Source organism: Microcoleus sp. PH2017_05_CCC_O_A, from assembly GCF_020738785.1.
Taxonomy (GTDB): Bacteria; Cyanobacteriota; Cyanobacteriia; order Cyanobacteriales; family Microcoleaceae; genus Microcoleus.
In genome coordinates, this window is record NZ_JAEQCB010000014.1 from 1 (window position 1) to 47188 (window position 47188).

The following is a 47188-nucleotide window of genomic DNA, read 5'->3' on the forward strand; positions in this document are numbered from 1 at the left end:
AAATCAGACTATTCATTACTCCAATCCTCGGACTTAAGGGTAGAGGTCACTCTCAAACTGTCAACTGTCAACTGTCAACTGTCAACTGTCAACTGTTAAAGCGTCTTTGGGGTTTGTTACGAAAAATAAATGTTCCAATCATTGACAACTGCTATCTCTATAGATACGATTCACTTAGCGATCGCTAAAATTTCAGATTTCAAAAAATGCTGTTTAACTCCACATTATTTTTGGTCTTTTTGGTGGTGGTGGTGTATGTCTATTACTTGCTGACACCGCAATACCGACGTTGGTTTTTGTTATTCGCTAGCTACTGCTTTTATTGGGTGTGGAGCGTACCGTACTCGCTCCTAATGGTTTTATATACCCTGCTAGCTTATACAACAGCTCGCATTATAGAGTCATCAACTAAAAACAGAGATAAAACTACTGCCTTAATTGGTTTTTTGGTTGTAGTTATAAGCACTCTATGCGTTTTCAAATACGCAAACTTCTTCTCGGCTTCGGCACACTCCCTGTTTGGATTTTATCCTTGGCCTAAACTAAATCTACTATTACCTCTGGGTATTTCTTTTTACACATTCCAGACGATCAGTTACATAGTCGATGTCTACAAGGGCGTTACACCTGCCCAAAAGTCATTTCTCGACCTAGCACTGTACGTCATTTTCTTCCCTAATCTGGTTGCTGGCCCGATCGTCCGCGCCAAGACTCTCATGCCCCAGTTGACGTGCGAGTCACCGGTAGACTGGCTTGGGATCCGCAGTGGCATTGCCCAAATCATCTGGGGGATGCTGAAAAAAGTTTATATAGCTGACCCGATGGCATCAATTACCAGTGAGGCGTTTAGTGGGCCCCAGAGCGTTTCCGGGTTGGGGTTGTTACTAGCTACGTTCGCCTTTACAGTTCAAGTCTACTGCGACTTTTCTGGTTATTCAGATATGGCGATCGGTTCTGCCCGTCTATTCGGAATAGAACTGCCGAAAAATTTTGACAAGCCTTATATGGCCTACAGCATTACTGATTTCTGGCGCCGCTGGCACATTTCACTGTCAAATTGGCTGCGCGACTATCTTTACATTCCCCTGGGTGGCAACCGGCAGGGCCAACTCCGTACCTATGGAAACTTAATGATCACTATGCTGCTGGGAGGGCTCTGGCACGGTGCTGGATGGAACTGGGTTGCTTGGGGAGGTTTGCAAGGGGCAATGCTGTCAATGGAAAGAGCGTTTGGACTCTCCTCTGCACCTAAGTCGAAAGCCAGTTATTTCCTGCACTGGCTGTTGACCTTTTTTGTGATTTGTACTTCTTGGGTACTCTTTGCATCATCTGATTTGAACAGTGCGGGTGTGGTATTTCAGCGGATATTGACTTTTGCTGATGGCCGGATACCTATTGACTATCGCCCGATATTCTACCTGGCGCTAGTTTTGCTAATTCAATGGGGGGATGTGAAGCAACGATGGATGAGCTGGGCTCAGCTACACCCAAATTTGCTCAAGTGGATTGTTTGTACGATCGCAATTGCGCTGATATTTACCTTTGCCGGCGCCTCAAGTTCAAATTTCATTTACTTCCAGTTCTAATCGGATCGATCAGTTATGCTCCCAATATTTAATGACCAAGCACTTTCCCATATAAAAACCGCATTTCGCCGCACGACCGTAGACTTGTCAAAGCTATTGTTAGCAGCTTTATTATTGGAAGGAATGCTGCAAGTTATTGCTCCTGAGTACAAAAATAACGTTTACGATCGCGAATTTACAGGAGGTCGTCCCATCACGATGAGCAGTGCGGGAAATCGCGGCCCCCTGCTGCCGGTTCAGAAACCCCCTGGCGAAGTGCGAATCCTCGGGATGGGGGATTCAACAACATTTGGGACTGGGATTGGTGCAGAAGATACTTGGCCAGCTCAACTAGCAACTGTTTTTCAGAAAAATGGTGCCAAAGCAACCTATATCAACAGCGCTATAGAAGGTTATACGGTCAAAGAAATTAACTATGTTTATCGCAACCAGTGGTCGGCCTACAAACCAGATATAGTAGTGCTGGCTGTAGACAACAACATGGTCTCAATGACGTGGTTTCGCCGCGAGGACAAAGGTGCACCGAAAAACCCCTATCTAGATCCTGCCCCTCAATCCAAACTGGACAATTTTAAAAACGGATTAAAACAAGTTACTCACGTCTTAGCTTCTCCTTCCTGGCTGAGAATCAACTCCCAAAAATGCTTGTACTTGCTAGGTTTATCAAATAACAACATCAACCCGGAAGTTCCTTTGGGCGCAACGGTAGCCTCTGGCTGGAAGCAGGCTAATGTGCCTCCAGATCTCCCCGAACGCGTTTGGAAGCAGTTTGAAGAAGATTTGAGCGTACTCCGAGACTCCGTTGCTGCTGACGGTCGATCGCTCGTTGTAGTTTACTTACCTGCTCGCTTTATTGCTTTTGACGGTTTTTTTGACAACGAGCAGCGAGTGCCAAAAAATCGGCTGACTATCGACGCGGGTAAGAGACTTGGGGAAATTAGTCAGTCACTCGGTGTAGCCTATCTCGATGGTACGGAACCAGTTCGTCGGGGTCGATCGCAAATTGCCGAAAAAGAAGGTCGTTCTGCTCCGATGTACATTAAGTTTGATAGTGTCCACCTTGATAAAGACGGCAATCAAGCTGTTGCTGAAGGGTTGTTCGATCTCGTTGGCAAATCTGAAAAAGCTCGATAAAATCTGTCTGTCGTGTGGATACCATATCCGGTAGATTACTATAACAAAAAGGGTTCGTAGTGCGGACTTCAGTCCGCAGTCTAAGGAATGAGAATTAAATAACTTCCACAAGTTTGTGGTGTGGGCGGGAGAGCCGCCCTTTTTGAACGGGCGGGACGCCCATCCCACAATAACAATTAAAATTGTAAGTTATTTAATTTGCGATCCTAAGAGCGGACTGAAGTCCGCAGTACGAACTTTATTTATTGGGGTTAATCGATCGCACACGATACGATCGCTAGTTTTAGCGTCGGCGCGGCGCCGGAAGCCTCGCGCTATTTGACGGTTGCGGTTTTTCTTGCAGCTTCATGGTCAAACTCACCCGCTTTAACTTTTCATTCACCTCCAAAACCCGCACTTTCACAACTTGTCCGACTTTCACAACCTGTTTCGGATCGTCCACGAAGCGATCGGCTAATTGAGAAATATGAACCAAACCATCTTGGTGAACTCCCACATCAACAAAGGCCCCAAAGTTAGCTACATTCGTGATAATGCCTTCCAATTCCATCCCAACTAGCAAATCGGAGATTTCGTTAATTCCGGCTTGGAAAGTAGCATATTTAAACTCGGCGCGCGGGTCTCTTCCGGGTTTTTCTAGTTCGGAAATAATGTCTCGGAGTGTTGGTTCTCCGACTTTCTCGGTCACATATTTCTTGATATCTACAGTCTTGACTTTTGCCGATATTTGTGTTATTTCGGTCAGCGGCAAACTTAAATCTTTGGCGATCGCCTGGACAACAGGATAACTTTCAGGATGAACTGCTGTATTATCCAGCGGGTTTTCGCCGCCGCGAATGCGGAGAAATCCGGCTGCTTGTTCAAAAGCTTTTGGCCCGAGTTTGGGAACTTTCAGGAGTTGGCGGCGATTTTTAAAGGCGCCGTTTTCGTTGCGGTAATTGACGATATTTTTGGCAACTGTTGCTGTCATTCCCGATACAAAGGTCAGCAGTTCTTTCGAGGCTGTGTTTAAGTCAACTCCGACGTAGTTAACGCAGCTTTCGACTGTTTCGTCGAGTTTCTTTTTGAGCAGTTTTTGGTCAACGTCGTGTTGATATTGACCGACTCCGATCGATTTCGGGTCTATTTTGACAAGTTCGGCTAAAGGATCTTGTAAACGCCTACCGATGCTGACTGCGCCGCGAATTGTGATGTCGAGATCTGGAAATTCGGCGATCGCCACATCACTCGCTGAATAAATCGATGCGCCGGATTCGTTCACCATAACTTTAATCGGTTTTTTGTCCATATCTGCCAAAACTTCCGACACAAAGTCGTCGGTTTCGCGGGAAGCTGTACCGTTGCCGATCGCGATTAATTCAATTTTATATTTTTCCAGCAAATGCTTGACAATTTTACCAGCTTGTTGTCTCTGGCCTGCGGCTTGGTGGGGGAAAATGGCTTGATATTCCAAAAACTGCCCGGTTTCGTCGAGGGCGGAAACTTTGCACCCGGTGCGAAATCCCGGATCGATCGCGAGTGTGGGCTTCATGCCCGCCGGCGCCGACAGCAGCAACTCGCGGAGGTTGGTTTCAAAGGTGGTGATGGACTCGATATCAGCCTCTGCTTTGTGGTGCGATCGCACTTCCGTCATCAGCGAAGTCTTCATCAGGCGGTTGAAAGCGTCCTTCAAGGTCGATCGATAAAACTCCTTAACTTCAGGTATCCTAGTTTTAATTTCCTGAGATTCCAAATAAGCCATCACCGCCGATTCATCAAAGGCTAAATCTAAATCTAAAACCCCCTCCGTTTCCCCGCGGAAGAGCGCCAACATATTGTGCGACTGAACATTTCTCGCTGCAATTTGGTAACTGCGGTACATTTCAAATTTCGTACTTCCTTCCGGGAAATCATCTTTAATTTTCGAGACAAAAACCCCCGTCTTCATTAAAAAATCTCGCAAATAAGCTCGGTATTCAGCTTTTTCGGAAATTGCTTCCGCCAAAATATCCCCAGCACCTTTGACAGCTTCTTCTGTTGTCTTCACTCCCTTTTCTTCCGAAATATATTTAGCTGCTTCCGCTTCGATATCGGCTGGTTTAGCAGTCGGCAAATTCAGACACTTAATAAAAATTGCCAGCGGTTCTAAACCTTTTTCTCTAGCAATTGTCGCCCGCGTCCGCCGCTTGGGTTTGTAAGGCAGATAAAGGTCTTCGAGTTCATTTTTTTGCAAGCACGACTCAATTTTGGCTTGCAATTCGGCCGTAAGTTTGCCCTGGGAGGCGATCGTCTCTAAAATCGACTTTTTGCGGTCTTCAATTTCCGTCAAATAGGTGAAGCGATCGGAGATATCTCGCAAATGAATTTCATTTAGGGAATCGGTGCGTTCTTTGCGGTAGCGGGCAATAAACGGAATAGTTGCGCCCTCCGCAAAAAGTTCCAGAGCATTATTGACTTGAGAAAGATTGATGGAAAGTTCTTGAGCAATCAGTTGAGGAATGTTGAGCATAGTACAGAAGTTTGAGTCAATTACTGGCAGTTAATAAAATATTTATGAGTTCCGCGAATTAATAGGAAAATGAACCGCAGAGGCGCAGAGGACACAGAGGAGGAAATGAGATCAATAAGACTTTGAGAAGGTTTGCTGGAACGCCTTAGCAGTATTAAAATGATGTTAGCATAAATGCAGTCATTTCTCAATATTATATGTTTCCTTTTAAATATCCAGTGCCGCAAAGCGATCCGCCGCGATCGCCCAGAGAAACGCTGCCGACGATGTACGATTTACCTAGCGAAGATTCGGAGGAACCTGGGAAGCCAGACGAATTTCACGATTGGCAGCCGCAGTTGTTAACCCTGGCGTTTCGCCCTCGCAATTATCAGGCTTCTGAGATATTTAGCGGCACTGACATGAACCTTTATTATGACGTGCAGCACCCTTTGTGGCACAAACGCCCCGATTGGTTTGGAGTTGTGGGAGTTCCGAGACTGTACGATGGATCTGAACTGCGGATGAGTTACGTTACTTGGCAGGAAGGCGTGAATCCTTTTGTAATTGTGGAACTGCTTTCGCCGGGAACCGAAAAAGAAGATTTAGGTGCAAATATCGATGACGAAAATTCAGGAAATCAGCCGAATGCTGCGGGTAACGGGCAAGTTTTACAGGCCCAGACAAATGAGAAACCGCCCAGTAAATGGGAGGTTTACGAGCAGATTTTGCGGGTTCCTGTTTATGCTGTTTTCAGCCGCTATACTAACAGGTTGCGAGTATTTGTATTGAATGCCGGACACTATCAAGAATTAGAATTATCTGACTCGCGAGTCTGGATTCCGGATCTAGGTTTGGGCTTGGGTTTGTGGCAAGGGGAGTTTCAGGGAATCGATCGCCTGTGGTTGCGCTGGTATGATGTTGATGGCAACTGGATTCTGACTGAAGCGGAACAGCAACGGCAGCGCGCTGAGTCAGCGGAAGCTCAATTGCAGTCTTTGATTCAGCGGTTGCGGGAATCTGGCATCGATCCCGATCGATTTTTAAACCGTTAGAAAAACGGCGGTTGAAACCAGGTTTACACAAACGAAGTCCGCCTCCGTTTTTAAACCGTTAGAAAAGACGGCGGTTGAAACCGCGTCTACACAAACAAAGTCCGCCTCCGCGGACTGAAGAAGATCGCGTAAGTTTAACCCAATATGCTTGGAATTAAGCTATTTCAACCGCCCGGTTTTCTTCAACCTGCGGAGGCACGTGAGTGTTTGTGTAAACCTGGTTTCAACCGCCCGGTTTTCTATTTCAACCGCCCGGTTTTCTTCAACCTGCGGAGGCAGGTTTTGTCTGTGTAGAAGCGGTTTCAACCGCCCGGTTTTCTTCAACCTGCGGAGGCAGGTTTTGTCTGTGTAGACGCGGTTTGAACCGCCCGGTTTTCTATTTCAACCGCCCGGTTTTCTTCAACCTGCGGAGGCAGGTTTTGTCTGTGTAGACGCGGTTTGAACCGCCCGGTTTTTCATTTGAACCGCCCGATTTTCTTGTTTATTGCTGACACTATTTGCCGTAAATCCTTCCGCGTAAGGAGATTGATGCAAATAAGCCTTACCAGCAGAACCAAAAAGTTGTAACTTGCCCGAAATCACCGATCGCATAGCAGCGATCGCCTTTTCCATAACTTCCAACAAATCCGGGCTAGACAAAGAATTGCTAGTTTTCAATACATCCATATAAGCATCGCGAACTTCCGTATTTACATTAAACTTAGACACACCTAATTTAATAGATTGATTAATCATCGATTCCGGCAAACCGCTAGCGCCGTGCAACACTAACGGCACCGAAACAGAAGCCCGGATTTTTGCCAAACGCGGGAAATCGAGTTTCGGTTCGCTGAAATATTTACCGTGAACGTTGCCAATTGTTACCGCTAAAAAATCCACCTTAGTTGCTGCAATAAACTCTACAGCTTCCACCGGATCGGTCATCTTGGCCGCTTTTTCTTCAATTGTCAAACCGTCCTCCGTGCCGCTAATTCTGCCGATTTCCGCTTCAACTACCGCACCGTTAGCGTGGGATAACTCAGTCATTTCGCGAGTAAATATCAAGTTTTGTTCGTAAGACAAAGGAGAACCGTCAGCCATGATGGACTTGATACCGGCGGCGAGGGCGAGGTGAATGTCTTTTTCTGAGGTGCTGTGATCTAAGTGTACTGCGATCGGCACGGAGGACTTGCGCGCTGCTTCCATGCAAAGCGCGACTAAAGGCGATTTTCCGTATTTGAGGGCGCTGGGGTGAAGTTGCAGCATCGCAGGACTTTGCAGCGCTTCGGCGGCATCGATGACGGCTTTTACTCCTTCGAGATTGTACACGTTAAAAGCGCCGATCGCGTAAGCATTTCTCCGGGCTGTGTTCAGCAATTCGCTAGTTGAGGCGAGCATAAGTACCTGGCTTAAAAACTTTTCCGTTGTCAGTTGTCAGTTGTCAGTTGTCAGTTGTTAGTTGTTAGTTGTCATCAGTCCTCAGTCATTAGTTAGGGAGCATCTCATTTTTGTAAAAAGCATTTTTTCTTTGAGTGCGAGCTTAAGAGCTCGCGAGTATTGTACAGCTCGCGAGCGGGGACAGCACTATAATAAATGCAAAACTGAGATGCTCCCATTAGTTAACTGTCAACTGTCAACTGTCAACTGTCAACTATTTTTGTGCATTACCAGCGTGCAAACCGCACTCTTTCATCGTCGATTCTTCCCACCACCAACGACCTTCGCGTTCGTGTTGGTTTGGCAATACAGGTTTCGTACAAGGTTCGCAACCAATGCTGACAAAACCGCGTTCGTGCAACTTATTGTAAGGCACTTCCAAAGCGCGAATGTATTCCCAAACCTCTGCCGAAGACCAGTTTGCTAAGGGGTTGAATTTAATTAATTCATGGTCTGGAGTTGAAAAAGCACCGTCAACTTCAATCACCGGAATACCGTTGCGGGTACTGGGACTTTGGTCTTTGCGCTGACCGGTAATCCAAGCATCGAGAGTATTCAATTTGCGGCGAAGCGGCTTGACTTTCCGCACGCCACAGCATTCTTTGTGGCCGTCTTCATAAAAACTAAACAATCCCTTTTCATCTACTAGGGCTTGTACTTCTGCTGAATCGGGAAACATTACTTCTAATTTAATGCCGTAATGTTTTCTAACTCGCTCCAGAAACTCATAGGTTTCTGAGTGCAACCGTCCCGTGTCTAGGGTGAAAACGCGGAAGTTTTTGGTAATTTTTGATGCCATGTCGATCAGAACTACATCTTCGGCACCGCTGAAAGAGATTGAAATATTGTCAAAATTGTCTAGGGCAAATTTGAGAATTTCTCGCGGTGTTTTTTGACTGTATTCTGCTTCCAGGGCGGCTATGTTGAGATTCTTCTGAGTGGCAACCATATTTTTGCGCGATCGGTGTTCTTTTTTTCTAACTCTTGATTATAGCCGATCGCAGTATCTTTCTCACCGATGAATCGCACGCTAGATCAAAAACGCATCCACAGCTTGAACCGAGCAGCCGTAGAGAGGAAAAAGGTTGAGACTTGACAGCGGTATCGCCCCCAACGTCCCTCGCTAAAATTTTTCGGACTGCAAGTCTCGCACGAGGAGATGAATGCGGTGCAAAATTTTACGGTACAACCACGCTCAAACATTTGATGTCATCTCATCTTTTTTGTGCGCTTAAGTAATACTAAACTGAGATTCTCCCGATTCAACTATTACTTTAGATAGTATTGGCAACTGACTATTTGCTCTCTGCTGCCAAACTTTCCATTTCTTTCTGCCACTTTTTCAATAAAACTTCCCGCTCTTTTTGTTCCTGAGGTTCCGGCATTCTCAAGCCATTTGTAGAATCATATTTGCCGTAATACTGCGACATTCCCTGAAAAGATTTAGTCCCCTCATTGGGCATAATTTTTTTCTGCTTCAGCCACTTTTCGCAAGAACTTTGCCACATGAAAACGCGATCGTGCACTTCGCCACCTAATTTTCTGATGCGCTTAACAGACAGTTCTTTTTTGACAAACAACAGCCGATCGCTCTCTTTGGTACGCTTAATCAAGCGAATTTCGGCGCCGGTGCCCCGGAAAAACTCGATCGCGCAATAGCCCTCCAACTGAAAAATGCAAACTTCCGTTGGAGGATTGCCGTCTTCCGGCAAGATATCCACATCAAAGGGCAACTGGTAGCCGATCGCGCTCACAGACGACTGCGGCAACAGCAACCGCACCCGCAGCAGGCGATCGGTATAATTAGCCCAAAAATCCCGGCGCTCCTCCAACTGCTTAATTTCCGCATCAGACAGCCGCAGCATCCGGGCCACCAAATCGATTGTTTTCTGGAAATAACTGTAATTTAGTCCGCCAATCCATCGCCTCAGCGACTCTTGAGCGGGAGCCGAAAGTAACTGCAATTTCGGATAATATTCGTCTCGCACCCACTCAACCAATTTCGGCCGTTGATTTTTGAGAATATCGCTCGAAATTTTAACTAACAACTCTTCAACTGCTGCAAGTTGCGACGCTGGTGGCATTTCCTTCAAGCACCTGAGCAGCCATTCTACACCCGACAAATCGGCAACCTGATTTTTGGCAAAAATTCCGGCAAGGTGTGGCCCGGCGCGATCGACTACGGGGATACTTGCGGGTAACTGAGCTTTTCCTAATAGTTCTACAGGGGTTTTTAGGTATTGCCAAGTCAATTTTGCTAGCTCGTAATCCGGTAAATCGCGGGTCAGTATTTTAATGATTTGTACTGGCAAAGCATCGGTGCCAGTCGCTGTATTGGCAAAGTCGGCAAAGCACTCTACCAAAGCTCGATCGAGGGCGGGAGCATTGCTAGAAACAGGATTTTCTAACTGGTGGCTGTAATGCAGCGCCAAACGCCACAACAACTGCTGTTTCAGGCGCACATTGTTCTGAGCTACCAGCCAAATAGCTTGAGATATTTCTCTGGTGCGATTCCCTACGGGATAGCTTCGCTTCACGGGATTTTTTAGATCCCATTGAGATTTAGCCCAGAGACAATAAGTCCATTCTAGAGGAGTAATACTGTCAGCTCGATCGCTCTCAATATCTGCTATAATTTCTGCCATTTCTCGCAAAACACTTGCTTTCACTTCGGGAACATTTGGCTTGCTTTTCTGTACAAAGCTTCCCGCATTTTTTGTTTTTTCTGGCAGTGGCTGGGTGGGATTTTCCGGTAGTTGAATTTGGCGAAACTGAACGCTCATATTTATAATTTGTTTGCTATAAAGTTGCTGCACTAGCATGATGCAATTTTTGACCAGAAAGAATTGGTTTAAAGGGGAGCATCTCTGTTTTGCGAAAAGCATTTTTTTATTATAGTGCGAGCACGCAAGAGCTCGCGTATTCTACAACTTGCGAGTTCGCGACAGCACTATATTCCAATACGGTTGACTTAACACTATTTATGCGCCGGAGATCCCCCTAAATCCCCCTTAAGAAGGGGGACTTTGAGAGCATTCTTGTCCCACCCCCTACTCCCCTTTTTCAAGGGGGGTTAGGGGGGATCTGTCTTAAGTAAACGGTATTGCACTATATTCCTTCCATGTAGAAGTCACTGTCAACTGTCAACTGTCAACTGTCAACTGTCAACTTTCAACTGTCAACTGTCAACTGTCAACTTTCAACCGACTTTTGTACATAAATCTCTCGCAAGTGTGCGATCGATCGCAATTGAAAACCCCGTTGATTGGCTCGCCCGCGCGTCATTTCTGTGATTGTAATATTTTACACAATTTTCGATATTCAGGGAAGGTACGACTGGGAAAACTAGCTGGGGTTGGGCGTTATGCTCTCTTTCGGCAGAAGTCAAGCTAGCTTGTCCGTGCGGCAGTAGTCCTGTGAACTCAAAAAAGAAGCACACAAGTGCGATCGCCCTACCCGAAAGAATTGGTTTAAAGCCCAAAGCCCGATCGCCCTTGAGAAATTAAAATCAGACTATTCATTACTCCCATCCTCGGACTTCCAGGTAGAGGTCGCACTCAACTGTCAATTGTCAACTGTCAACTGTCAACTGAAATCACAATCTCCCTCTCAAGTAGCATAGACTAAATTTGTAAATTGTTATTAAATTTAGTTGTGCGCGACAGTAACTTAAAAGTTAAGAGAAGTTGCTAACACTACCTAGTGTAACAATCCTCAATCGCGTAGGAAATTTTACAGTAAATAAAATTAGAAGGTTTGTGATGAGAATTGCCCAAATTGCCCCCCTGTTCGAGCGAGTTCCGCCCCCAGCTTACGGAGGAATTGAACTGGTGGTCAGCCTCTTGACCGAAGAATTAGTCAGAAGGGGACATGAAGTCACCTTATTTGCCTCCGGCGATTCAATTACTTCTGCTACTTTAGAATCAGTTCACCCCAGAGCGCTGCGTCTCGATCCCACCGTTAAAGAATACGGCATTTACGATATGATGCAACTGAGCAAAGTATATGGAAAAGCCGGAGAATTTGATATCATTCATTCCCACGTAGGCTGCACAGCTTTGTCTTACTCGCACTTAGTAAAAACGCCCACAGTTCACACCCTCCACGGCATTTTTACCCCAGACAACGAGAAGATGTTTAGCTTGGCCCGCACTCAGCCCTATCTAAGTATTTCTAACTCTCAGCGGGAAGAAAGACTAAATCTCAACTACGTCGCCACAGTTTATAACGGCATCGATCCGGCGACTTACGAATTTCACCCGCAGCCGGACAATCCTCCTTATTTAGCTTTTCTCGGTCGTATTTCGCCCGAAAAAGGTGCTCATTTAGCCATAGAAATTGCTAAGGCTTCCGGCTGGCATTTAAAGATTGCCGGCAAAGTCGATATTGTCGATCGCGAATATTTCGAGCAAGAAATCAAGCCGCACATTGACGGCAAGCAAATAGAATATTTAGGCGAAGCCAACCACGCCCAAAAAAGCGTGCTGATGGGCGGTGCAGTCGCCACATTATTTCCGATTACTTGGCGCGAACCTTTCGGGTTAGTCATGATTGAGTCCATGGTAACGGGAACGCCCGTAATTGCCATGAAATTAGGCTCGACTTCCGAAGTTATTGTTCACGAAAAAACGGGTTTTCTGTGCGAAAGCGTGGCAGAATGTATCGCCGCCATCGAACCGGCCCGAGAACTCGATCGCAGCGCTTGTCGCCAACACGCGATCGATCGCTTCAGCGTTAAAACAATGGTCGATGGCTATGAAGCAGTTTACCGACAAATTTTAAAAGAGCGATTTTCTCAAAACGGTCACGCGCATCATTTGACAGAATTAGAACTGCACGGCAGATAGCTGGGCGAGGACAAATTAAACGCAAGGCGGGTTTAGTTATCCAAAATTTACTTACCACATTCAATCAACCGGGTTGTTTTATGGAAACACCCGGTTTTTACCTGAGTTTAATTAATTGTCATTTTAGTTGTCGTAAAACAGGCTCGAACTTTCAGTAGAAGATTCTCAGCAGCAAGAGGAAGAAGGACACGGCATTGCCATGTCCCTAATGTATTTCAGAAGATTAGATAATATTACAAAAGTTTTTTTAATTAATTTTTTGGGACGGGCTAGAAGCCCATCCCACAAGAAAAAAATGTGGGATGGGCTTCTAGCCCGTCCTAGCTATTTTTGCAATAAGTCTATTAAAAACTGCTGTATTAGTTGGTCGATATCATGCTGATTTTTTACCGAGCACTTCACTTTTTAGTCTGGATTTAATAAAAATTAAATTCATTTTAGGAAGTCAACTATTTGCTGGCATCAGTTGAAAAAAATGGTATGATGCTAATAGTGAAGCATTACATCAGGGTGCTTCGTGTCAAAATTTAATGCCAAAAAGTCAAGAGTCAAAAGCTCAAGAAAATTAAACTTTTGAAAGCTGGGAATCCACTTTTTGTAAAAATGACCGATACCTATGAAATAGAAGGAAAAACATTTGTCGCTGCTGCGGAGTTACCCGTAACCGAGTGGCCTTGCGCGATCGCCGATCGACCTCAACCAACACTCACCCTCAAAGACGATGATTTATTCCTGATTACTGACACCCTCGGCAACATCTCAGGCTGCTTAGAAGACGACAACGTGTCTAGCTTTGGGTTGTTTTGCCACGACACGCGCTTCCTCAGCCGCCTAGAATTGCAAATAGAAGGGCGATCGCCCATTTTGCTCAGCAGCAACGCCGAAAAAGGCTACCTGCAAACAGTTTTGTGCTCAAACCCCCGCATTGACGATCGCATCCCGGCAGAAACCATCGGCATCAGGCGAGAAATGGTCCTCAACGGCGGTTTGTTTGAAGAAATAGAAATCACCAACTTCACCACAAAACCAGTCAGCTTTGAAATAAGTCTCAGCTTCAACTCAGATTTCTTAGACTTATTTGAAGTCCGGGGTTACGGCCGCTCCCAGCGCGGGAAACTCCTGCGCCTGATGCCCCAAAAAACCGACGGAGCATCCCCCAGCGAATTTGCAGACAAAGCAGCTTTTCCTGACGCTGCAAACGGCAATAGCCACGGTGAAAATCCGGCAGTAGAAAACCCAAATGTGCCAATTCAAGAATCAGCAAAAAACTCGATCGGCGATCGAGCGATCGCCCCATATCCTTTCTGCGATCTTCAACAAGATTTAACCCTTGCCTACCAAGGTTTAGACGGCTTAGTAATGGAATCTCGGATCGAGTTTTACAACCAGCCACCATCACTGTTTCAGGGGAATACAGCAGTATGGCGCATCTCCCTAAAATCCCACGAAGCAATCAAATTGGGATATCGGCTCAAAATGCTGATCGACGGCAAATCGATCTCCCAAGTTACCACTCCCGTAAACCTAGTTCAAGCCAAAGCAGCGGAACTTTTAGAAGAGCGAGAATGGCTGACCGAAATTACCAGAATTAAGTCAGATAAAAACACCTTTAATCGACTCCTAAAACGCGCCGAACAAGACATTTATTCCCTACGACAAACCTTTGGCAAAGGCAAAGCAATTTCAGCCGGAGTTCCCTGGTTCTCGACATTATTCGGGCGCGACTCCATCATCGCCGCTGCTCAAATCTTAATTCTCGATCCAAGTTTAGCCAGACAAACTCTGACAACCTTAGCTCACTATCAAGGCAAAACCGACGACGATTGGCGCGACGAAGAACCGGGCAAAATACTGCATGAAATTCGCATGGGAGAAATGGCTCGCTGCAACGAAATTCCCCACACTCCCTATTACGGAACAGTCGATGCTACGCCTTTGTGGTTGATGCTTTACGCTGAATATTACGCCTGGACGTACGACAGCCAAACTTTAGATCTTTTGTGGCCAAATGCTTTGGCAGCGATGGAATGGATCGATCGCAAATGTGCCGCCACAGGCTACCTCAGCTATTACAAAAAATCCCAGCGCGGCTTAGCAAATCAAGGCTGGAAAGACTCGGGAGATTGCATCGTCAACCGATCGGGCGTCATTGCAGAAGGAGCGATCGCCCTTTGCGAAGTCCAAGCCTACGTTTACGCTGCCAAAACCAGGCTGGCAGAGATTGCCCGCATCAAGAAACGCATCGATTTATGCGATCGCTGGCTAGAAGAAGCAAAAGACCTAAAAACCCGATTCAACCGCGATTTTTGGATCGAAGATTTAGATTATTGCGCCCTAGCATTAGACGGCCAAGGCAAACCTGTAGACAGCATTTCATCAAATCCGGGACACTGTTTGCACCTCGGCATTTTGTCGCGAGAAAAAGCTCGCAGCGTAGCTGAAAGATTGCAAGCCCTAGATATGTTTAGCGGTTGGGGAATTCGCACCCTATCCTCCTTATCTCCCGCCTACAATCCCATAGGCTACCACACAGGCTCAGTCTGGCCGCACGACAACGCTTTGACAGCTATGGGATTGCGATCGCTCGGCCGAGTCGAACAAGCCCTAGAAGTAGCTCAAGGCTTATTTGACATGACTTTGCTGCAACCCTACGAGCGTCCCCCCGAACTTTTTTGCGGCTACGAGCGCAACAGCCAGAGCGATCGCCCCGTGCAGTATCCTGTAGCTTGCTCGCCCCAAGCTTGGGCAACTGGCAGCATTTTTCAACTGTTGCAAATGATGTTAAATTTAGTTCCCGATGCCCCTAACAACCAACTGCGAATTATCGATCCAGCCTTACCAGAATCGATTAATAAGTTGTCGCTAAACAACTTAAGGATAGGCTCAACTTTGCTAGATTTGGAATTTGAGAGATCTGGTTCCTCAACCGCTTGTCGGGTGATGAAAAAACGCGGCAATTTGCGAGTAATTATCGAAGCTTAAATGCGGCTAAGGATCGCAAATTAAATAACTTACAATTTTAATTGTTATTGTGGGGTGGGCGGGAGAGCCCGCCCTTTTTGGACGGGCTCTCCCGCCCACCCCACAAACTTGTGTAAGTTATTTAATTCTCATTCTTAAGTGGGAATTGGGAATTCCCAATTCCCTTGATTCGCGACACGGAAGTCACGGAGGCAGGGATAGCTTTTTTTCTCTTCCGACTTCATCGGACTTCTTCTTTCTGGCTTATTCTGGCTTATTCTGGCTTATTCTTCCCTCTTTCTTGTTCCTTCTTCCCTCTTCCCTCTTCCTTCTTCCCTCTTCCTTCTTCCCTCTTCCTTCTTCCCTCTTCCTTCTTCCTTCTTCCTTCTTCCTTCTTCCTTCTTCCTTCTTCCTTCTTCGCTGAGGCTATGTGACCGGCTATATTGTATTTAGAAGTGCATTGATTTGTTTGCAAAATGGCGCAATCAAATAACCGTAGTGAAGCGGGGCGAAAGCCATCACCCCAGCAGCTTCTGGAGCGAGATTATCCGCCGTGAACAATAGTAAGGAAGTGTGAAATTATGTCAAAAATTTTAGTAGTGGACGATGTTCCCAGCGAACTGGAAATCATCTGTCGCATTCTTCAAGATGCCGGAATGCAGGTGATCCGGGCTGGTGACGGCGAAGAAGCGATCGCGCTGATCCGAGAAGTGCCGCCGGATCTCGTGGTGTTAGACGTAGTGATGCCACGAATGAACGGATTTGAAGTGATCAGAGAATTGCGGGGCGATCGCGCCACTGCACACTTGCCAGTAGTATTTTGTACTCATAAAAACACCGATATCGATAAAGCTTGGGGAACCGATTTAGGCGCCGATGCTTACGTCAGCAAACCATTTGAGCCTCAGCAACTCGTCAACATCGTGCAGCGACTGCTTTGGGCTTAAACAAAATAGACCTCTTGCAAAATAATTTTGTGCTATTATAGAAAGTTTAGACAATTTTATAATCTAGCAGGCTGAACAAGTTTAAGGAGATGCCAATCAACCCCATAATTCAAAGTTTGACCTAAACTTGAGCAAACTTTTAAGGATAACATATATTTTTTTTGCAAGAGGTCTAATATAGCCGTTCTCCTAATAGTGAGGTAATTGGCAATAGGTAATTGGTAATCGCGCTTGACCTCACTCACACTCTTTTGTGCTATATCAAGTGTTCAGTAGCATTCACCAAATATCATAGCGAGAAACCCAGTTTTTTTTTCAACAAACATGGTTTCTAAATTCCTTAAAAGTGGTAGATATATTAGAGAAATCATTCCAGTTGCCCAGCCCGCTATTTATTTAACCATTTGATCCTGTAAAACCGATCCAGATAAACTCTCGGAGCGATCGGCTTTCCTAGCAAAGCAAATTCCTCATTTGTAAGATACACTAGAAACAAAAAATCAGGAATGAAAACAACTGCTACCCAGGCGGCGGGGAATCAGACAACTGGAACAAAGCAATTTCTCCTTTTCGGTCAAGGAGGCAGTCTCTTTGGCGTAGAGTTAGAAGCAGTGCGGGAAGTTCTTTCCCTCAACGAACAACCGATTTCCCCGGTTCCTAACACCCTGCCATTTTTGTTGGGATTAACCAACTTGCGGGGCGAAATCCTAGCAGCAGCAGACTTCGGACGGTTTGCTGGGCTCGATCCGGTTGACACCCACCACCCAAGCAGCCGCATCTTAGTGGTGGAAGCGCCCGATCCGCGAGATGTGAGATTGTCGAAAATGCGGATGGGCTTGGCTGTCTCCCGTGTCGAAGGAGTTTTGTCTCTAAATCCCGATCGCACTGTCTCAGCAGTAGATGTCAGTCCCGACTTGGCTCCCTTCTTAAAAGGTTTGTACAATTCCGAAGGACGCTTGCTAATGATAGTCGATGTCGAAGCGATCGCCCATTCCGAACGCTGGTAATTAAACAGTTGACAGTTGACAGTTGACAGTTGACAGTTGGCAGTTGACAGTTGACAGTTGGCAGTTGGCAGTTGACAGTTGACAGTTGACAGTTGACAGTGAGGTTTTTAGGCAGTTGACAATTGACAAAGGAAGAATATGGAGTCAATCTAAAATCTAAAATCTAAAATCGATCGCCTTTAATTTACCAATTCTTAATTTTATCATGAATTTTATCTATAGTTCGATCGCCACGACATTCACCCTGACATTACCTGACTTTTCTATTTCGCTGGTAGCTGGAATTGCCAATTGTATTATTTGTTTCTGTTACTTTGCGATCGCCTCGCTAATCAGCTTAGGTTTGTGGCGAAACCGTCAATTCGGGTTCGACATCTTCGCCACAGTCACAGCAGCCATATTTTGGAGCTGCGCTTTCGGCCACAGCGGCCACGCAGCCGAATACCTGGGATTGCCGCACTCCCATGTGGCACAAACTGTATCGGATTGGATAACTGTCATTCCGGCGATCGCCTTTTTGAGTCTGTCCAACCGCTACCAATTCTTAGTAGGTTCCACCCAAATTCTTACCTCCAAAAAAGCAACAGAACAAGCCCTCAGCGAAACAACCCAGCGATTTCAGGCAATCTTCGACCAAGCTTTTCAACTAATCGCATTATTGAACCCAGACGGCACTCTGATCGAAGCAAATCAGACAGCATTAGAATTGGGCGATTTGGAACCATCAGAAGTGCTGGGGCTAAAATTTTGGCACACACCTTGGTGGGCATCATCCCCAACCAACCAGCAGCGCCTCAAAACCAACATTAAACAGGTCTCGGCAGGCAAGTTTGTACGGGAAGAATACGAAATCACCGGAGCCAACAACCAGGTGACAGTAATTGACATATCATTTAAGCCCCTGTTAAATGAAACAGGAGAAGTATTTCAAATTCTCGCGGAAGGCCGCGACATAACAGCGCGCAAACAGACAGAAGCCAAATTGCAGCAGCTAACCGCAGAACTAGAGCAGCGAGTCAATGACAGAACCGAGCAGATTCAGCAAACCAACGCACTATTGCAACAGGAAGTTCGCGATCGCACCGCTGTTCAAGAGCAATTAAAAGCCTCTGAACAATTTTTAAACAACATCATCAACACCATCCCTGACCCGATTTATGTCAAAGACGAACAGCACCGCTGGCTAGCATTAAATGATGCCTTTTGTCAATACATCGGTCGCAGCAGATCGGAACTAATTGGCAAAGCTTACCGCGACTTCTTGCCCAAAGAACAAGCAGACATATATGAAGAAAAAAACCAATTAGTTTTCTGGGCAAACACCAGCAGCGAAACCCAAGAAACCATTACTGAACCGGACGGAAATACCCGTTTTCTGTCGGTCAAAAAATCTACCTTTGTAGATGCCGGCGGCAGCAAAGTCCTCGTTTGCGCCATTAGAGAAATCACCAACCGGGTGCGTATGGAAGAACAACTGCGGGAGACACTCGCCGAGGCTGAAAGCTCCCAAAACTTGCTGCGAACAGTTATTGACGCTACCCCAGACTTGATCTTCGTCAAAGATCGAAACTTCCGCTACAGCCTAGTCAACGCAGGTTTCGCCGCCGCCTTCGGCAAAACCCAAGCAGAAATGCTAGGCAAAGATGACCTAGAACTCAACGTACCCACAGAGCAAATATTCGGCAACTTCCATACCCAAACAGATCCTCAAAGACAAGTTAAAGGCTGGCGCGCTGATGACACAGCCGTACTCAACGGTCAGGAAGTCCATAACCCCAACGACATTGCCTCCTTAGCAGACGGCAAAGTACACATCTTCGACACCCAAAAATCGCCCCTCAAAGACGCAGAAGGCAAGATTCTAGGCGTTCTCGGCTTCTCGCGCGACATCACACAACGGCGCGAATCCGAACAAGAACTATTGCGGCTCAAAGCAATCTTAGAAACCACCACCGACTGGGTAGGCATGGCAGACTCCCAACAGCGCAGCATCTATCTCAACCGCGCAGCCAGAGAAATGTTGAGAGTTGGCAAGGACTCAGATTTAGCCGGAATTAGTATTTCTGACGTAACATCGCCCAAAAGTATGGACACTCTGATGGAAGTTGGTATCCCCGCAGCTTGCCGGGACGGGGTGTGGAGCGGCGAGACAATTTGGCAGACTTTAGACGGCGAAGAAATACCCGTTTCCCAAGTAATTATTGCCCACAAATCCCAGAGCGGAGAAGTTGAATTTATGTCAACGATCGCCCGCAACATTACAGAACGCAAGCGCACCGAACAAGCCTTGCAGCAGAACTTGCAAATGCTCGACCTTGCCAGCGATGCTTTGATTGTTCGAGACATTGACGGCACGATTAATTATTGGAACCAAGGCGCCCAGAGAATGTACGGCTTCACGAAACAAGAAGCTGTAGGCAAATGCACTCATACTCTATTTACTACCATCTTCCCCCAGCCTTTAGAAATAATATCGGCACAGTTAGCAGAGCGGGATTATTGGGAAGGAGAACTGATTCACACCACCAATTACCACACCACAATTACCGTATTCAGCCGCTGGAATTTGCAGCGAGACGAACAGGGAAAACCCAAAGCAATTTTAGAAACTAACAACGACATTACAGGCCGCAAGCAAGCCGAAATCGAAAATCAAAGATTGAGATCGATCGTCGAAAGTAGCTCGGATTTTATCGGGATGGCAACAATGGAGGGAGAGCCATTTTACCTGAACTCCGCTGGCATTAAGCTAGTGGGACTCAACTCTCCCGAAGAACTCAAAACTAAGAATACGGGGGAATTCTTTTTTCCAGAAGACCTCCAGCAATTCACAGCAGAAATTATGCCCACAGTCATGGAAACGGGCTATTGGCGTGGCGAGTTTCGGTTCAAGCACTTTGGCACCGGCGATCGCATTCCCGTTGACTACAGCGTATTTACAGTCAAACACCCAGAAACAGGAGAGCCGATGGGGTTGGCAACAGTTACCCGCGACATCAGCGATCGCAAACGGGCAGAAGAAATGCTGCGCGATCGCGAAAGACTGTTCCGAGCCATTTTCGACCAATCGTTACAATTCATGGGGCTGCTAGAGCCAGACGGTACTGTTTTGGAAATCAACCAAACAGCCCTCCTTGCCGCTGAGGTGGGGATTGAAGAGGTAGTAGGCAAGCCGTTTTGGGAAACCCCGTGGTGGCAGATTTCCCCAGAAGTCAAGCAACAGGTACGAGAAGCTGTCGCCAAAGCCGCCGCCGGCGAGGTAGTTCGCTACGAAGCGGAAGTCCTACTTACCGGGGGTTTCCTCGCAACCCTTGACTTCTCCCTCAAACCCATCAAAGACGAGAGCGACAAAGTCGTGCTATTAATTCCAGAAGGCCGCGATCTGAGCGATCGCAAAGCCCTAGAACGAGAGCTTTCTTTGCGTCAAGCTCGCTTTGATGCCTTTTTCGCCGCAGCACCAGCGGGAATGTTCATCACCGACGACCAACTGCGGTTCATGCAGTTCAACGAAAAATTAGCCGAACTCGGGGGCCAGCCGGCTTCGGCATACATCGGCAAAACCCTATGGGAAGCCGAACCGGAAATGGCACCGACGCTCGGCCCGGTGTACCAGCAGGTTTTTAGCAGCAACGAAGCGATTTTAAACATTGAACTCTCCCACGCCACCACCGCGCAGCCCGATGTAGTGCGGGATTGGCTGTCTTCTTACTTTCCTTTGCCGGGAGAGGACGGCAAACCCATTGGTATCGGTGCTTTCGTTCTGGAAGTGACCGATCGCAAAGCCCTAGAACGAGAATTAGTTTTGCGTCAATCCCGCTTTGACGCATTTTTCGCAGCGTCCCCAGCCTCAATGTTTATTTTTGACGACAAGTTGCGGTTCGTGCAAGTCAACGAAAGTTTGGCAGAAACTACAGGACCCTCAGTTGCCGAGCACCTAGGCAAAACCGTCACAGAAGTGATACCGGAAATGGTCGATACTCTACAGCCGATTTTGCAGGGGGTTTTGGCAAACAACCAGCCGCTTTTAAATATTGAGGTTGCAGGTACAACCGTCAATCAACCGGGCGTAATCCGAGATTGGCTGGCTTCTTACTTTCCTTTGGCCGGAGAGGACGGGAAACCGATCGGTGTTGGCGGTGTGGCGATCGAAATTACCGATCGCAAAAAAGCCGAAGCAGAGCGCGATCGATTTTTCACCCTGTCCCTAGACTTGCTTTGCATTGCCGATTTTGAAGGCAAATTCAAGCGTCTCAATCCCGCTTGGGCAAAAACCCTCGGCTACACAGTAGAAGAACTCCAAAACCAATCTTTTATCGATTTTGTCCATGCCGAAGACGTGGAAAAAACCTTGGCAGAAACGGCAAAAGTAGCCGGCGGTGCCGAAACAATATCTTTTGAAAATCGCTACCGCTGCAAAGACGGTTCCTACAAATGGCTGTCCTGGAAATCGCGACCGCTAATAGAAGAAAAGATCATGTATGCAGTCGCGCGCGACATTACCGAAAGCAAACAAACAATTAGTCAACTGCAAGAAACAACAGCCCAATTAGCCCGTTCTGAAGAGGAATTTAGAGGGCAAAGCAATCTCTTGCAACTGCTAATTAACAGCATTAGCGACGGCGTGGTTGCTGCCGATGCCAATGGCAATTTTGTGTTGTTCAACCCCGCCGCTACAAATATGTTTGGCTCGGGTTCCACAGATGCTCTCCCCAACGAGTGGGCGGCAAAATACGGTGTATTTTTGCCCGATACCGTCACTCCCTATCCCACAGCCGACATCCCTTTAGTACGCACGCTTCGAGGAGAATCCGTTGACGATGTAGATATTTTCACCCGCCACGCAGCCCAGCCTGAGGGCCTGTGGGTCAAAATTAACGGCCGGCCGCTCAAAGACGAAACAGGAGCAATTAAAGGTGGTGTAGTCGTTTGCCGCAACGTCACCCAGGAAAAAGCATCGCAGCAGCAGATGCAGCAGTTGGCCGAGGCACAGGAACGCTTGCTGCAAGAACTCAAAACGCGGCAAAATGCCCTCGATGAAGCTGCGATCGTCAGCGAAACTGACCTCAAAGGCATAATTACTTACGTTAACGAAAGATTCACCCAAATATCCGGTTTCAGCATGGGAGAACTGCTGCACCGCGACCACCGCATTGTCAATTCTGGCTACCATCCCAAAGCATTTTTTTCCGAAATGTGGCTGACAATTTCTCGCGGTTTGGTGTGGAAAGGGGAAATCAAAAATCGGCGCAAAGATGGCTCGTTTTATTGGGTAGATTCCACGATCGCCCCCATCTTCGATACTAGCGGTACCATAGTCAAATATATCGCCATCCGCTTTGACATTACCGAGCGCAAAGAGGCAGAGGAAGGACTGGAAAAATTTGCAGCCGAACGCAAAGCTGAAGCCGATTCGATGACGCAGCAAGTCCTCAAACTGTTGGGAGAAATTAAAGGCGCAGCTCAAGGGGATTTGACAGTCAGGGCGGAAGTAACGAATGACGTTTTAGGTGCTGTCGCCGACTCTTTTAACTTTTTAATTGGTTCTCTGCGGAAGGTGGTAACGGGAATTCAAACTTTAGCCGAACAGGTAACATCTGCCACTGGCGAGTCAATTAACAATACCAGCGAACTCACTCAACAGGCGGAAGTTCAAGCAGAAAAAATATCTGCAATCATGCGGGAAATCGAGCGAATCGTGAATTCGATCCGCGACGTGCGAGATGTTTCGGTGCGCGCCGAAACCGTTGCTCAGCAGTCTTCTCACACCGCAGAAGTCGGCGGTATGGCGGTCGATCGCGCTGTCGAAGGCATTAACGAGCTCCGATTGACGATCGCCTCTACCTCAAAAATGATGAAGCGTTTGGGCGAATCTTCGCAACAAATCGGCAAAATTGTCACTTCGATTTCTCAACTGGCTTCCCAAACCAATTTGTTAGCTCTCAATGCTACGATTGAAGCAGCCAGAGCCGGCGAACAAGGTTTAGGTTTTGCGGTTGTCGCCGAAGAGGTGCGGAAGTTGGCAGAGCGATCGGCCGGCGCGACTGAGGAAATCTCGGAAATTGTGGGTACAATTCAAGAAGAAATCAGCCGCGTGATGAAGGCAATGGAATCGGGAACGCTGGAGGTAGTGGAAGGTACTAAGCTAGCAAGCGAAGCTAAAACTCACCTGAATGCCATCATCGAAGTTAGTCGAGAAATGAATGCTTTGGTGCAGAATATTACTCGCGCTTCGGCTAAACAAACTGTTTCGGCTGAGGAGATTTCTAACAGTATGCAGCAAGTCAATGAGATTGCAAATACAACTGCACAAAAAGGTTCGGACGTTAAGGCATCGCTTGATGATTTATCTGGTTCTGTCAGCAAATTGCAAAAGTCGGTCGCGAATTTCCGTTCGTAATGTTAAATTCCCGACTTTTTAAAGAAGTCGGGAATTTGGATATTGTCGCAGTGTGAGATGATGAATGCTAGGATGGATGAGTATTGGAAATATTTTAGGGTGTGACTATCGTGTTTGAAATCGAGTTTACAGACCAAGCAATTGAGGATTTGCAGTGGTTTAAGAAACACGAACAGAATGTAATTGTTGACGGTATTGAAGCTAACCTTTGTTATGAACCCACTACGGAGACGCGCAACCGGAAACCCCTGCGTCCAAACAATACAGCAGAATGGGAATTGAGAGTGGGGCTATATCGCGTTTTGTACAACGTTGAGCAGCAAGTTAAAATTGTCAGTATAGAGCGCATCGCTGGCAAGCCTGGGAATAAATACATATTTCAAGGGGAAGAGGAAGAACTATGATGAACTGGGATTATCGAGTATTTTTTGAGGATGGCGGGTACACAATTCGCACGGTGTATTATGACGATACGGGTGCGATCGCAGCCTGCGCCGAAAAAGAAACTGCACCTTATGGAGAATCATTGGCAGAACTTCAAGCAGAATTAAACCAACTCCTGGCTGCTCTAAAAAAGCCAGTTATTTCTGCTGACGATGTGCCGGCTCCAAGCGATCGTCCGAAGGCAAAAAGAGGAAAATCATTGCAAGCAGTGCGGCAACAACTTGGCTTGCAATCGGAAATAACGAAAGAAAGTTCGTTGAGTTCAAAGGATTAATAAAAAACCGAGGTTATCGGTAATAGTTCAAAAGTACTGGGCACCGATATTCATATTTATAGCAACCGCCACATCCGGCGCTCACATAAATAACCTGATGAATAGAGCTTAGAACCCTATAGCATAAACGGTTTGATTCCCGTACCTTGTAACTGTCAACTGTCAACCATTCGACTACGCTCACGGCAAGCTCTCAACTGTCAACTGTCAACTGTCAACTGTCAACTGCTATATATGGATGATGATGATTTAAACGAATTAATAGATGCTTTTACCGCAGAAACGCAAGAGTTTCTCCAGTCAATGGAAACTCACCTGCTGGCGATGGAAGGCGCAGATTTGAAAGGGCGACAAGCGGGTGTTAAAGAAATGTTTCGGGCCGCTCACTCGATTAAAGGTGCGGGTTCGATGTTGGGCTTTCAAGACGTGTCGGCGGCGGCTCACACGCTGGAGGACTGTTTTGTCATTTTGCGCGATCGCACGGACTTGTCGGCCCTGGAACCGGTCACTATAACTGTTTTGCTGCAAGGGGTGGATGCTCTCAAAAAGATAGCGGCCGAAGCAATTCACCACTCGGATGTCAGCACTCCCGATCAAAGGTCAAACCTGGAGGCGATCGCCCAAATTCATGCCCAGTTCGAGGCAAAGTACGGCAAGCCGGGGCCGCCGCCAGTCCCCGCAGCCAGTCGATCGGCAGCCCCGGAAACCCTGAAACTGATTTTTGAACACGAATTGCCGCCAATCTTCAATCGCCTAGAAACTGAGCTTTCCCAAGCTTCGGAGGCAGATTTGCCAAAAAGCGTCACCGCCCTCAACCAGGTTTATTACCAACTCTCCGGCTTGGCTGGAATGCTGCAATTGCCGGATTTTGGGAAAGTCGCTGAACCCCTCAGAGATTTGATCGACTCTCCAGATTTGACTTTACAGCGGTTGCAGTCCGAGGGTTGGGCGATCGCCCAGTCGTTGCAAACCGCACGCCAGCAGCTATTAGACGGAAGGGCGATCCTCTTCGAGGGCTGCGCTAACGAACTCCCCCAAATCTCCCCCCCACCCCCAAACGAATCACAAACATCCGAAACCTCCCCCCCTCTCCCCCTCTCCCCCTCTCCCCTCTCTCCCTCTCCCCCCCTCCCCAACCCGCAGCGACCAACAATCCGCGTAGACTTAGAACGGTTAACAGAATTAGTGAATCTGGTCGGAGAATTAGTCATCAACCGTACAAATTTGGAACTGCAAGAATCCGAATTGCGCGGCGAAGTCAAACGCATCCGCCGCAGTATCGTAGATTTAAATCAATTCGGCGGCCAGTTGCGCGAAGAATACGACAGACTGAGTTTTGCAGACTGGAGAGGAGGAAACGGCAATTCGGGATTAGGAAAACTTGCAGGATATGAAACAGAATTTCCACTGATTGTTAACGACAAATCCTCGATCGACCATTCTCACTTCGATATCTTAGAGATGGATCGTTATACAGAGTTCCACTCAACCGCCGCAGAAGTCATCGAAACCGCCGAAGCAATTTCTCAATCCGCCACCAAATTAGACACCTTAGCAATGAAATTCGAGCGCAGTACCGACCAACTGCGCCGCATCACCGAACAACTTCGCAGCCGCGTCATGCAGTTGCGAGTCGTGAGTTTCAGTCGCGCCGTAGACCACTTACCGAGGGCGCTTCGGGATATGTGCCTCACCTACGATAAAGATGTCAACCTGCTGTTAGTAGGAAGGGATACCAAAATTGACGAAAGTTTGCTCGACGCTTTGCGCGATCCCTTGGTACATTTAGTAAGAAACGCTTTTGACCACGGCATCGAAATGCCCGAAGTTCGGCAAGCAATTGGCAAACCCGCCAGCGGTCAAATTGAAATCGAAGCCCGCCACCAAGGCGGCCAAACTATTATTACTGTCGCCGATGACGGTAAAGGTATTGACCCGGAAATCATTCGCCGCAAAATAGTTAAAAAGGGTTTAGCGACGGAAGAACAAGCCCAAGAATTTTCGATTGCCGAACTCTATGATTTTCTATTTTGGCCCGGTTTCAGCACTGCCGAGGAAGTGAGCGATCTTTCCGGGCGAGGAGTCGGACTCGACGTGGTGCGAACAAATTTGCGGACTGTGCGGGGGACTGTGAAGGTGGATTCTCGCCTGGGAAAAGGTACGAGTTTTATCATCAAACTGCCATTGTTGCTGTCGATTACTGAGGCTTTGATGGTAAAGACCGATCGCAATAAAATAGCAGTACCGCTAGATGCAGTCGAGGAAATTCTGCATATTAAAGCTTCGGAAGTTCACACCGCCGGCAATCAGCCGATGTTGTGGTGGCGGGATGAATTTATTCGTTTGGTGCGACTGCAAGATTTGCTCGAATACAGCGTCGTCGGGCCCGATGGCCCCTCTCCAGACCCTTTGACTCAAGATCACATTCCCGTCTTGGTTTTGGCTTCTACCGAAGGAATGCTGGCGGTGGCCGTGGAACGCCTGATCGGCCAGCAGGAAATTGTGGTTAAACCTTTGCCGCCTCCTCTATCCAAGCCTCGCGGGGTTTTGGGGAGTACGATTTTGGGGGACGGTAAAGTTGTAACTATTTTGGATGTGGATGATTTGGTGGGTCAACCTTTATCCAATAGTTCGATCGCCCCTGTGTCTGGTAAAGTGCCACAAGTGGCGCCGACTTCGAGTCAGTCGCCCCAGATTTTGGTAGTGGACGATTCCTATACAATTCGGCAGTTGTTGTCTCTGATGCTGACTCGTGCCCGCTACCGCGTAGTTCAGGCTAAAGACGGCTTGGATGCCCTGGAAAAGCTGCAAAATGGTCTTGATTGCAGTTTGGCGATTGTCGATATTGAAATGCCCCGGATGGATGGATTTGAATTATTGCGCTCTATGCGATCGACCCAGCGGTTTGCTAAGATTCCCGTAGCCATGCTGACATCCCGCAGCGGCGAAAAACACCGACAAATGGCAATGGAATTAGGCGCCAATCAATATTTTACGAAACCTTACAGTGAATCTCAACTTTTAGAAGCAATACCAAAATTAATCAAACATTAAATAAAGGTACGTTGTTGCGCTTTAGCGCTCTTTCATATATATACAAAGAGCGCTGAAGCGCAACTACATACCTAGAAAAAAATACTATTTCCCAGCAGTGCCTGGTAACGAATAGATTCCCAATCTAAAATCAAAAATCGCATGACTCACACGAATTACAATCGCCGCTTTCGCAGCAAGAAACAAGGCGCTGTCAGAACTCCTCCTCGAAAACTTGTGTCCTTTGAACTGGGAAACGTTAATTATGCGGTTCCTATAGAAAAAGTGCAGCGTGTTGTCAAAGACTTTAATCCCTACGGTTTTTTAGATAGCGGTCAAAGTTTAGTTCGGCACCAAGAAGAACTAATTACCCTGATTAATTTATCTAAAATATTTCCTAGCAGTCGGAGTATTGCTGACTGCAACTACCTGATTGTTTGCAGCTTAAATAAAAGCGATCGCTTGGGAATTCCCATTCCTGAGATGCCGAAGATTTTGGAAATTGCCGAAGAAAGTTTCTGCGAAATTCCAGAGTTGTACCGCCAACAGCAACTACCTGCGGTAATAGAAAAGTTGATTCGCGCCCCTGACGGTTCCGAAGTTTTTTATCTGAATTTGGCTCTATTTAGCCCAACCTAATATCTAGCAATTTTCAGTCATCATCCAAACGAGGAAGCCCAATATTTGCTCAACCGGAAGCAGAGAATAATCAGTAAGATCGATAGATACGCATTGCTCTTCTAGTTTAAGAAACCGCCAAACTGTACCGCTAGTTACGGTTCCGTAAATAGTCGATATCGGCTGTTGCTTTTGTTGGTTAAAACGTTGAGCGGCAACCATTTCTGCAAGGCATTGCCCCAAACCTGGTTTAAGGTCTTCTTTCTTGGCTTCCACTAAGACAACCGCAGGGGCTTTAATAAATAGTTGTTCCGGGGAACGACTTAGGAGAAAGTCCACATAGCCTGTGAGTTCAGCCTCCGGTTCTACATTGAATTCTTCGCCGGAAAAAACGCTAATCTGCCCTTGAAGCTGCCGTTTGACTTCCAGCAACACAGGATTGATAATCCCCTCAGATCGAGCTTTTTCACTGCTGACTGCGATCGCCCATGGAATCGTTTCTTTAAGAGTATCCTGAAGCAAAAGACTAGGAGTGACTGGCGCAATTTCGGGGAAGAAACGCGCGCCTTCAACGATCGTAAGATTGAAATCCTCTACAGCTTTGCTGAGAGTAAATTTACTGTAAGGCATAGGTTAATTATTTGCGATCGCATACCGTAACACTTTTGACTGAAATCAGGAATGTTTTATTTTTGGCTTAATATACTCGATTGAGTGTACCATCTTTACAGAGAATTTGCTGTAAATGGTATTCTTGCAAGCAAGAAGTTATTTATTTATGAAAAAAATCACAATACTGTCGATCGCCCTGCTAATTTCTGCCGCCACTCTAGAATATCCGAAGGTGGGGCTGCAACTAAGGGCGATCGGGCAAACACCAACGCCCCAAACACCAACACCTCAACCACCAATCATCCAACCACAAATACCCCAACCACCGACAACTCAACCACCAACACCCCAAACACCAACACCCCAAACACCAACACCCCAACCAAAAGCAGAAGATCCCAAAAAGCTCGGTTACGTCTCCCCAGAATTTGCCGAAAGGTTCTCCCAGCAACAAATTGACCAAATCAACGCCAACGTCGAAACGCTGTTGCTAACCCAAAGCTGCGTCCGTTGCGACCTCCGAGCTATAAAATTAGTTAACATACGCTTAAAAAATGCGATCGTCACAGGAGCAGATTTATCAGACGCCAGCCTCAGCGGTAGTACCTTCGAGATCTCAGATTTTGTCAACACCAATATGGCTCGCACAGACTTAAGCGGAGCCCAGTTAATCGGAGCGAGAATCAGCAACACCAACCTCCGAAAAGCCAACTTGACAGGAACCAATTTAGACGGTGCAGACTTGCGATTTTGCGACCTCAGAGACGCAAATCTGTCAAATGCGAACCTCCGGAATGCTAATATAGATGGCGCTAGTATCGATCGAGCCAGCATGGCCGGCACAACCATGCCAGACGGCCGAAAAAATTAATCACAAAATCTTTCCTAGAGGCAGAAACCGGGTTTTTTTTACGAAGCTACTGCATCAAAACCCTTAATCGCATAAAAAACCCGGTTTCTTTGGTATTGATAAGTCCAAAAATATAAATCAAACAGCCAAAAACCTCTGAACCACCTCATCACTCAACTCGCTAGTGCTTCCAGAAGCCACAATCCCGCCTTTCTGCATAGCATAATACCAATCAGCTTGCCGCACAAAATGCAAATGTTGCTCCACCAACAAAACCGAAATTCCCCTAGTCGCAACTACCCGGCGCACAGCAGCTTCAATGTCTAAAATAATCGACGGCTGAATTCCCTCCGTCGGTTCATCCAAAACCAGCAATTTCGGCTCACCCATCAAAGCCCTAGCGATCGCCAACTGCTGCTGCTGTCCCCCGCTCAAATCGCCCCCCATGCGATCGAGCATAGTCTTCAAAACCGGAAATAACTCAAAAATCTCATCAGGAACTTCAGGATTTTTGGTCAGAGTTGGTTTCGCTTCCAACCCTAACAATAAATTTTCTTTAACAGTCAAACGCGGGATAATTTCGCGCCCTTGAGGCACATAACCAATCCCCAATTTAGCCCGCTGGTGAGTCAACTTAGAGACAATAGATTGTCCGCCAAAATTAATTGTGCCGCTGCGAGGTTGCAGCAAGCCCATTAGGGTTTTTAGCATAGTAGTTTTGCCAACACCATTGCGGCCGATCAAGCAAACCATTTGCCCCGCATTAACACTTAAATCGACACCGCGCAAAATGTGACTTTCGCCATAGTAAACATTCAAATCAGAAACTTGCAGCATATGTTTGATAATTAGTAATTAGTAATCGGTAATCCGTTACATCCGTTACACAATCCGTTGCCGAACTTCTTCACTCTTCTGGTTTTCCCAAATATACCTCAATTACCCGATCGTCATTTTGCACCTCATCCATCGTTCCCTCGCACAAAACAGCACCCTGATGCAACACCGTCACCTGCCGCGCAATTTGCCGCACAAACTCCATATCATGTTCAATTACCAACACCGAATGACTTTCGGCCAGCGAAATCAGCAACTCTCCAGTTAACACAGTTTCCTCATCAGTCAAACCCGCCACAGGCTCATCCACCAACAACAAATCAGGAGATTGCGCCACCAACATCCCAATTTCCAACCACTGCTTTTCCCCGTGAGAAAGCAAACCAGCCAAAACATCAGCCTTAGCAACCAAACCAATAGTTTCTAACAAACCCGCCACCGTGCGCTTTTCAGCAGCAGGAGCAGGCTTAAACAGAGTTGGAAATACATTTTTATTGCCGTTGCAAGATAGCTCCAAATTTTCGCGCGGCGTTAAATTCAAGTAAACTCGCGGCGTTTGAAACTTGCGGCCAATACCCAGACGCGCAATCTGATATTCGGACAATTGGCGCAAATTTTTGCCCTTAAATATCACTCGCCCTTCCGTCGGCTGCACCTTCCCCGTAATCGAATCGAGAAAAGTTGTTTTCCCCGCACCGTTAGGGCCAATGATAACTCGGAGTTCCCCCGCATCCATGCTGAAATTTAAACCGTTGATGGCTTTGAAACCATCAAAACTAACAGTCAAATTTTCTATCTCTAATACTTTTCCCTTCATAACTTTAATTCCGCAATATACAACAACTGATTTTTCTTGATTTTCCTGAATTTTAGTTGTAGGGTGCGTCAGTAAACAGTCTCTGGAAAAACCGAAAAATCTGCGGGCTGACGCACCTTACATAACTGCTTGTCCTTAATTGTCTTTGGAAGGTGCGTCAGCCTATAGTCTTTGAGCTAGCCGAAACATCTACTGACTGACGCACCCTACATAACTGCTACTGTTCAATCGCTGCGATAGCGTAAACAAGTTAATTACACCTTGACAGTGCTGGCATTAGGCAACGTACTAGATTAGATATTTAAGACTATTTTACAACCAGTTTAACATGATATTTTGTAATTATTCTCCTTTTTGTTAAGGATTGTTGATTTTTCAGAAGAGTCTGTGATTCTGGTATTATAATATGGCAACAGCTTGGTGCAGGTACTTTCAAGCTAAAAAAATACAGACTCTTAAAATGCGATCGCCTCTACTCCATTTCTCGCTCAACCGCCGGAGAAACAGGCTGTTGCAGAAAACGCCAAAATAGGAGGAGCGGGCAAGATGACGGCGCAAAATCGATACCAAACAGTCAAAGAACTAGGACGCAACCCAGAAGGAGGGCGCGTCACATCTCTAGGACTTGATACCAGTGTCAACCCGCCAATCAAGGTAGTCCTCAAAGAATTTCGCTTCGCCCAACAAGATTCTAATTGGTCGGGATTTAAAGCTTACCAACAAGAAATAGAAGTCCTCAAAGCATTGAATCATCCGCGCATCCCTGGCTACAGGGATTCTTTTGAAACAGCAGCCGGATTTTGTTTGGTACAAGAATACAAAGATGCTTCATCCCTGGACAAGCGCCGTACTTTTAAACCAGAGGAAATGAAGCAAATCGCTGTTTCTCTTTTAGAAATTTTGGTTTACTTACAAAGTCATGTTCCGCCAGTGATTCATCGGGACATCAAACCAGAAAACATTTTAATAGACAAACAAAAAAATGTTTACCTAGTAGACTTTGGCTTTGCTCGGATTGGCAAAGAAAAAAATGCTATCAGCAGCGTCTGTGCGGGGACAATGGGGTTTATGTCTCCAGAACAGTTATTTAATCGTCCCCTCAGCGAAGCTTCAGATGTTTACAGCTTGGGGGCGAGTTTAATCGCTTTGGTGACTAATACTCGATCGGCTAATATTGGGAATTTAGTTGATGACAACAGTCGCTTCAATCTTCAGGGAATAGCACCCCAACTGAATCCACTGTTTATTAAGTGGCTCAAGAAGATGGTGGAGCCTAACTCCAAACGTCGCTTTCCTAATGCAGAAGCGGCGCTGAAAGCCCTTCAGCCTATTGACATTACTGGTAAAAGTTCGTTACTAACAATCCTTCGCGATCGATGCAAAAATTTGAATCTATCGCCAAAAGTGCGATCGCGAATAATTGCCAGCGGAACTGGAACTCTAATAATAATAATTGCAGTTTTTGTTCTTCCCATTTCATTGAAGTATACAATAATTCAGTTCTTGGGAGGTAACTCCTCAAGGCTGTGTGATTCAATTCGCGCAGGAAACAGCGATATTGCTATAAATTATCTCAAATGGGGAGGCAACCCCGAGCCGCTTTCCGAGGGTTCAAATATTAAAATTTCCCTGCTGAGATGTGCCTTGTTGAGTGTCAATAGAAACAAATATTTTATCGAACAACTAATTGATAAGGGAGCAGATGTTAATTTCAGATCGGAAGGCGGCGAAACTCCACTTCACTTGATTGCTAGTATGATAGGAAACGATACGATCGAATTAGCAGATTTATTAATTACTAAAGGAGCGCAGGTTGATGCGAAAAATAATAGTTCACAAACTCCTTTGTCAGTGGCTATTTTCGGGCCTAACAACATTCAAATGGCCGAACTATTAATTTCCAAGGGCGCGGATATCAATATTAAGGATATTCGGGGCCGGACTCCACTGCATATAGCAGCTAAGACTCAATATTATGGCATAAAATTAACACAACTTTTAATAGCCAAAGGTGCAAATATTAATGCCAAGGCTGATATTGGTACTCCACTGCACGCGGCTGCCAGTATAGAGAGCTTTCTGACAGTGGAATTACTGGTTCAAAGAGGAGCTGATGTTAATGCTAAAAATGATTCTGGTCAAACTCCACTGGATCTGGTAAGTAGAAATAATAGAAATTTAAATCTTATCAAATTTCTCCAAAGTCATTCCAAATCTCAATGAGTCACATCCTGTGATTACTGGTTCCTTTCACTATGCCCCTTATCCCAAGTCCAGAGGCTCTGCCTCGCCTGTTTTGGATATATTTACTTGTTCCCAGGCTGTTTCCCTTTTGCTGGTTTTTGCTGGTTATCAGGTACAGCCTGGTAACAAGTATTTGGGTAAGATGCGGACTCAAGTCTTCACTAAAAACCTCTTAGCCTGGTAACGAGTATTTGAGCTAAATGCGGACTGAAGTCCTCACTACGAACCTTTTACTCAAAGCTAAAACTATTAGAAGTGCTCGTTACTGGAGCTGGAGTTGCAGCCATAATCCGCTCAGCCAACTTCGAGAGTGGCAGACTTTGCAAATACACTTTACCCGGCCCGGTTAGCTTGACTAAAAACAAGCCTTCGCCACCAAATAAAGCATTTTTAAAGCCGCCCACAAACTGAATATCGTAATCTACCGTCGGCGCAAAAGCTACCAAACAACCAGTGTCCGCCCGCAACACTTCGCCAACTCCCAAATTTTTCTCAACGATTGTTCCTCCCGCATGAACAAAAGCTAACCCGTTACCCTGTAATTTTTGCAGAATAAAGCCTTCTCCGCCAAAGAAACCGGCACCCAGCCGCTTGGTGAAAGCTACCTCAATTTCAATCCCGTTGGCGGCACAGAGAAATGAGTCTTTTTGACACAAAAATTTACCGCCAAGTTTGCCTAAATCGAGGGGAATTACTTTACCCGGATAGGGTGCGGCAAAAGCGACGCGGGCTTTGCGATTTCCGGCGTTGACAAAGGTGGTAATGAAAAAACCCGCTCCTGTCAGCATCCGCTTGAAACCTTGAAATAGGCCACCACCTGTGGATGTTTGCATTTGGATGTCGCCTTCCATGTATGTCATGGTTCCTGCTTCGGCCCTGACGCCTTCTTTGGGGTCGAGTTCAATCTCGATGAGTTGCAAATCGTCGCCGTAGATTTTGTAGTCAATAATATCTGCCATACGTTTCCCCTCAAATTTTAAAAAAACGAAGCTGCTTGCTACTGATATCTAAGCAGGTGGACATATATATTGCATCTGGGGAGCGAGTCATGTTAACGAAGCGAGCCGCTCCGAAAGCTGGTCTCCAGTCTATGGCGATTGCTTCGTTTCTCTCTTCCGGGTGACATTTATTTATATCCGCCTACTTATATATACACGATATTTTTGCAATCAATGTTCAAGTTCTTCTTTTTCGTGCTGTATTTCGGGGTCTTGTTCCAGGCTGGGGTAAGTAGATGCGTACTTGGGTTTTCGGAACAAGCGGCGGATGTGTTCAAAATCTTGATTTTGCAGCCATCCGACTAAGCCGTCTGGCAAGACTGTGACTACTATTAAAAATAGCGCGCCTTGGAAAAACAGCCACACTTCGGGGAATTGTTCGCTCAAGAAACTTTTGCCAAAGTTGACTAGCAGCGCTCCCAATATTGCTCCTGATAATGTGGCGCGACCTCCGACTGCTACCCAAATTACCATTTCGATGGAAAATGCTATATCCATTGCCTTTGGCGAAATAATTCCCGTTTGTACGGTGAATAAAGCGCCTGCAATCCCGGCTAAGCCGGCGGAAATTGCAAATACTAAAACTTTGTATCCTGTGGGATTGTAGCCGGAGAAACGCAGGCGCACTTCGTCGTCGCGAATTGCTAGTAGCAAGCGCCCGAAACGCCCGCTTGTCAGCCAGCGGCAGAGGGCGTAAGTTGCTGCTAGAAATAGTACGGTGAGAATGTAGAAAATATATTGAGTATCTCTGCCGTTTACTGTGGCTCCGAATAGGGTTTTAAAGTCGGTGAGTCCGTTGGTGCCGTTAATCAGTTTTTGCTGGCCGTTAAAGAAGTTGAAAAATACAATTGTGGCTGCTTGGGTGAGAATTGAAAAGTAAACGCCTCGAATGCGATTGCGGAATACTAAGTAACCTAAAAGTCCGCCCAAGATGGCTGGGATGAGGAATAGGGCGATGACAGAGAAGGGAAATGAATAGAATGGTTGCCAAAACCAGGGCAGTTCGGTGACGCCGTAGAGGTTCATGAATTCGGGTAATTGACTGCTGGCGGTTGGGGGAATTTGCAGTTTTAGGTGCATGGCGAATGCGTAGCCACCGATCGCAAAAAATACGCCATGTCCCAGACTGAGCAAACCTGTATATCCCCAAATTAAGTCTATACCGAGAGCTACAATCGCTAGTGCTAAAAATCGTCCCAATTGGTTGAGACGAGCGTCAGCAAGTATTCCTGGGACGATCGCGATCGCAATTATGGCGATCGCCCCTACAATTGCTGCTTCTTTAAACAGAGCCTTTTTTTCTGTATTCTTCATTTTTTTGCCGCTCAAAGCTGTAGTTTTTAATTCTCAACAGTCCGTCCTTTTTGCGGAAAAATTCCGCCCGGCTTCACTTGCAGAAAAGCCATAATTAAGGCGAATACCATGACTTTTGCCATGCTGGTGGTGGCGAAAAATGTGAAAAAATCAGCTAAAGGCTTGACAGGAGCAAACATTAATGCAAGTGTTCCCGATCCGATGAGATAATTTGCAGTGCCGATCGCCATTGCAGCAACTATACTGCCCATAATCTTGCCCACACCGCCCACAACCACCACCATAAAGGTATCGACTATATAATTTTGTCCGGTATTTGACCCTACAGAACCAATCAAACTAATCGCGCACCCAGCGACACCAGCCAATCCCGAACCCAAAGCAAAAGTCAGCGCATCTACTTGTTCGGTAGGTATTCCCAAACAAGCGCTCATGCTGCGATTTTGCGTCACAGCGCGAATCCGCAATCCCCACACAGACTTTTGCAAAAATAGGTAAATTCCTGCCAAACAAATGCCTGTCAGCGCAATAATAAAAAGTCGGGCGTAGGGTAACTGAAAAGTTCCCAGCGGGATGCCGCCGCGCAGCCATGCAGGCGCAGTCACATCAACGTTTTGAGCGCCAAACCAAGGTTGAGTTACTGCCAGTTTGTAAGTTTCCCCTAAAAATGCGCTCACTGCCCAGGAAATACCGAGAGACAGAGGCAAAATTATGGCGATAAATGTGCTGCGAGTGCGATCGAAATCGGGGCGCCGTTTCAGCACCTGCAAGCCGCCAAAAAACAGCAAACAAAACACCGCAATTCCCGTTACCAGCCCCCAACTGACGCTGCGAACAAACTGCTGCAAAATCAAACTTACGCCCCACGTCGCCAGCAGAGTTTCTAGCGGCCGCCCGTAGAGATGACGAATCACTCCCCGTTCGAGAATTAATCCTACTAATGCCGCCACTAAAAAAGCGAGGGGAATGGCAAATAAAATATAAGTTTCAAAGGCAAATCCTCCGATACCTTTGAAGAAATTCTGCACTACAAAAGTTGTATAAGCCCCCAACATCATCAACTCGCCGTGAGCCATATTAATTACGCCCATCAGCCCAAAAATAATCGCTAATCCCAGGGCTGCAATTAGCAAAACAGCGCCGATGCTAATGCCATTAAATAAACCGTCCAATAAGTCGATCGCCATTTTTTTCCTCTTACTTTTTTACATACAATAAATATTTTTTGTAGAGGTAGGTTTTATTTCATGCGTCTCAACTTAGAACTAAAACCATCTGTATAATAGCGCTGGTAGCCAAGTCTCGATCCCCCTAAATCCCCCTTAATTAATAAGGGGAGTAGGGGTTGACTTTGAAATCAAGATATTGTCCCCCCTCCCACCAGGGGGGTTAGGGGGGATCGAATATCTGTTGCCAACATTAAATAAAATTGGTCTTGGCTACTTATGGTGCCTTGAATTTGCCGCCTTTTGCGGGGTCAGACCAATCGCAAGAAAAACCTTTTGTTTCAGCGACAAACTGATTCCAAGGAATCGGCTTCACGGCTTCTGGCGTAGCAAAAGTGATGTTAAACAAACCATCTTCTCTCACTTCGCCCAACCGCACAAATTTAGAAAGGTGATGGTTAACTTCCAGGGTTACTTTGCCACCCGGGGCGTCAAAAGTTTGACCCAAAGCTGCTGCCCGCACTTTTTCCAAATCGTCTGGTGTTCCTGCTTTTTCGACGGCTTGCTTCCACAGGTAAACCATGATGTAAGCTGCTTCCATCGGGTCGTTAGTCACTCTGTCTTTGCCGTATTTTGCCTTGAAAGCTTCCACAAATTTTTTATTTGCCGGAGATTCCACAGTCATGAAGTAATTCCAGGCGGCGTAATGGCCTTTGAGATATTCTACGCCGATCGCCTTTACTTCTTCTTCTGCTATACTGACTGACATTGACGGATATTTGTCCGGGGTCAAACCTGCGCCCTGCAACTGTTTGAAAAATGCGACGTTGCTGTCGCCGTTGAGGGAATTGAAAATGACACCACCTTCGGGTAAAGCTGCCTTGATTTTAGTAATAATTGGCGTGACTTCTGTACCGCCCAAAGGTATGTAATCTTCCCCAACTAATTCGCCACCTTTGGCTGCTAGCTGTGCTTTGATAATAGTGTTTGCGGTGCGGGGGAAAACGTAGTCCGACCCGACTAAGAAGAATTTTTTGCCTTTATTTGCTAGCAGCCAGTCTACTGCTGGTTCGATTTGCTGGTTCGGCGCAGCCCCGGTATAAAAGATATTCTTGGAGCACTCTTGACCCTCGTATTGTACGGGATACCAGAGCATATGATTTTTTTCTTCAAATACTGGTAACACTGCTTTGCGGCTGGCGGATGTCCAGCAGCCAAAGACGGTGACAACTTTGTCTTGATCGATCAATTTTTTGGCTTTTTCGGCAAAAGTCGGCCAGTCTGAGTTGCCGTCTTCTACTATTGCTTGGATTTGTTTTCCGAGGACGCCGCCAGCTTTATTGATTTCTTCTATCGCTAATTGTTCAGCCTCCACAACGCTTTTTTCGCTGATTGACATTGTGCCGCTCAAGGAATGCAAAATTCCTACTTTGATCGTGTTCCCACTGCTGGCTGCTGGTGCTGCTGGTGTAGTTCCTGCTGCTGTGGGAGAAGCGGCTGGGGTTGCGGTTGGAGTGGGAGTTCTACAAGCTTTTAGAAATAAACTTGATGTGAGGGTAGCAGAACTGTATAAGAGAAATTTCCGCCGATCGAATCGCTTTGTCATTTTTTCTAGTTACTCCTGAATAGCTCTGTCAGATGATTGAGAATAATAACACATAGCGACTTGATATTAAGACTCGTTTTAGAAGACTGTTGTACCTTTAGATACAAAACTTATTGTTATTGACAAATTGAAGGTTTGGTGGGGATTGAGAGTAACTGCGACAGAAACCCGTTTGTCAACCCAAATACGTCTTTTCCGGAATCAGTCTGAAATTAGAAACCCGCTTTTTTTATAGCGATACCTGATGAATGTTGGGAGTTAGGCAGAAATTGCTCGATCGCACGCAAGCCAATCTCAAACCACCTCACCCGCCCAAAATTTGTAGAAATATCCCTGATTTTATGGAGAATAGCGGACTCGAACCGCTGGCCTCTGCGGTGCGATCGCAGCGCTCTACCAACTGAGCTAATTCCCCTGATTGACTTTTAATTTAACATTTTAGATGCCCGATTGCCAAATCTCAAAGGCTTACAGGTCGCATTTGTATTGAATTTGGCAGACAGTCAACTACGTTAGCACGTAACTGCTAAAAACGTCAAGTGTTTTATGCTGCTGGTGGAGTCGGGGCGATCGAGCAAAGTTGGGCTACTCTGTCCAACTCTAAATCAGCAAAATAGTCCACCGTCCAATTAGCTTGGCGCTGGATCATGTGAAACGGGTAAGTGTGAGTCACCCCCGCTACCTGAATCCCCGCTTTTTTCGCCGCTTCTATCCCTGCAAAGGTATCTTCTAATGCCAAACACTCGATCGCTTGCAAGTTAAATCCGGGATATTTCTGGTTGAGAAGTTCCACCGCCAACAGATAGCCGTCGGGTGCTGGTTTGCTCGCCATCAAGTCGTCGCCTGCGACAATTAATTCAAAGTTTGCAGCCAAACCCGATCGATCTAACACCAATTCTATATCCGATCGCATTGCCGCGCTAACTACCGCCATTTTTAGTCCGGAAACCCGAATTTTGTCAATAAATTCTGCCACATCCGAATAAATGGGCAATTTTTCCAAACTATTGATTGTTTCCTGATAAGCTTGGGCCTTGCGTAGCAGCAAGCGATCGAGGTATGTTTCTGTCAGATATCGTCCCCGGCGCTTCAGCAGTTCGGTAATACAAGTGCGATCGCTCCTTCCCAAGCACACTTCCCGAAACTCCCCACGTTTGAGTTGGAGATTTTCATCTAGCATCAGTCGATCGATTATTTTCTCGTGAATCGACTCGTCATTAATAATAACGCCATTAAAATCAAATAAAACTGCTTTTAGAGTCATTAGTCATTGGTTATTGGTTATTGGTTATTAGTCATTGGTTATTCGTTATTCGTTATTCGTTATTCGTTATTCGTTATTCGTTATTCGTTATTCGTTATTGGTTATTCGTTATTGGTTATTCGTTATTCGTTATTGGTTATTCGTTATTGGTTATTCGTTATTGGTTATTGGTTATTGGTTATTCGTTATTGGTTATTCGTTATTGAATAGCAACTCTCAACTGTTAGCTGTTAGCTGTTAGCTGTTAGCTGTTAGCTGTCAACTGTCAACTGTCAACTGTCAACTGTCAACTGTCAACTGTCAATTGTCAACTGTCAACTGTCAACTGTCAACTGTCAACTGTCAACTGTAAGCTGGAATTCCCGGTAAATCGCCATCCAAATCAGGAACCAAATCGATCGGATTCCACACCTTCGCCGCCCGCACCGGTTCCAAATCTTCCCCAGCAAGAGGTTTCACACCCTGCGTTACCTGATGCACCCACCAGTGATCCTGAGTTTGCACCGCCGCGAATCCAGCAGCCCCCGCCCAAGCATCAATACTACCAGTTGCATAAGACTTAATATAAGGCTCTTCAAAGATATCAGTCAGCCACTCTGTCTGCCGCAAAGTTTTTTGGTTTCCGTCCAAAATTGCCACTTGTCCCCCAACCTTCAGCAATCGGAAACTTTCTCGCAAAATTGCCCGCGATACCGCAGGTGGCGTCTCGTGAAACAGCAAGGAAGCTGCAACTAAATCAAAGCTGCCGTCAGCAAAAGCAACGCTTTCGGCATTTCCGTGCAACCACTCGATATTTAAGCCGGCTTTTTGCGATTTCATTTCGGCGACTACCAGCATATATGGCGACAAATCCAGGCCGACAACTTCCGCTTCGGGAAAGGCTTGTTTGAGCATCAGCGTGGTTGAGCCAGTGCCGCATCCCAAATCGATGATTCGGCGGGGCTTCACCCGCACACCGTCTATTAAGCCTTGTCTGACGACTGTTTCGTGGGGAGGCAAAACGTATTGCGTAATTGGATCGTAGGAAACCGCTGCACTGGGGTTGAGGTAGCCGCCTTCGATGCCGTGAAAGTTTTGGCTGCTGTAATATTCGGGATAAACTAGGTCTGGTTGTCGGTGGCGATCGCCCGCTGTTTCCCAGTCGATACCTTCGTAGAGTCGTTTCAGTGCTTGTTCGTCGATCGCCAGTCGTATCAGGGGCGACAAAAAGCGCTCAAAAATTGTATCCTTGCCAACAGCCATAAAACTCCTTGCACAACAACTCTTTTAATTTTAGCCAAACCCAGCCAATTTAGCATTCATGAAAGCTCCTTTACCTGCGTTGCACTCATCCGTGGCGTTCCTTCCCTCTTCCTGCTTGCCTCTTGATACCCCTCCGCGATCGGAATTTTTATCAAAAACTCCGTCCCCCCGCCCTTAGGCTGAGCAATCTTGATACTGCCGCCGTGTCCGTCTACTACAATTTTGTAGCTAATTGCTAATCCCAAACCAGTGCCTTGCCCGACTGGTTTTGTAGTAAAAAATGGGTTAAAAATTTGGTCTTGAATGCTTTCGGGAATGCCAGGGCCGTTGTCGGCAATCGTCACCTTCAGAAACTTACCGCCATTTTGTCGAACTACTCCCGTGGAAATAGTAATGATTTTATCCAGGCGATCGATCTCCTTCAAAGCATCCATCGCATTGCTCAGCAAGTTCATAAACACCTGATTTAGCTGAGAGGGATAGCACTCGACTGAAGGCACTTTTCCGTATCTCTTGACTATATAAATCCCATTCTTGATCCGGTTGGAGAGCAGCAGCAAGGTATTTTCGATACCTTCGTGAATGTCCGCCAGTTTTTTGTCAGATTCATCGAGGCGAGAAAAGTTTCGCAAAGAAAGAACTATGGTGCGAATGCGTTCGGTTCCTATTTTCATAGAATTCAACATATGCGGCAAATCTTCCTCGATAAATTCCAACTCAATTGCTTCGGCAAACTCTTCTATTTCCGGAGTCACTTCTGGGAAGGTTTTTTTGTATAAACTCACCAAATCTAACAAATCTTTAGTATATTTGGTGGTGTGAGGCAAATTAGCCGAAATGAAGTTAACCGGGTTGTTGATTTCGTGAGCTATTCCGGCCACCATTTGACCCAGCGATGACATTTTCTCGCTCTGCACTAAATGAGTTTGTGTTTTTTTGAGTTCATCTAAGGCACTATTAAGCAGTTTTACTTGGTCTTGGGTTTGACTGTAAAGGTGAGATTGATTGATGGCGATTGCCAGTTGGTCTGCCACAGCTTTTAACAATTGGATTTCCTCCCCGCTCCAAAACCAATGGGTAGCATGACTGCAAATTAAATAACCCTGTCGCTCATTTTGAGTCTGAACATGGACGGCTAAATAGCTATTAGCTTTAAGTTCGATCGGTTGACTTGCACTCTGGATCCCAGTGTCGCTCGACAGAATAATTAGCTCGCATTTATCGCTGCGGAGTGACGAATTTTCCGAAAAGTAAGGGTCGAACTCGATCGCTTCTTTGGGACACTCAAATTCGCATGATTCCCACAAAATTTGTAAGGTTTTATTTTGCGGTTCGTGCCAACCAAAAGCCGCCCGTTCTAGGTGCAGCAAATTCACTATTTCTTCCACGGTGCTTTGCACAATTTTGTCTAATTCTAGGGAATCTTGAATGCGTCCGGCAATGCGGTTTAGCATGGCTTCTCGCTCCGCTTGAACGCGATTGTTTTCGGAGGAGTAAATTAGCCAAATTGCTGCTAGCATTGCCGGGACGAGCAGTCCGCCGACGACGGATGTCAGCAAATTTAATGCTTGGAGTTGGGATTCAATATTTTCGCGGGGAATTACTAGAGCCATTGACCAGTTAACTTCGCTGAGGGAAGCATAGGCTACATACACCCATTTGTCATCTATTTTTACCAGTTCGATATTCGTCTGATGGCTGGTCATATTGCGCGCAATTGCTGCTAATCCTGGGTCTTGTGATTTTAAAAAAGTTGGGGCTGGCAGGTCGATAGTTCCGATTAATTTATTGTTGGGATGAATAATTGGCACTCCTGCTGAATTAAGCACAAAAGCATAGCTGTCAGAACCGTATTGCAAGCTGTTAGCTACAGAGGCTACTCGGTCTACTTTAATGCTGCCTGCAAGAACTCCAATTACTTTGTTGGGATTGGGGGGCAATGCCCAAAGTGGAGCTGCAATAATGATTGCTGAAAGCTTGCTGCTGCGTCCGATCAGCGGGTCGGAAACGTTGACATTTCCGTTCATCGCCTTTTGAAAGTGTTGGCGGTCTTTGGTGTTGGTGTTAGTGCCTAAAGTGTTCTGCACCGATCCATCGGCTTGAACTAATGACAATAAGAAATACTCTTTTAACCTGTAGGTTTCTCCTTGCAAAATTGGTTCAACTAATTTCCAATCGAGAGTGCGAACAGTAGGAGAGTAAGCAATGGTTTCTATTTCTGCTTTGCGACTGCTGAGCCACTTATCGATTTCTTCACTGCCTTTTTCTAATTTTAATAGTGCTATTGCCTTTAAATTGTCGAGGATTAGTCCGCGCACTACGAAATAGCTAATGCAAGCAGTGGTGCTAATGCTTAAAGCCGTGCTGCCCAGTATTAGTAGGGTCAGCAAATGGCGGCGCTGCCGTCTGTGCTGCCAAAGACTGTGCGCTTGCTGCCACCGCAATTGAGCAGAATTACTTATTTTTTGCCACAAGCGGCGCAGCTTTTTTGTTTGATGGGGTGGCTGCACAGACACAGTTCGGGCTTGATTTGCTGGGTTTTGCATCATCAAATGTTCTCGTCGAGAGTCTAATAGATCAAACGGCATTTGTTATTCGTAATCCGGCAGAATTAATATTAGATAAATAGTGAGGGTTTGAGTCCTCATTGGTTATACCAATCAGGGGTTATACCACTTTTTGTTTTTAGATTTTTGATTAGACAATTGAAAATGACTGATTAATCTTGGGATGAAGAACAGAGTTTACCAGAAAGAATTGGTTGAAAGCCTCTCCCCGATCGGGAGAAATGAAAATCAGACTATTCATTACTCCAATCCTCTGACTTCTAGGTAGAGGTCGCTCTCAAACTGTCAACTTTCAACTGTCAACTGTCAACTGTTGAAAGTGAGGTTGTTTGAGAGAAATGGCATTACATTTCTGACTTGACAAATAAATTCCGATCGCGCGATAGCATTCGGTTTTAGCATCAACTTGATATTCAGACTTTCCCTTTGCTTACTTGATATTAGTGATTTAAGATATAGTGGTTGTCAATTTTCGTGAGGTACTTGTCAGTGATCTTACGAATTGCCAATCTGTGACCTGAATCACTTGAGAATTGCTATATCTTTAATATCTATCTCGTTTTTATAACAAAATTCTTGTAAATAACACAGAGAAAATACGGAGTTTTTTAAATTAGCAATGTATTATAATGTAGGGTGAAATCCCTGTTGACAATTTGACAAATTTGCGCTATGGCTTCAAGGAGAAATTTTTGCGTCTAAAGCTTTTTTGGCCAAGCGGGTTACATAAACGGTGAGGGCGATCGTTGCTATTAAACCAATGCCGTACAAAGCCCACTCAGCAGTAGTGCGCGATCGCCCTTGCGATCCAATTGCAGCCAAACTACCAGCCAGGGAACCGATATAAACATACATCACGGTTCCGGGAATCATGCCGATCCAAGATGCGAAAAAATAGTCTCTGAGAGACACCTGCGTTACTCCAAAAGCATAGTTGAGCAAATTAAACGGAAAAATTGGCGAAAGCCGCGTCAGCAGTACAATTTTCCATCCTTCTGAAGCAACGGCGGAGTCGATCGCCTGAAACTTGAGATTACCTGCTATCTGTTTGGAAACCCAATCGCGAGTTAAATATCTACCTGTTAAAAAAGCGCAAGTAGCGCCCAAAACCGATCCGATGGAAACGCAAACCGTGCCACCAACAACTCCGAACAAAACGCCAGAACCGAGAGTCAGCAAGGAACCGGGGATAAATAAAACTGTTGCTATAATGTAAATTAGAATAAAAGCTGCGGGGCCCCAAGGGCCGAGATTGGCGATCGACTCCAGGGCATTTGTCAGAATTCCTTGAAAATTGAAAAACTTGGCCGCCACAATCAAAGCCACAGCTAAACCAATCCCTAAAAACAGCTTCCACTTATTTGATGGTGGATTTTTGTCATCGGGCGATCGCAAATCATTCATTACCTAAACTCCCCGTCTAAATTGCATACATCGTCGTTTCCAGGGTAGGGACACGGCAGTGCCGTGTAGGGAGGGACACGGCAGTGCCGTGTCCCTACTGTATTTCATTTTCTAGGGTAGGGAAATGGCACTGCCATGTCCTGTATTTCTCAAATCAACGTACCGCCACAACTAGAACCGCTACCCGCCGTACAGCCGTAGCAATAAGCAGCAGTTTGCACCTCTTGAATTACATCTAAACTACCAGATTCCAGCAATTTAGCAACAGTTATAGTTTCCCCGCTGCCAGTTTTCGCCGGCAGATTTTCCATTTGGTTAAAATCGCAGTCGTAAACATTGCCCAAATAGTCGATCGACAATTCGTTCCGACACATTAAATGATCCAGAGTACCAGGATTAAAATTATTTTCCAAAAACCCCAGATAAGGCTTGTGCAGTTTTTTGTGTTCCAAATGAAACTTAGTCCGTCCCACAGGCAAATTAGTAATTGCGAACAAGTGATTAAAACAAATCCCAAAATGTTCGGCTAAATACACCTGATAATCTTGCTGTAACTTGCCCTGTTCCGCCGTCAGCGAAAACTTATCTGTTGTCGGAACCTGCGGATTGTACACCAAATCTAGAATTAAATTTGGGTTGTTTCCGTAGCCCAACTGATTCAGCTTTTGCAGAGCCCGAATCGAACTGTCAAAAACACCGCTGCCGCGCATTTTGTCAACATTATTAGCTTGGTAACAGGGAAGCGACGCCACAATTCTGAGTTGGTGTTGCGCGCAGTATTCGGGAATATCTTCAAAGCCTTTCTCAAAATAAATCGTCAAATTAGAACGAACAATAACCTCTTTACCTGCGGCCCTTGCAGCTTCCGCCAACGGTTTAAAACCGTAAAGCATCTCGGGAGCACCGCCCGTGAGGTCAACAGTTTGAATTTGAGGAAAACGGCGAATGATTTCAATTAATTGTTCGCATATTTCTGGGGAAAGTTCTTCGGTTCGTGTTGGGCTAGCTTCTACGTGGCAGTGACTGCAAGCGAGATTGCAGCGTTTGCCTAGATTAATTTGTAAAACTGCGATCGGCTTTTTAGTTAAAGCTGAGTTGAGTTTATTTTTGAAAGGCGTGATTGCGGTCTGAATCATGTGCTAAATTTTTTAGTCTGTGCTCGCAACGAATTTAGAGGCGTTCTGGTGGAACGTCTCTGATAATTTAGCATGAATTCAAGGGAAGCGACAGCGACAGATTTGAATTATTCGGTACAAAGCCTCGGCGGTTAGAAACCGCGGCTACACAAGCAAAGTCTGCCTCCGCAGACTGAAGAGAAATTATTGATTGTTCAACCCGCGCAGGCGCGTGAGTGTTTTTGTAGTTGCGATTTCAATCGCCGGGTAATTCTACAACTCAGATAGCTCGGAGAAGTCTTATTTGAGGGTTTCAACTAATTTCTCAACTCTTGCTTTGATTTCACCTCGAACGCGGTGAAAAGTTTCGATTGGTTGTCCGTCGGGGTCGTCGAGTTGCCAATCTTCAAATACTTCTCGCAATACCCACGCTTCAGGTAAATTCACGCCGCAGCCGCAGAGAGAAATTACTGCATCGTAATCTTCGGCGTTGAATTCGCTTAAGGCGTTAGATGTTTGATCGGTGATATCAATGCCGATTTCTGACATGACTTGAATTGCTGTCGGGTGAACTCTGCTTGATTCTAAACCGGAACTGGTGACGGCTATTTTGTCTTTGCCGATGGTTTTAGCGAATCCTTCTGCCATTTGCGATCGACAGGAGTTTCTTTTGCAAACGAACATTACTTTTTTCATGGTGTTTTTTGGGTTGTTGGTTATTGGTTGTTAGTTATTGGTTGTTGGTTGTTAGTTAGGGCCCCGGCGGTTAGAAACCGCGGCTACACAAGCGAAGTCCACCTCCGTGGACTGAAGAAAAATCCTTGATTCTTTAACCCGCGGAGGCGGGTTTTGTCTGTGTAGCCGCGATTTCAAGAGACTGTTGGCGAATTAAAAAAGGGTGAAACCAAACATCCCACAATCGTGGAAAAAAACTATGATGAGGCAGAGGGAAAAAGAGCGGCAAAA

At 46.1% G+C, this 47188-nt stretch carries 34 protein-coding genes and 1 tRNA gene; 15 read left to right on the forward strand and 20 right to left on the reverse strand.

Features of this window, described 5'->3' with window-relative positions; all coding sequences use genetic code 11:
* The 3 genes from JGK20_RS04835 to JGK20_RS04845 all read left to right on the forward strand — a co-directional run.
* Window positions 1-188, forward strand: a 188-nt coding sequence (locus tag JGK20_RS04835) for a hypothetical protein (RefSeq protein WP_293191499.1), incomplete at its 5' end; no start/stop codon positions are given.
* A gap of 18 nt (window positions 189-206) precedes the next feature.
* Complete coding sequence (locus tag JGK20_RS04840) at window positions 207-1586, forward strand: MBOAT family O-acyltransferase (protein WP_293175131.1); 1380 nt, start codon at window positions 207-209, stop codon at window positions 1584-1586.
* A gap of 15 nt (window positions 1587-1601) precedes the next feature.
* Window positions 1602-2720: a GDSL-type esterase/lipase family protein gene (locus JGK20_RS04845; protein WP_293229564.1), complete on the forward strand. Its 1119-nt coding sequence runs from the start codon at window positions 1602-1604 to the stop codon at window positions 2718-2720.
* Window positions 2721-3003: 283 nt separating this feature from the next.
* Here the strand turns inward: JGK20_RS04845 and JGK20_RS04850 are convergent, their stop codons facing one another.
* Complete coding sequence (locus JGK20_RS04850; protein WP_293229567.1) at window positions 3004-5208, reverse strand: Tex family protein; 2205 nt, start codon at window positions 5206-5208, stop codon at window positions 3004-3006.
* 197 nt (window positions 5209-5405) lie between these two features.
* Between JGK20_RS04850 and JGK20_RS04855 the strand changes: the two genes are divergently transcribed.
* Window positions 5406-6242, forward strand: coding sequence for a Uma2 family endonuclease (locus JGK20_RS04855; RefSeq protein WP_293175137.1), 837 nt, complete (start codon window positions 5406-5408; stop codon window positions 6240-6242).
* A 399-nt stretch (window positions 6243-6641) separates the two neighbouring features.
* On the opposite strand, the gene JGK20_RS04860 is transcribed toward JGK20_RS04855, so the two are convergent.
* The 4 genes from JGK20_RS04860 to JGK20_RS04875 form a co-directional block, all read right to left on the reverse strand.
* Window positions 6642-7619 carry a class II fructose-bisphosphate aldolase gene (locus JGK20_RS04860; RefSeq protein WP_293229570.1) on the reverse strand — a complete coding sequence of 326 codons (978 nt, stop codon included), beginning with the start codon at window positions 7617-7619 and terminating at the stop codon, window positions 6642-6644.
* Window positions 7620-7872: 253 nt separating this feature from the next.
* Complete coding sequence (locus JGK20_RS04865; RefSeq protein WP_293175141.1) at window positions 7873-8607, reverse strand: phosphoadenylyl-sulfate reductase; 735 nt, start codon at window positions 8605-8607, stop codon at window positions 7873-7875.
* Between the two features lie 346 nt (window positions 8608-8953).
* Window positions 8954-10441 (reverse strand): EH signature domain-containing protein, encoded by a 1488-nt coding sequence (locus JGK20_RS04870; protein WP_293191491.1) that lies wholly within the window; start codon window positions 10439-10441, stop codon window positions 8954-8956.
* Window positions 10442-10857: 416 nt separating this feature from the next.
* Window positions 10858-11139 (reverse strand): hypothetical protein, encoded by a 282-nt coding sequence (locus tag JGK20_RS04875; protein ID WP_293175145.1) that lies wholly within the window; start codon window positions 11137-11139, stop codon window positions 10858-10860.
* Window positions 11140-11419: 280 nt separating this feature from the next.
* Here JGK20_RS04875 and JGK20_RS04880 point away from each other — a divergent pair, with 280 nt between their 5' ends.
* Window positions 11420-12505 carry a glycosyltransferase family 4 protein gene (locus JGK20_RS04880; RefSeq protein WP_293175147.1) on the forward strand — a complete coding sequence of 362 codons (1086 nt, stop codon included), beginning with the start codon at window positions 11420-11422 and terminating at the stop codon, window positions 12503-12505.
* A 603-nt stretch (window positions 12506-13108) separates the two neighbouring features.
* On the forward strand, window positions 13109-15487 hold the full coding sequence (locus tag JGK20_RS04885; protein WP_293175149.1) for an amylo-alpha-1,6-glucosidase: 2379 nt from the start codon (window positions 13109-13111) through the stop codon (window positions 15485-15487).
* A gap of 253 nt (window positions 15488-15740) precedes the next feature.
* Here the strand turns inward: JGK20_RS04885 and JGK20_RS04890 are convergent, their stop codons facing one another.
* Entirely contained in the window at window positions 15741-15941 is a 201-nt protein-coding gene (locus JGK20_RS04890) for a hypothetical protein (protein WP_293175151.1), read from the reverse strand.
* Window positions 15942-16047: 106 nt separating this feature from the next.
* Here JGK20_RS04890 and JGK20_RS04895 point away from each other — a divergent pair, with 106 nt between their 5' ends.
* From JGK20_RS04895 to JGK20_RS04925, 7 genes are all read left to right on the forward strand, one after another.
* Window positions 16048-16413, forward strand: coding sequence for a response regulator (locus tag JGK20_RS04895; protein ID WP_293175153.1), 366 nt, complete (start codon window positions 16048-16050; stop codon window positions 16411-16413).
* A gap of 506 nt (window positions 16414-16919) precedes the next feature.
* The gene (locus tag JGK20_RS04900; RefSeq protein WP_293142860.1) at window positions 16920-17420 is read left to right on the forward strand and encodes a chemotaxis protein CheW; all 501 of its coding nucleotides are present in this window, start codon (window positions 16920-16922) and stop codon (window positions 17418-17420) included.
* A 205-nt stretch (window positions 17421-17625) separates the two neighbouring features.
* A complete protein-coding gene (locus tag JGK20_RS04905) occupies window positions 17626-23817 on the forward strand; it encodes a PAS domain S-box protein (protein WP_293229573.1) in 6192 nt (2063 codons plus the stop codon).
* A gap of 101 nt (window positions 23818-23918) precedes the next feature.
* Complete coding sequence (locus JGK20_RS04910; protein ID WP_293229576.1) at window positions 23919-24221, forward strand: type II toxin-antitoxin system RelE/ParE family toxin; 303 nt, start codon at window positions 23919-23921, stop codon at window positions 24219-24221.
* Entirely contained in the window at window positions 24218-24535 is a 318-nt protein-coding gene (locus JGK20_RS04915) for a hypothetical protein (RefSeq protein WP_293191484.1), read from the forward strand. The genes JGK20_RS04910 and JGK20_RS04915 overlap by 4 nt, the downstream gene beginning before the upstream one ends.
* A gap of 234 nt (window positions 24536-24769) precedes the next feature.
* Window positions 24770-27589: a hybrid sensor histidine kinase/response regulator gene (locus JGK20_RS04920; RefSeq protein ID WP_293191482.1), complete on the forward strand. Its 2820-nt coding sequence runs from the start codon at window positions 24770-24772 to the stop codon at window positions 27587-27589.
* A 141-nt stretch (window positions 27590-27730) separates the two neighbouring features.
* Entirely contained in the window at window positions 27731-28207 is a 477-nt protein-coding gene (locus JGK20_RS04925) for a chemotaxis protein CheW (protein WP_293175165.1), read from the forward strand.
* 3 nt (window positions 28208-28210) lie between these two features.
* Here JGK20_RS04925 and JGK20_RS04930 read toward each other — a convergent pair whose 3' ends face one another.
* Window positions 28211-28816 (reverse strand): hypothetical protein, encoded by a 606-nt coding sequence (locus JGK20_RS04930; protein ID WP_293175167.1) that lies wholly within the window; start codon window positions 28814-28816, stop codon window positions 28211-28213.
* A gap of 148 nt (window positions 28817-28964) precedes the next feature.
* Here JGK20_RS04930 and JGK20_RS04935 point away from each other — a divergent pair, with 148 nt between their 5' ends.
* The gene (locus tag JGK20_RS04935) at window positions 28965-29669 is read left to right on the forward strand and encodes a pentapeptide repeat-containing protein (RefSeq protein ID WP_293175169.1); all 705 of its coding nucleotides are present in this window, start codon (window positions 28965-28967) and stop codon (window positions 29667-29669) included.
* Between the two features lie 117 nt (window positions 29670-29786).
* On the opposite strand, the gene urtE is transcribed toward JGK20_RS04935, so the two are convergent.
* Window positions 29787-30485, reverse strand: coding sequence for an urea ABC transporter ATP-binding subunit UrtE (gene urtE / locus JGK20_RS04940; RefSeq protein WP_293195982.1), 699 nt, complete (start codon window positions 30483-30485; stop codon window positions 29787-29789).
* 70 nt (window positions 30486-30555) lie between these two features.
* Window positions 30556-31302, reverse strand: a complete 747-nt coding sequence (urtD, locus tag JGK20_RS04945) for an urea ABC transporter ATP-binding protein UrtD (RefSeq protein WP_293175173.1) — start codon at window positions 31300-31302, stop codon at window positions 30556-30558.
* Between the two features lie 546 nt (window positions 31303-31848).
* Between urtD and JGK20_RS04950 the strand changes: the two genes are divergently transcribed.
* Complete coding sequence (locus JGK20_RS04950; RefSeq protein WP_293229578.1) at window positions 31849-33525, forward strand: ankyrin repeat domain-containing protein; 1677 nt, start codon at window positions 31849-31851, stop codon at window positions 33523-33525.
* A gap of 251 nt (window positions 33526-33776) precedes the next feature.
* Here the strand turns inward: JGK20_RS04950 and JGK20_RS04955 are convergent, their stop codons facing one another.
* From JGK20_RS04955 to arsC, 11 genes are all read right to left on the reverse strand, one after another.
* A complete protein-coding gene (locus JGK20_RS04955) occupies window positions 33777-34505 on the reverse strand; it encodes a TIGR00266 family protein (protein ID WP_293229581.1) in 729 nt (242 codons plus the stop codon).
* 210 nt (window positions 34506-34715) lie between these two features.
* Window positions 34716-35858, reverse strand: coding sequence for an urea ABC transporter permease subunit UrtC (urtC, locus tag JGK20_RS04960; RefSeq protein ID WP_293229584.1), 1143 nt, complete (start codon window positions 35856-35858; stop codon window positions 34716-34718).
* Between the two features lie 26 nt (window positions 35859-35884).
* Entirely contained in the window at window positions 35885-37045 is a 1161-nt protein-coding gene (locus JGK20_RS04965) for an urea ABC transporter permease subunit UrtB (RefSeq protein WP_293195978.1), read from the reverse strand.
* Window positions 37046-37301: 256 nt separating this feature from the next.
* Window positions 37302-38630 (reverse strand): urea ABC transporter substrate-binding protein, encoded by a 1329-nt coding sequence (urtA, locus tag JGK20_RS04970; RefSeq protein WP_293175183.1) that lies wholly within the window; start codon window positions 38628-38630, stop codon window positions 37302-37304.
* Window positions 38631-38972: 342 nt separating this feature from the next.
* Window positions 38973-39045: transfer RNA gene (locus JGK20_RS04975), tRNA-Ala, on the reverse strand.
* A gap of 129 nt (window positions 39046-39174) precedes the next feature.
* Window positions 39175-39894 carry an HAD family phosphatase gene (locus tag JGK20_RS04980; protein WP_293175185.1) on the reverse strand — a complete coding sequence of 240 codons (720 nt, stop codon included), beginning with the start codon at window positions 39892-39894 and terminating at the stop codon, window positions 39175-39177.
* A gap of 342 nt (window positions 39895-40236) precedes the next feature.
* The gene (locus tag JGK20_RS04985; protein ID WP_293175187.1) at window positions 40237-41136 is read right to left on the reverse strand and encodes a class I SAM-dependent methyltransferase; all 900 of its coding nucleotides are present in this window, start codon (window positions 41134-41136) and stop codon (window positions 40237-40239) included.
* A 56-nt stretch (window positions 41137-41192) separates the two neighbouring features.
* The gene (locus tag JGK20_RS04990; RefSeq protein ID WP_293175189.1) at window positions 41193-43685 is read right to left on the reverse strand and encodes an ATP-binding protein; all 2493 of its coding nucleotides are present in this window, start codon (window positions 43683-43685) and stop codon (window positions 41193-41195) included.
* A 696-nt stretch (window positions 43686-44381) separates the two neighbouring features.
* A complete protein-coding gene (locus tag JGK20_RS04995) occupies window positions 44382-45107 on the reverse strand; it encodes a TVP38/TMEM64 family protein (protein WP_293175191.1) in 726 nt (241 codons plus the stop codon).
* 149 nt (window positions 45108-45256) lie between these two features.
* Window positions 45257-46243, reverse strand: coding sequence for an arsenosugar biosynthesis radical SAM (seleno)protein ArsS (gene arsS, locus JGK20_RS05000; RefSeq protein WP_293175193.1), 987 nt, complete (start codon window positions 46241-46243; stop codon window positions 45257-45259).
* Window positions 46244-46522: 279 nt separating this feature from the next.
* Window positions 46523-46918, reverse strand: a complete 396-nt coding sequence (gene arsC, locus JGK20_RS05005) for an arsenate reductase, glutathione/glutaredoxin type (protein WP_293191475.1) — start codon at window positions 46916-46918, stop codon at window positions 46523-46525.
* Window positions 46919-47188: the final 270 nt, after the last annotated feature.

Bases quoted from the DNA above. Each gene is read 5' to 3' on its own strand.
- JGK20_RS04985 (WP_293175187.1), bottom strand. From the start codon at position 41,136: ATGGCTGTTGGCAAGGATACAATTTTTGAGCGCTTTTTGTCGCCCCTG.
- JGK20_RS04955 (WP_293229581.1), bottom strand. From the start codon at position 34,505: ATGGCAGATATTATTGACTACAAAATCTACGGCGACGATTTGCAACTC.
- urtD (WP_293175173.1), bottom strand. From the start codon at position 31,302: ATGAAGGGAAAAGTATTAGAGATAGAAAATTTGACTGTTAGTTTTGAT.
- JGK20_RS04980 (WP_293175185.1), bottom strand. From the start codon at position 39,894: ATGACTCTAAAAGCAGTTTTATTTGATTTTAATGGCGTTATTATTAAT.
- JGK20_RS04895 (WP_293175153.1), top strand. From the start codon at position 16,048: ATGTCAAAAATTTTAGTAGTGGACGATGTTCCCAGCGAACTGGAAATC.
- JGK20_RS04930 (WP_293175167.1), bottom strand. From the start codon at position 28,816: ATGCCTTACAGTAAATTTACTCTCAGCAAAGCTGTAGAGGATTTCAAT.
- JGK20_RS04840 (WP_293175131.1), top strand. From the start codon at position 207: ATGCTGTTTAACTCCACATTATTTTTGGTCTTTTTGGTGGTGGTGGTG.
- JGK20_RS04870 (WP_293191491.1), bottom strand. From the start codon at position 10,441: ATGAGCGTTCAGTTTCGCCAAATTCAACTACCGGAAAATCCCACCCAG.
- JGK20_RS04865 (WP_293175141.1), bottom strand. From the start codon at position 8,607: ATGGTTGCCACTCAGAAGAATCTCAACATAGCCGCCCTGGAAGCAGAA.
- urtE (WP_293195982.1), bottom strand. From the start codon at position 30,485: ATGCTGCAAGTTTCTGATTTGAATGTTTACTATGGCGAAAGTCACATT.
- JGK20_RS04860 (WP_293229570.1), bottom strand. From the start codon at position 7,619: ATGCTCGCCTCAACTAGCGAATTGCTGAACACAGCCCGGAGAAATGCT.
- JGK20_RS04855 (WP_293175137.1), top strand. From the start codon at position 5,406: ATGTTTCCTTTTAAATATCCAGTGCCGCAAAGCGATCCGCCGCGATCG.
- JGK20_RS04935 (WP_293175169.1), top strand. From the start codon at position 28,965: ATGAAAAAAATCACAATACTGTCGATCGCCCTGCTAATTTCTGCCGCC.
- JGK20_RS04920 (WP_293191482.1), top strand. From the start codon at position 24,770: ATGGATGATGATGATTTAAACGAATTAATAGATGCTTTTACCGCAGAA.
- JGK20_RS04925 (WP_293175165.1), top strand. From the start codon at position 27,731: ATGACTCACACGAATTACAATCGCCGCTTTCGCAGCAAGAAACAAGGC.
- arsC (WP_293191475.1), bottom strand. From the start codon at position 46,918: ATGAAAAAAGTAATGTTCGTTTGCAAAAGAAACTCCTGTCGATCGCAA.
- urtA (WP_293175183.1), bottom strand. From the start codon at position 38,630: ATGACAAAGCGATTCGATCGGCGGAAATTTCTCTTATACAGTTCTGCT.
- JGK20_RS04845 (WP_293229564.1), top strand. From the start codon at position 1,602: ATGCTCCCAATATTTAATGACCAAGCACTTTCCCATATAAAAACCGCA.
- JGK20_RS04950 (WP_293229578.1), top strand. From the start codon at position 31,849: ATGACGGCGCAAAATCGATACCAAACAGTCAAAGAACTAGGACGCAAC.
- JGK20_RS04915 (WP_293191484.1), top strand. From the start codon at position 24,218: ATGATGAACTGGGATTATCGAGTATTTTTTGAGGATGGCGGGTACACA.
- JGK20_RS04885 (WP_293175149.1), top strand. From the start codon at position 13,109: ATGACCGATACCTATGAAATAGAAGGAAAAACATTTGTCGCTGCTGCG.
- JGK20_RS04965 (WP_293195978.1), bottom strand. From the start codon at position 37,045: ATGGCGATCGACTTATTGGACGGTTTATTTAATGGCATTAGCATCGGC.
- JGK20_RS04905 (WP_293229573.1), top strand. From the start codon at position 17,626: ATGAATTTTATCTATAGTTCGATCGCCACGACATTCACCCTGACATTA.
- arsS (WP_293175193.1), bottom strand. From the start codon at position 46,243: ATGATTCAGACCGCAATCACGCCTTTCAAAAATAAACTCAACTCAGCT.
- JGK20_RS04850 (WP_293229567.1), bottom strand. From the start codon at position 5,208: ATGCTCAACATTCCTCAACTGATTGCTCAAGAACTTTCCATCAATCTT.
- JGK20_RS04990 (WP_293175189.1), bottom strand. From the start codon at position 43,685: ATGATGCAAAACCCAGCAAATCAAGCCCGAACTGTGTCTGTGCAGCCA.
- JGK20_RS04995 (WP_293175191.1), bottom strand. From the start codon at position 45,107: ATGAATGATTTGCGATCGCCCGATGACAAAAATCCACCATCAAATAAG.
- JGK20_RS04880 (WP_293175147.1), top strand. From the start codon at position 11,420: ATGAGAATTGCCCAAATTGCCCCCCTGTTCGAGCGAGTTCCGCCCCCA.
- urtC (WP_293229584.1), bottom strand. From the start codon at position 35,858: ATGAAGAATACAGAAAAAAAGGCTCTGTTTAAAGAAGCAGCAATTGTA.
- JGK20_RS04900 (WP_293142860.1), top strand. From the start codon at position 16,920: ATGAAAACAACTGCTACCCAGGCGGCGGGGAATCAGACAACTGGAACA.